Annotated in this window: 49 protein-coding genes (2 of these 49 cut by a window edge); 23 read left to right on the top strand and 26 right to left on the bottom strand. The window is 54.7% G+C overall.

The genetic code is table 11. The features are described 5' to 3' along the window. A protein-coding gene (rdgB, locus tag ACZ51B_RS03245; RefSeq protein ID WP_464295797.1) for an RdgB/HAM1 family non-canonical purine NTP pyrophosphatase crosses the window boundary here: on the top strand, positions 1-220 show its 3' portion. The gene continues 392 nt to the left of window position 1, outside the view; the window shows 220 of its 612 coding nt (coding positions 393-612); its start codon lies off the left edge, out of view; its stop codon occupies positions 218-220. Here rdgB and ACZ51B_RS03240 read toward each other — a convergent pair. After that, entirely contained in the window at positions 210-1,124 is a 915-nt protein-coding gene (locus tag ACZ51B_RS03240; protein ID WP_464295796.1) for a proline dehydrogenase family protein, read from the bottom strand. The genes rdgB and ACZ51B_RS03240 overlap by 11 nt on opposite strands. Before the next feature lie 232 nt (positions 1,125-1,356). Between ACZ51B_RS03240 and ACZ51B_RS03235 the strand changes: the two genes are divergently transcribed. Next, entirely contained in the window at positions 1,357-2,244 is an 888-nt protein-coding gene (locus ACZ51B_RS03235) for a glycosyltransferase family 2 protein (protein WP_464295795.1), read from the top strand. On the opposite strand, the gene dusB is transcribed toward ACZ51B_RS03235, so the two are convergent. Next, positions 2,241-3,311: a tRNA dihydrouridine synthase DusB gene (gene dusB / locus ACZ51B_RS03230; RefSeq protein WP_464295794.1), complete on the bottom strand. Its 1,071-nt coding sequence runs from the start codon at positions 3,309-3,311 to the stop codon at positions 2,241-2,243. The two genes, ACZ51B_RS03235 and dusB, sit on opposite strands and share 4 nt — an antisense overlap. A gap of 122 nt (positions 3,312-3,433) precedes the next feature. Between dusB and ACZ51B_RS03225 the strand changes: the two genes are divergently transcribed. Together ACZ51B_RS03225 and ACZ51B_RS03220 are read left to right on the top strand one after the other, a co-directional pair. Next, positions 3,434-4,327, top strand: coding sequence for a PEP-CTERM sorting domain-containing protein (locus ACZ51B_RS03225; RefSeq protein WP_464295793.1), 894 nt, complete (start codon positions 3,434-3,436; stop codon positions 4,325-4,327). A gap of 93 nt (positions 4,328-4,420) precedes the next feature. After that, positions 4,421-5,575 (top strand): Gfo/Idh/MocA family protein, encoded by a 1,155-nt coding sequence (locus tag ACZ51B_RS03220; protein ID WP_464295792.1) that lies wholly within the window; start codon positions 4,421-4,423, stop codon positions 5,573-5,575. Positions 5,576-5,620: 45 nt separating this feature from the next. Here ACZ51B_RS03220 and ACZ51B_RS03215 read toward each other — a convergent pair whose 3' ends face one another. Continuing rightward, positions 5,621-5,791: a hypothetical protein gene (locus ACZ51B_RS03215; RefSeq protein WP_464295791.1), complete on the bottom strand. Its 171-nt coding sequence runs from the start codon at positions 5,789-5,791 to the stop codon at positions 5,621-5,623. A gap of 216 nt (positions 5,792-6,007) precedes the next feature. Here ACZ51B_RS03215 and ACZ51B_RS03210 point away from each other — a divergent pair, with 216 nt between their 5' ends. Together ACZ51B_RS03210 and ACZ51B_RS03205 are read left to right on the top strand one after the other, a co-directional pair. Then, positions 6,008-9,535 carry a hypothetical protein gene (locus tag ACZ51B_RS03210; protein ID WP_464295790.1) on the top strand — a complete coding sequence of 1,176 codons (3,528 nt, stop codon included), beginning with the start codon at positions 6,008-6,010 and terminating at the stop codon, positions 9,533-9,535. Positions 9,536-9,581: 46 nt separating this feature from the next. Further along, positions 9,582-10,325: a hypothetical protein gene (locus ACZ51B_RS03205; RefSeq protein ID WP_464295789.1), complete on the top strand. Its 744-nt coding sequence runs from the start codon at positions 9,582-9,584 to the stop codon at positions 10,323-10,325. Here ACZ51B_RS03205 and ACZ51B_RS03200 read toward each other — a convergent pair. The 4 genes from ACZ51B_RS03200 to ACZ51B_RS03185 form a co-directional block, all read right to left on the bottom strand. After that, entirely contained in the window at positions 10,319-11,179 is an 861-nt protein-coding gene (locus ACZ51B_RS03200; protein ID WP_464295788.1) for a hypothetical protein, read from the bottom strand. The two genes, ACZ51B_RS03205 and ACZ51B_RS03200, sit on opposite strands and share 7 nt — an antisense overlap. Further along, the gene (locus ACZ51B_RS03195) at positions 11,176-12,171 is read right to left on the bottom strand and encodes an LCP family protein (protein ID WP_464295787.1); all 996 of its coding nucleotides are present in this window, start codon (positions 12,169-12,171) and stop codon (positions 11,176-11,178) included. Before ACZ51B_RS03195 ends, ACZ51B_RS03200 begins: the two co-directional genes overlap by 4 nt. A 72-nt stretch (positions 12,172-12,243) precedes the next feature. Then, the gene (locus tag ACZ51B_RS03190; RefSeq protein WP_464295786.1) at positions 12,244-13,539 is read right to left on the bottom strand and encodes a GAF domain-containing sensor histidine kinase; all 1,296 of its coding nucleotides are present in this window, start codon (positions 13,537-13,539) and stop codon (positions 12,244-12,246) included. Positions 13,540-13,604: 65 nt separating this feature from the next. Next, positions 13,605-14,918 (bottom strand): replication-associated recombination protein A, encoded by a 1,314-nt coding sequence (locus ACZ51B_RS03185; RefSeq protein ID WP_464295785.1) that lies wholly within the window; start codon positions 14,916-14,918, stop codon positions 13,605-13,607. Between the two features lie 193 nt (positions 14,919-15,111). On the opposite strand from ACZ51B_RS03185, the gene ACZ51B_RS03180 reads away from it, so the two are divergent. Continuing rightward, positions 15,112-16,686, top strand: coding sequence for a methyl-accepting chemotaxis protein (locus ACZ51B_RS03180; protein WP_464295784.1), 1,575 nt, complete (start codon positions 15,112-15,114; stop codon positions 16,684-16,686). A gap of 3 nt (positions 16,687-16,689) precedes the next feature. On the opposite strand, the gene pstB is transcribed toward ACZ51B_RS03180, so the two are convergent. Both pstB and aroC read right to left on the bottom strand, forming a co-directional pair. Then, the gene (gene pstB, locus ACZ51B_RS03175; RefSeq protein WP_464297163.1) at positions 16,690-17,469 is read right to left on the bottom strand and encodes a phosphate ABC transporter ATP-binding protein PstB; all 780 of its coding nucleotides are present in this window, start codon (positions 17,467-17,469) and stop codon (positions 16,690-16,692) included. Between the two features lie 183 nt (positions 17,470-17,652). Then, positions 17,653-18,732: a chorismate synthase gene (gene aroC / locus ACZ51B_RS03170; protein WP_464295783.1), complete on the bottom strand. Its 1,080-nt coding sequence runs from the start codon at positions 18,730-18,732 to the stop codon at positions 17,653-17,655. A gap of 139 nt (positions 18,733-18,871) precedes the next feature. Here aroC and ACZ51B_RS03165 point away from each other — a divergent pair, with 139 nt between their 5' ends. From ACZ51B_RS03165 to cmk, 6 genes are all read left to right on the top strand, one after another. Next, complete coding sequence (locus ACZ51B_RS03165; RefSeq protein WP_464295782.1) at positions 18,872-20,383, top strand: hypothetical protein; 1,512 nt, start codon at positions 18,872-18,874, stop codon at positions 20,381-20,383. 67 nt (positions 20,384-20,450) lie between these two features. Further along, positions 20,451-21,572 carry an arginase family protein gene (locus tag ACZ51B_RS03160; protein WP_464295781.1) on the top strand — a complete coding sequence of 374 codons (1,122 nt, stop codon included), beginning with the start codon at positions 20,451-20,453 and terminating at the stop codon, positions 21,570-21,572. 18 nt (positions 21,573-21,590) lie between these two features. Then, positions 21,591-24,365, top strand: a complete 2,775-nt coding sequence (locus ACZ51B_RS03155; protein WP_464295780.1) for a UPF0182 family protein — start codon at positions 21,591-21,593, stop codon at positions 24,363-24,365. Positions 24,366-24,442: 77 nt separating this feature from the next. Next, positions 24,443-25,303: a prephenate dehydrogenase gene (locus ACZ51B_RS03150; RefSeq protein WP_464295779.1), complete on the top strand. Its 861-nt coding sequence runs from the start codon at positions 24,443-24,445 to the stop codon at positions 25,301-25,303. After that, positions 25,300-26,589: a 3-phosphoshikimate 1-carboxyvinyltransferase gene (gene aroA, locus ACZ51B_RS03145; protein WP_464295778.1), complete on the top strand. Its 1,290-nt coding sequence runs from the start codon at positions 25,300-25,302 to the stop codon at positions 26,587-26,589. Before ACZ51B_RS03150 ends, aroA begins: the two co-directional genes overlap by 4 nt. A gap of 8 nt (positions 26,590-26,597) precedes the next feature. Then, positions 26,598-27,269, top strand: a complete 672-nt coding sequence (cmk, locus tag ACZ51B_RS03140) for a (d)CMP kinase (protein ID WP_464295777.1) — start codon at positions 26,598-26,600, stop codon at positions 27,267-27,269. Here cmk and ACZ51B_RS03135 read toward each other — a convergent pair. From ACZ51B_RS03135 to ACZ51B_RS03115, 5 genes are all read right to left on the bottom strand, one after another. Then, positions 27,266-28,561 (bottom strand): purple acid phosphatase family protein, encoded by a 1,296-nt coding sequence (locus tag ACZ51B_RS03135; RefSeq protein WP_464295776.1) that lies wholly within the window; start codon positions 28,559-28,561, stop codon positions 27,266-27,268. The two genes, cmk and ACZ51B_RS03135, sit on opposite strands and share 4 nt — an antisense overlap. 63 nt (positions 28,562-28,624) lie before the next feature. After that, positions 28,625-29,410, bottom strand: a complete 786-nt coding sequence (locus ACZ51B_RS03130) for a prepilin-type N-terminal cleavage/methylation domain-containing protein (protein ID WP_464295775.1) — start codon at positions 29,408-29,410, stop codon at positions 28,625-28,627. Between the two features lie 127 nt (positions 29,411-29,537). Next, positions 29,538-30,302 (bottom strand): type II secretion system protein, encoded by a 765-nt coding sequence (locus ACZ51B_RS03125; RefSeq protein WP_464295774.1) that lies wholly within the window; start codon positions 30,300-30,302, stop codon positions 29,538-29,540. After that, complete coding sequence (locus tag ACZ51B_RS03120) at positions 30,299-31,066, bottom strand: permease prefix domain 1-containing protein (protein ID WP_464295773.1); 768 nt, start codon at positions 31,064-31,066, stop codon at positions 30,299-30,301. Before ACZ51B_RS03120 ends, ACZ51B_RS03125 begins: the two co-directional genes overlap by 4 nt. After that, the gene (locus tag ACZ51B_RS03115; RefSeq protein WP_464295772.1) at positions 31,066-31,440 is read right to left on the bottom strand and encodes a PadR family transcriptional regulator; all 375 of its coding nucleotides are present in this window, start codon (positions 31,438-31,440) and stop codon (positions 31,066-31,068) included. Before ACZ51B_RS03115 ends, ACZ51B_RS03120 begins: the two co-directional genes overlap by 1 nt. Before the next feature lie 167 nt (positions 31,441-31,607). On the opposite strand from ACZ51B_RS03115, the gene ACZ51B_RS03110 reads away from it, so the two are divergent. Beyond that, positions 31,608-32,339: a YqjF family protein gene (locus tag ACZ51B_RS03110; protein WP_464295771.1), complete on the top strand. Its 732-nt coding sequence runs from the start codon at positions 31,608-31,610 to the stop codon at positions 32,337-32,339. Here ACZ51B_RS03110 and ACZ51B_RS03105 read toward each other — a convergent pair. Next, positions 32,329-32,535, bottom strand: a complete 207-nt coding sequence (locus ACZ51B_RS03105) for a hypothetical protein (protein ID WP_464295770.1) — start codon at positions 32,533-32,535, stop codon at positions 32,329-32,331. The two genes, ACZ51B_RS03110 and ACZ51B_RS03105, sit on opposite strands and share 11 nt — an antisense overlap. Before the next feature lie 233 nt (positions 32,536-32,768). Between ACZ51B_RS03105 and ACZ51B_RS03100 the strand changes: the two genes are divergently transcribed. Beyond that, positions 32,769-34,073, top strand: coding sequence for a hypothetical protein (locus tag ACZ51B_RS03100; RefSeq protein WP_464295769.1), 1,305 nt, complete (start codon positions 32,769-32,771; stop codon positions 34,071-34,073). A gap of 352 nt (positions 34,074-34,425) precedes the next feature. Here ACZ51B_RS03100 and ACZ51B_RS03095 read toward each other — a convergent pair whose 3' ends face one another. Together ACZ51B_RS03095 and folB are read right to left on the bottom strand one after the other, a co-directional pair. Further along, positions 34,426-37,020, bottom strand: a complete 2,595-nt coding sequence (locus ACZ51B_RS03095; protein WP_464295768.1) for a glycoside hydrolase family 3 C-terminal domain-containing protein — start codon at positions 37,018-37,020, stop codon at positions 34,426-34,428. Between the two features lie 118 nt (positions 37,021-37,138). Next, positions 37,139-37,495: a dihydroneopterin aldolase gene (gene folB / locus ACZ51B_RS03090; protein ID WP_464295767.1), complete on the bottom strand. Its 357-nt coding sequence runs from the start codon at positions 37,493-37,495 to the stop codon at positions 37,139-37,141. A gap of 148 nt (positions 37,496-37,643) precedes the next feature. Here folB and nusA point away from each other — a divergent pair, with 148 nt between their 5' ends. From nusA to infB, 3 genes are all read left to right on the top strand, one after another. Further along, positions 37,644-38,681 carry a transcription termination factor NusA gene (gene nusA, locus ACZ51B_RS03085; RefSeq protein WP_464295766.1) on the top strand — a complete coding sequence of 346 codons (1,038 nt, stop codon included), beginning with the start codon at positions 37,644-37,646 and terminating at the stop codon, positions 38,679-38,681. A 65-nt stretch (positions 38,682-38,746) separates the two neighbouring features. Then, positions 38,747-38,995, top strand: coding sequence for a YlxR family protein (locus tag ACZ51B_RS03080; RefSeq protein ID WP_464295765.1), 249 nt, complete (start codon positions 38,747-38,749; stop codon positions 38,993-38,995). Between the two features lie 11 nt (positions 38,996-39,006). Beyond that, a complete protein-coding gene (gene infB, locus ACZ51B_RS03075; protein WP_464295764.1) occupies positions 39,007-40,926 on the top strand; it encodes a translation initiation factor IF-2 in 1,920 nt (639 codons plus the stop codon). Positions 40,927-41,017: 91 nt separating this feature from the next. On the opposite strand, the gene ACZ51B_RS03070 is transcribed toward infB, so the two are convergent. The 3 genes from ACZ51B_RS03070 to ACZ51B_RS03060 all read right to left on the bottom strand — a co-directional run bounded on the left by ACZ51B_RS03070 (position 41,018) and on the right by ACZ51B_RS03060 (position 44,352). Beyond that, complete coding sequence (locus ACZ51B_RS03070) at positions 41,018-42,214, bottom strand: ABC transporter permease (RefSeq protein WP_464295763.1); 1,197 nt, start codon at positions 42,212-42,214, stop codon at positions 41,018-41,020. Beyond that, positions 42,214-43,149: an ABC transporter ATP-binding protein gene (locus ACZ51B_RS03065; RefSeq protein ID WP_464295762.1), complete on the bottom strand. Its 936-nt coding sequence runs from the start codon at positions 43,147-43,149 to the stop codon at positions 42,214-42,216. Before ACZ51B_RS03065 ends, ACZ51B_RS03070 begins: the two co-directional genes overlap by 1 nt. A 138-nt stretch (positions 43,150-43,287) precedes the next feature. After that, positions 43,288-44,352, bottom strand: a complete 1,065-nt coding sequence (locus ACZ51B_RS03060) for a TlpA disulfide reductase family protein (protein WP_464295761.1) — start codon at positions 44,350-44,352, stop codon at positions 43,288-43,290. A gap of 101 nt (positions 44,353-44,453) precedes the next feature. On the opposite strand from ACZ51B_RS03060, the gene ACZ51B_RS03055 reads away from it, so the two are divergent. Further along, positions 44,454-46,010, top strand: coding sequence for a hypothetical protein (locus ACZ51B_RS03055; RefSeq protein ID WP_464295760.1), 1,557 nt, complete (start codon positions 44,454-44,456; stop codon positions 46,008-46,010). A gap of 158 nt (positions 46,011-46,168) precedes the next feature. After that, entirely contained in the window at positions 46,169-47,731 is a 1,563-nt protein-coding gene (locus ACZ51B_RS03050; RefSeq protein WP_464295759.1) for an alpha-L-fucosidase, read from the top strand. A gap of 602 nt (positions 47,732-48,333) precedes the next feature. Here the strand turns inward: ACZ51B_RS03050 and ACZ51B_RS03045 are convergent. The 5 genes from ACZ51B_RS03045 to ACZ51B_RS03025 all read right to left on the bottom strand — a co-directional run bounded on the left by ACZ51B_RS03045 (position 48,334) and on the right by ACZ51B_RS03025 (position 54,077). After that, positions 48,334-48,993, bottom strand: coding sequence for a type II secretion system protein (locus tag ACZ51B_RS03045; protein WP_464295758.1), 660 nt, complete (start codon positions 48,991-48,993; stop codon positions 48,334-48,336). A gap of 121 nt (positions 48,994-49,114) precedes the next feature. Next, positions 49,115-50,941, bottom strand: a complete 1,827-nt coding sequence (locus ACZ51B_RS03040; protein WP_464295757.1) for an AfsR/SARP family transcriptional regulator — start codon at positions 50,939-50,941, stop codon at positions 49,115-49,117. A gap of 60 nt (positions 50,942-51,001) precedes the next feature. Then, a complete protein-coding gene (locus tag ACZ51B_RS03035) occupies positions 51,002-51,682 on the bottom strand; it encodes a PEP-CTERM sorting domain-containing protein (protein ID WP_464295756.1) in 681 nt (226 codons plus the stop codon). A 91-nt stretch (positions 51,683-51,773) separates the two neighbouring features. Next, a complete protein-coding gene (locus ACZ51B_RS03030; protein ID WP_464295755.1) occupies positions 51,774-53,675 on the bottom strand; it encodes an ankyrin repeat domain-containing protein in 1,902 nt (633 codons plus the stop codon). Positions 53,676-53,684: 9 nt separating this feature from the next. Next, the gene (locus ACZ51B_RS03025) at positions 53,685-54,077 is read right to left on the bottom strand and encodes a hypothetical protein (protein ID WP_464295754.1); all 393 of its coding nucleotides are present in this window, start codon (positions 54,075-54,077) and stop codon (positions 53,685-53,687) included. Positions 54,078-54,214: 137 nt separating this feature from the next. Between ACZ51B_RS03025 and ACZ51B_RS03020 the strand changes: the two genes are divergently transcribed. From ACZ51B_RS03020 to ACZ51B_RS03010, 3 genes are all read left to right on the top strand, one after another. Continuing rightward, entirely contained in the window at positions 54,215-55,213 is a 999-nt protein-coding gene (locus ACZ51B_RS03020; protein WP_464295753.1) for a hypothetical protein, read from the top strand. 84 nt (positions 55,214-55,297) lie between these two features. Next, on the top strand, positions 55,298-56,224 hold the full coding sequence (locus ACZ51B_RS03015; protein WP_464295752.1) for a choice-of-anchor A family protein: 927 nt from the start codon (positions 55,298-55,300) through the stop codon (positions 56,222-56,224). A 123-nt stretch (positions 56,225-56,347) separates the two neighbouring features. After that, positions 56,348-57,136 carry an intradiol ring-cleavage dioxygenase gene (locus tag ACZ51B_RS03010; protein ID WP_464295751.1) on the top strand — a complete coding sequence of 263 codons (789 nt, stop codon included), beginning with the start codon at positions 56,348-56,350 and terminating at the stop codon, positions 57,134-57,136. Here ACZ51B_RS03010 and ACZ51B_RS03005 read toward each other — a convergent pair. Further along, positions 57,133-57,671 carry the 3' portion of a LysR family transcriptional regulator gene (locus tag ACZ51B_RS03005; RefSeq protein WP_464295750.1) on the bottom strand. It continues 415 nt past the right edge of the window, so only the last 539 of its 954 coding nucleotides appear in the window; the start codon falls outside the window, past its right edge — the gene reads right to left on this strand; its stop codon occupies positions 57,133-57,135. The genes ACZ51B_RS03010 and ACZ51B_RS03005 overlap by 4 nt on opposite strands.

Raw genomic sequence — 57,671 nt, 5'->3', positions numbered from 1 at the left:
CCCAGACAGAGAGACCACAGTCTTCGAAAAAACCTGTGAGGGTGTCATCTCCCAAGAGCCAAGCGGAGGGGGCGGCTTCGGCTACGATCCCATCTTCTTCCTTCCGGAAAAAAACTGCACCATGGCCGATCTCACGGCTGAGGAAAAACACCAAATAAGCCACCGAGGCAAGGTTCTCAAAGTCCTCGGCGACTACTTAGATTCGATTCTTAACCCTTAAAGAACGACTTCGCAATAAACAAGGCGTTGGCTGGTCGCTCAGCTAATCGCCTTGTAAAGTAGGGATACCAGCTATCACCATACGGTACATAGACGCGTACATTGTATCCTTCAGCACGCAGGCTATCCTGAAGGTCCCTTCGGATGCCGTAGAGCATTTGATACTCAAATCGCGACTTATCAATATTCTTTTCGGCAGCGAACTTGTTCAACTCCTTGATAACCGCTTCATCGTGAGTAGCAATCGCAGGATAGAAACCAGCTTCCAGCAACCGCTTGCCCTGCTGGACAAACGCCTCGTCCACTTTCGACTTCTCGGGGAAGGCTACGGAAGACGGTTCAAGGTACGCACCTTTCACCAATCGAACCCGAGCTTGAAGGTCAATCATCAGCTCAACGTCTTCAGCCGTTCGGTAAAGGTAGCTCTGAAGGACGGTTCCCGTGTTCTTGTAGTCTTGGCGCACCCGCGACACGATTTCAACAGTTCGCTGCGTGTATTCGGACGCTTCCATGTCGATTCGCACAAAATTGTTCGACTTGGCAGCGGTTTCGACAACATGGCGGTAATTCTTCTCGGCAAAGTCCGTGCCCTGATCCAAACCACACTGCGTCAACTTGATCGAGATGTTGAGAGGCTCAGCATTGTATCCCGCCTGAAAGTCAAAAACGGGTGGTTCTGCACTAACAGCAGCAGCATACTTCTGCACCTGCGGCACTTGAGAGATCCTCTCAAGCATCTGAACATAGGTCGCAATCGCAGCCATCGCCTCAGCTTCAGAGGCAGTATTCTCGCCTAGGTAGTCGAGAGTAACGCTTAAGTTCTTGTCCAAGAGTGTCTGGCTACCTACCAGCGATTCTTCCAGGGTGTCGCCTGCGATAAAGCGGCTGACCAAAGGGCGGAACATTCTTGACTTCCGTACAAGCCTTTCAACGGGCTTCAATGTTGCTGTTTTAAGGATGAACGCTCGTCCTATCATCGTAGTAGCCTTACGTCTGCTAGTGTACTCGTTTGAACCTCCTGAACACCCTCCTTGGACCACTGTTGCAGATATATTGCTTCTTGCAGATATCGTGAACTCGGCAATTGTTCTGATTTTCATGAACGAAACTTAATAAACTGTTCACAATAGAAGTTCGATGCGTGTGACTGTTTGCTTGGCCGTGTACAACGGCGGTGCTACTTTGCGAGAAGCATTGCAGACAGTTTTTGACCAGACCTACCGAGATTTCGACGTCCTTGTGGTGGATGACGGAAGTACAGACGACAGTCTGAAAATCGCGAAAGAGTTTGACTGCCGAGTCATTAGCGTCAAGAATGCGGGCCTAGGTGCCGCACGTAGACTCATGGTAGAGGAAGCCACAGGCGAGCTGATCGCTTTCATCGACCACGACGATTTCTGGCTCCCCGAGAAGCTGGAGAAGCAAGTAGAGCACATCGATCGAACAGGCGCAGCCATGGTTCACACCGACGGTTGGTACGTCTACGAAGACGGTCACGTCGTCGAGCGAAACCTGCAAATCCCAGACGATGCCTGCCCATTCGATCACATCCTTCCAGGCAACATCGTCATCGCGAGCTCAGCCCTGTTCCGGCGCAAAGATATGCTCGAAGCAGGCAACTTTGTCGACAAGACGGTCCGATGCTCCGACTGGTACGGATGGTTTGTGTTGGCACCGGGCAGAACCTTTAGCCACCTCCCAGAGAAGCTCGTTCGCTACAGTGTGCTCAGCACCAGCCTTGCCAACGCCGGATTTCGATTTCACGAGGCCCAACATTTCCTGCTTACCCGCATGATTTTGCCGCGCCGAGAAGAACTCTTTGCCGGACTCACCGACGAGCAAAAGCTGAAGTACAAGCAGCTGATCATCCGCGATGTAGGAATAGCCCTCAGCGGTATGGCCAAATATAAATCACTGCAAGGTAAGCCCAAAGAAGCGCGAAAGCTGCACTGGCAGGCCATTCGCTCAGCACCAGACGTCCTTCGGGTCTGGACACGCGCTGCCAGATCGCTCTTTAATAACTAAGCCGTCGCACCGACCGACTGCTGCGCCTGGTAAGCGTAAAGCACTGCCTCAAACTCTTCAATCGTAGAGCATCGAGTGAGCTTGTCCCGAATCAATGAGGCCCCAAACTCCCCCTTGATGTACAAGGGAATCTGCCCTCTCAAAGCCCTGCAAGCCCGTAATTGGGCGTCGGCATGATTGGGTGACTCAAGCGCTTCTTCATAGGAATCACACTCAGCCTCACACATCACCATCAGCTTCAAGTGCTCAACCGCAGTCTGAATCCGTTCATCCAGAGTCGGGCGAGGACCTGCCTCTTGCCCCTTGAGTGCCAGGCAGATATCGCGCAATACCCACGGATTCGAAATAGCCGCTCGACCAACCATCACGCCATCGCAACCCGTCTCGCGGAGCATACGCAAAGCATCTTCAGGAGTCTTCACGTCGCCATTACCAATCAACGGGACTTTGACGACCTTCCGAATCTCCTCAATCAATTTCCAGTCCGCAGTCCCCTCAAAACCCTGCTTCGCAAAGCGGGCATGAAGCGTGATCATCTTCGCTCCAGCATCCTCAAACCTAGAAGCCAAATCGGGAGCCGCAAAGAGGGAATAGTCCCACCCAGCTCTGACCTTCACGGTGACGGGGACCTTAACTGCCTTAACAACCGACTCCACAATCTTGGCCGCCAACACAGGGTCTTTAAGAAGAGCCGCCCCAGAGCCTGTCTTGCAGACCTTAGGAACCCAACAACCCATGTTGATGTCCACAATGTCCGCCCCCATCTCCTCGGATATACGGGCTGTCTCGGCCATCGTCTCCGGCTCACCGCCAAAAATCTGAATGCCAAGCGGTCGTTCCAGTGGGTGAATCCGCATCTTGCGCAAGGTCTTCACGGCGCCATAGTGAATCGCCATAGCACTCACAAACTCGGTAAACATCAGACCGGGATTGGCAATGCGCTTGGCAATCAGACGCATCGGCAAGTTGGTTACGTCTTCCATGGGCGCCAGGAGCAGCGGATTCTGTACCTGCACCGGCCCAACGCTGAAGCCAGGCCATACTTTTTGGTCTGGGAGAGGAGTCACTTATCTATTGTGAACGTTTGTGTGATGGCGATGTTAGGAAATGGATTAGATCCTAACAAGAGAGCTAGCCATATTGCGGTGACATGCTCTAGAATGGGGAAGTCAACTCTAGTGTGAATACCATGAGATTTGTAACTGCTTTTTCTTTCTTGGCGCTCGCGGCTTCCGGGCAATGTGTCGTTGCGAACCTCACCACGGCAGCAATGCCTGTCGATACGACCTGGAAATGGGTCGGCCGCCTTGGTAATGATTTGTCGAACACCGCCAGCGCGGTCGCTATCGGCCCCCACACATTGCTCTCTGCCAAGCACGTAAACGGCACCCACTTTTACCTTGACGGCGTTACGTATAACGTAACCGCATCGAATGCTGCACCGAATGTGACCAACCCATACACACATGCTGCATCAAGCGTCGATTTGAGAATCCTCACCGTTGCCGAGACTTTGCCCGGCTTCTACCAAGTGGGTCCAGGACTCGCTCAGGGAGATACGGTTACGATGGCAGGGTTCGGTAACTACGGCGAGGTAAACGCTGCGGGAACTGGCTACAACGTACATGGCCCAGCCCAGGAAGCCAATCGTCAGCGACACGCGGGCAACAACACCGCAGACGAATATGGATTCATCCAAGGCATGGGCTGGACTTACATCTCCTACCTTAAGAAAGCCGGAGACGCAGTCCTCGGTGGCCAGGATTCGGGTGGCGGCTATTTCCACAACGGAAAACTGGTGGGTATCAACTCATTCATCTTCAATCTCAGTTCCGATCAAGGTTCATCGCACTCCTACATGGACTACGGCTTTGCCGCAACCAACACCTCTGGCTTCAGTTATCCGAACGGAGACTCCTTAGGAGCAGGCGAAGCATATTTTGGAAGTGCAGCGATTTCCCTCACCGATCCAGGGATTCAGGCTTGGATCAGCCGGTACACCCCTGTGCCAGAACCAGCTTCCATGCTCGCAGTCTTCTCCGGCTTGGCTCTCATGGCTTCTCGAAGAAGAAATCGTCGCTAAATACGATTTCATTCGATTGACTTAGACGAAGAGGCCCGGTAACATCGGGCCTCTTCTGCGTTAAGCTGAGGCTCTTACTAGGTAGTGAACGGAATGTCAAAAAAGAAGATCAACGTCGGTCTCATCGGTTATCAATTCATGGGCAAGGCCCATAGCAACGCGTACCGCCAAGTAGGGCATTTTTTCGACCTCCCTGTGGAAGTCTGTATGCACACGATTTGCGGTCGTAACGAACAAGCAGTGACCGCAGCTGCCAAATCGTTCGGATGGGCCAACGTCGAAACGGACTGGCGCAAAGTTGTCGCCAACCCAGAGATTGATGTCATCGACGTCTCCACCCCAGGAAATACCCACGCGGAAATCGCCATCGCAGCGGCCAAAGCAGGCAAAGCGGTGTTCTGCGAAAAGCCCATCGGAAACACGCTTGAAGAAGCCGACGCCATGCTCAAAGCCGTGCAAGAAGCAGGCGTGGCCCACGCAGTCTTCCACAACTATCGAAAGGTCCCTGCAGTCGCCCTAGCAAAGCAGATGATCCAAGAAGGCAAGCTCGGCACGATCTATCACATGCGGGCCACCTACCTGCAAGACTGGATCGCCGACCCCAATTTCCCCCTCGTTTGGCGACTCCAAAAAGAGATCGCCGGCTCCGGCACTCACGGAGATATCAACGCCCACATCATCGACCTGGGACGATACTTGGTAGGAGAGTTTGACGAAGTCTGCGGACTCCTACACACCTTCATCAAGCAACGCCCACTCGCAGGTGAAATCGATGATCGCCTCGGCGCAAAAGCAAGCGACAAAATGGGAGATGTCACGGTGGACGACGCAGCAATGTTCCTGGCGCGATTCAAAAACGGAGCTCTTGGAACCTTCGAGGCCTCGCGCTTCGCCATTGGACGCAAGAACTACAACCGCTTCGAAATCAACGGCTCAAAGGGCTCAGTGGTGTTCAACTTAGAGCGCATGAACGAGTTGGAGTACTACAACAACGAGGATGCAGCCGGGGAGCATGGTTTCCGCCTGATCCAGACAACCGACAGCGTTCATCCATACGCAGGGCATTTCTGGCCGGTCGCACACATCATCGGTTACGAGCACACGTTTATCAACCTGGTGGCCGATGCATTCACCAACATGGCAGCAGGGACTCGAATTGAGCCAGATTTCGTAGATGGGTTTGAGAACCAAAGGGTTCTGGATGCCGTGGAACGAAGCCACGAGAGCCGAACTTGGGTGAAGCTCTAAGGGTTCATTGATCAGTCAGTTAGATGCACGACGACACTGTCGCATCTAGCTGGCTTTCAGTTCAGTGTCGCCCTCTTCAATTGCCTGAGCAATCTTCTTCAGCAACACCGCGCTGGTCGCGTTGTCCTCTTCCAAACTCCGTAAACACCTTGAAAAAAGCTCCTGAACCTCTTCTCGGGTCAGCACAAGCTGTATCGTTTCATGTCGCCTATCCATAGCTAAAAAAAGAGTCGGTAATTTACGTAACTTTGCCTACGGCTGTGCGTCAGAAACCAGTAATAGAACGGTGATTGGTTAACAATTGCAGTTTTTTGGTCTTTAGCCCTAGAAAAGGCTCCAGGGAGAGCCGTTTTTGGACTAAGATTAGCTTGAGGATTTTACGTTCACTGTGCCATGGGAAGGCTAGGACAAAGACTTATAGGAGCTTGGGTAGTGGTTGCGGCGCCAATTTCGGCGAACGCACAAGCACCTGTACCTTCTACAGCCCCAGCCGTAACGGTGGTAGCTACTCCAAAGCAAGAGCTTGGTGGCATCCCAACCCTTGATGTAATCTCCCTCAGAGCAGACGGCCCAGGCGCTCCTCTCCGGTTCGGAAACGTCATTCCAGGCTCAGAACGAATCCAGCTGAACGGACGACTTCTCATCCCGACAGATGACTACGCCATGGACTACTCCACGGGTGTGGTCTATCTCAAGGTCGCTCAGCGCCGTGGGGACTCGCTCACCGTCTCCTACCGATACGACTCGAAAGCAACGTCCACGGCCTCAAACAATATGGCCGGGATTGCAGGGTTCCAATACTCACTATTGCCCGGTGCCTTCAACTTCCTTACGGGATTGGGCGTTGCCGAGCGTGCCGCAGATGGCTCCGTACTCACCAGCAACGTCGTCGGCTGGAACAACGCATTCAAGTTCGGGGAGTCCTCGAACCTCAAAGGTCTCTACATCTACGCCGACCGTAAGAAGTCCGAAAACAAAGCCGGACTCCAAATGGATCGAGATGCCAAGTACGGCGATGCCCTCACCGATACCGGCACCAGCCAGTTTCTAGTGCAGAACTTCCAGTCAGCCATTGCAGGCGGAAGTCTCCAACTGGACTATCAGGACGTTAGCAAGAACTTCTCTAACTTCGGCGCCGTTCGACAGGCTGGCTACGCCGAAGGAGATGTTACGCGCCTCACCGCAGAACGAGGACTGACCCGCAAAGCACTCGGCCTTAAAGACCTAAAGTTCGGAGGCATGTCCTTCTCGAACGGCTACAAGACGGTGGGCGACAACACGGGCGGAGTCACGTGGCGAACTCTAGCCATGCAGTCCGGTGGCCTCAAACTGTCGTCAAGCAGCCAAAAGGTCGACAACAATTTCCAACGCTTCAAAGACCTTTCTGAAGCAGACCGAGAACAACTCGCAAGAGAGCGGGGCATGAGTCGTGAGAACTTCGCCGGGGAGTTCGCCCAGAAGACTTCGAAACTAACATTTAGCACCAATGAAGTCTCAGATGACGTTGCTCACACCAAGATTGAGCGACGAGAAATCGGGCTGGATGCAGGCCTCTTCAAGTTCGCAACAGGTACTCAAGAGATCTCCAACAACTTCGGGCGAATCTCAAGCCTAACCGGTGCTGAACAGGCAAACTGGGGCAGAGAAGTAGGCGTCAAGAGGAAGTGGCTCAGCTTCGACTCCAAGTTCCTCGGCAAGACCACCGACTTTTCCTTCAAGTCCTCCGAACTAAACGCCCTCACCGGTAAGTTCAGTAGCCAAAACATAGGCTACGTAGGAAAGACCTGGAGTCTTCAGCACGTCGAAGTCGGATCAACGTCGAACTTTGGTTCGATGCGTGCCATGCAAGATGCCGAAGCCGATGCCCATGTCAAAGACATCGCGGCCATGTACGGCCCCAACGTTGCCATCAAGCCAGAGGAGCGAAACGCATTCCTCAGCAATGCAGGCTTAAGGCGAGACTTCACGGGTCTCACTCTCAATCCATTCAAGGACTTCGAGGCACGCTTCTCCACCCTGAAGCTTCAAGGCGTTTCGGGTTCTGGTCAAGTTGATACGCTGGACATCAAGAACAAGAAGTACGAGCTGAGTATTCGTCGCCAAGATCTAAGCAAGCAATTTACAGACGCATCAAGATTGATGGAGTTCGAGCGAAACCGAGTGGGAACGCTCGCTGGACTGTCGCGCTCAGACTTTTCTCTAACCGCAGATCTAGGCAAGTCCCAAAAGCTAGTTGCCAGCCAGATGTCGGCCAACACTGCCGAGGGAATGGCGACTCGTACGAACCTGGGTATCAATACCAAGAACCTCCAACTTGAAGTCAACTCACGCAAGGTTGGGTCGAACTTTGCAAACGTCGGACAGATGACCGACTCCGAAAGCCAACTCCTGAACAACATGATCGGGTTCAGCGAGAAGGACGTAAAAGCTGACTGGGCCGTCTCCTCCAATCTCCGCGTCAAACTATTCTCTCAAGATGCCATGAGTAAGGCTCTGGGACAAGCTCGACGCGACCAACACACCGAGATCGACTGGAGTCCAGACAAGAAGACTCAGTTCTCTTTCTACAAGTCAGATACCAAGAACACCGACCCACTCGGAACGCTCTTTGCGAACGCCACCGAAAGAATGTCGCTCACCCGCGACTTCGGTAAGTTCGGCAAGATGCAGTACATCGATGAGGTTGTCAGCTTCGACGGCAGAACCGTTACCGACCCTGACCACCACAAGCGATACCTCGCATTTGAGACAAAGCTCACCGACAAGACGAGCCTCAAGACAGAGCAGACACGCACAGACTTTGGAAACGGTCAGAAGGAAGAGATCAACTCCAACACCGTCAGCACCGAGATCAGCAAGCGAGCCGGTGTGTCCCTCACCGATACCAAGATCGACCGAACCGGAAACACGTCGGACGAAGCACACCGAAACGTAGGCTTCTGGGTAGACCTCGGCAACGGACTGAAGCTCAGCTACGGTTACGCCCGCCAGCTCGTGGGTGAGACCAACGGCACAATGACCAGCACGTTGGCGCTCGGACAAAACGCCCAGTCGCTCTCCGCCGCCGACAAGATCAACACAGCCCAAGCCGGAAACCTAGGCGGTTTCATGGTCGGTGGTGGTTACGGTGTCAACCGCTGGGATCAGCAGTCCGGCTCAGACATGCGAACTCAGTCGTTTAGCAACGTGTCTGTAACCACTGCAAAGCCCTTCAAACTTGGACTCCTCACCGATATCAAAGTGAACTTCGGTTTGGACACAGCAGCCGATTACAGCAAGTGGCTTCGAGAAAACCGAGCCATGGGCATCTCCGGCAAGCTCGGAGTAAACACATTCGCATTCGCCTACAAGAGCCAGATCGCTCCCAATGGTGATCGCGGTATCGATCGGGCATTCAATCTGCAAACCGACGCCAGCGAACAAAAGACTCTCCGCGCTGCCATCGCCTACAAGGTCCGAACACTCCCTTCAGACCAGCAGGTGATGATTCGCGACTTCAACATCACGGCAAAGCCAGTGAAGAATGTTGAAGTAACCAACCTACTTCAAACAAACCCTGAAGCAGTCAAGGGTGACGCTTTCCTCGGCTCAATCTATCAAGCATCACGCTCCAACGAGTGGAAGATCGACTTCAAGAACAACCCGGACATGACGTTCGGCGGAAGCTGGAAGGAACTGATCAACGAACAGGCAAACAGCAAGTCCACAACGGGCGGCGTGAACCTCAAGCTATTCCAAAAGTCGGGCAGCCCGCTCACCCTGTTCTACGGTATCGAGCAGAGCGAAGGCAACGTCAAGCGACGGCTGGTACACCGCTACCACCTCCAATTCGATCAGAAGCCTGGCCCCAACCAGATGTTCACTCTGTTCGTGGGCAACGTTAGCTATGAGCACAGCATCGCTGACAATCAATTGCGAAACAACCTAACGGTTCGTTTCGACTATCAATTGCGCTTCTAAAACCTGGTTATAACTTCACAGACTGCGTCCCAACAATTGTTGTAGGATGCGACCAGATATCCTCCAAGCCATTGCCCTCTGCACTCATACGAACGCTTTCTTGAAGTCCAACGAGGAGCGTCCAACCGAGATGCTGGGCCACCATCCCACGTTCAACCAGCTCTACGAGATACTTTTTGAACGCGAGTGCCTACGAAGAATAGAAGCTGTGGCAATCTCTACCGCCGCCTGGATGCGTCGTTTGCGCTCCGAAGATGTCGTCAGCATTAAGATGGTCATGGCGCACTGTCCACTCGACATGAAAACGGAGGCAGAGCATGCATGGGGAATCCTGACAGATGGGAACCACGGACTGGAGATATGGCGCCCAGAATGGAAGTTCCGTACCGGAGCCTATCACGAAGACAAGAAGTATCGTGCCACCATATTTGCGGAGCGCTACACGCGCTGGCTCCCTAATGGAATCCAAGACCTCGAGGGTTCCAAAGCCGCAATGCGCGTCACAACAGAGGAACTGGCAGCAGCTCTCGCAGCGGAACACAAGACGCCAGCCCTTCTGGCTATTCAAAAGACGCTGGACTCACTCGACAAGAAACCAGGAGCCGACCTAAAGCTCCACGAAATCTACCCCGAGACCTGGCCGTCAGATCAGGCTGAAATAGGAAGCATCGCAGCACGCCTGGCAAGCACCCTTTCAGAGATCCACGACGTTTCCGAAACCACCAAGTGTCTCACCGCCCAAGCATGGTCCGCAGCACTCGCCACCATCGAAGCAACGGTCAACTACTGATTCGCTTTCTTGTATCCCACAGGAATTCGCCACGCAAGGTTTGGTGAATGGTCCTTAGGATCAATCAACATCGCGTCTGTAGGTGACAAGATGCGCCTTTCACCCGAGGCAGAAAGCGCGTTGATCACCCCAAAGTGACGCCCCCCGTTTGCAGCCATAAAGTTGCCAGACTTAGAACCGGGAAATGCCAGACGAGTCACCGACTTCGTCTTCTTATCAGGCGCGTCATTACTGTTGTCCCAACCAATCGCGTATCCGTCGGGCAAGTTCTGTGCCCCTGCCATGGTGCTGGTGAAGGGAAGCGGATCGTATGTCTCGCGGGCACCTCGGTTGGAGGTCTCGGCAACAATGATCGCCTGGTCTGGAAACTCAATCAGCGAAGTAAGATACCCGCCGTAGGGAAGATACATCCCATAGGAAGTCGCAAGAGACGCCTTCAGCGTCTTAGGGTCCTCGCCCAGCATCACTTCATCACCCTTGGCCGATGGACACTGGAACGTCGCACGAGTGTTCATGTACCCAGCGATGTCCGCAGCCCACGTGTAAGCCTTACCGGTCTCACCCAAGCTAGGCACATTGCTGATCTCCGACTCAGTTCGCGCGAGCGGAGGATACCGAGAGTCGTGCTCCAGGGTGTACATGTTCAGCGCTTGAATAATCGCCTTCATGTTGGACGCACACCGTGAACGCTCACTATTCCCCTTCATGTAGAAGTACAACGGCGACATCAAGAAGAGAAAGCCCACGAGCCCAATGCCCACAATCTTCACGTCTCGTTTGGTCACATACTGACCACGTCCAGCAACATCGCCTTCTGGGGCGGTCGGATCAAATCCTTCGGTGTCTACGCTCATGGGTTTGAAGTCGCTGGGTGGTGTGTTCCGTCCAGCAGGTTGTACTGTTTCAAAACTATAGGGAGTTTCTCTTTGTCGAGTTTTAAGAAAGTGGAACCGGGGCGCTCAATCACAGGAATCATCCCCATTTGGATATTCGCCGAAGGAACCTTCGTGCCGAAGTCGATCAAAGAGGCAATCTCATCATCCGTCAAAGCGTTGTTCAGCACCTCGCGGCTCTGCTGGGCGATCTCCAAGATCTTAAACTTGCTCTTCCACACAGAATCCTTAAAGGCCGTGAGGAACTGCTTCTGGCGCTCCTGGCGGGCAAAGTCTCCCTCACCATCATGCCGAAACCGCACAAACCCCATCGCCTGGTAGCCATTCATATGCTGCGGACCCGGATTAAGGTGAATGTGAAGCTCACCAGCATTGTCGTCGTAGTCCATCTTCTTCTTCACATTCGCATCGATCCCGCCGGTCATATCAACCAGCTTCTGGAACGCATCGAAGTCAAGAACAATCACGCGCTCAATGTCCACACCCGGCAACAGATACTCAATCGCCCTCTCAGCCAACTCATCCTCGTGACCCGGCTTAGCGATCGCATGGTACGCGTTGATCTTATGCTTAGAAAAGCCCGGCAACTTGCATTCCGTATCGCGGGGAAGAGAGACACCGGTGATTCGGTTATTGGCAAAGTCCAGCTTCGCAATAAGAATCATGTCGCTTCGCGAATACTTCTTCTTCACATTGCTGCCATGAAGGAGGGTGCCCTTAAAGAACCGGTCCTCGTCACACCCTAACACAAGCAACGTCAAGCTCTGCTTGCCACCAAAAACCTCTTGAGGAGGTTTGGGAGTAAAGATCTTGTCGTGCAGCAACTTTCCAAGAAGCGCATCTTGCCGAATGTAACCAACTGCGGTCCCGCCGAGAAGGGCGAGGGTAAGCACGAGTCCGTATCCTATGGTTCCTGCCACACGCGCAGGCGTTGATGTTGTCTTCTTGGGCATAAGAGGGGGGTGGTTAAAGATTATGACAGACGAGATTAATAACCTCGCTTAAAGGGACATGGTTCCCGCTGCCTAAGAAGGTACGTGGGGAAGTGTCACACGGAACGTAGCGCCATGACCCAATCGGCTGCTGATCGAGAGCTTGCCGCCATGAGTGGCAGTAAGTTCCAATACAATTTTCATGCCCCAGCCAGACCCACTGGCTTTATCCCACTGCGAACGCGCATTTCCAGAAAGAATGCGCTCAATCGTTTCCTGGGTCATACCTGGCCCAGTATCGCGAACCTCAATGATGTGGTTCTCGCCATCAAAGCAGTAACAAACCACAACCTCACCAAAATAGGTCGGCTCCTCGTCTTCTTCGTCCGGTGCCTGGTTGTCCTCAGAGATGGTCTCCTTAACAGCCTTGATCGCGTTCCCAACTAGGTTCTGCACAATGCGGAAGATGTACAGCTCGTCGTGCATCGTCGCCGGTGCGTCCTGCTCAATGCTGTACTTAAGCTCAACATGGCTAGCACGAGCCTCAATCTCCAAGTACATCGCACTGCCAAGAATCGTCGCAGCCATCGGAGAAAGCTGCATATTGGGCCGCAACTCCCGGCCACCAGAGATGTCCGAGATCAACCGCGAATAGCCTACAATCCGGTCCACCGACTCCTTAAGGTCATCCGACATCGGATCCAAAATATCGATGTAGTGCTGAACCGTGCCATCCACAGGCTTGTCTTCCACAGCATGCTTCAGCCCATTTACAGCCAGTTCACAGTAGCTAATCGTCGCGTACAGGCTCGCGGCAAGATTCCCAATGTCATGGCTCACCTTGCCCATACCCAGCAAGGTCGAAGCACGCGTGCTCTCCTCCGTGAGTCGGTAGTTCGAGTAAGCCATCGTCGCAACGGAAGCAATCGTATCCAAAACCGCGCAGTCCGTCTCGTTAAAAATGCCCTCGTTCTTGTTGATGAGTTGCACAACCCCAATCGGGTCTTCATCGTGCATCATCAACGGCGCAGCCACAATGCTCCTCAACCCCACACCAGTGGCCTTCTCAAAAGAGCTCCATTCCGCCTGAGGCTTCTCAGCAAATTCACGACAAACAATCGCCCGCTTCTGAAAAGCCTCGCCAGCCAGCCCAAAATTGTCGGGAATATCTTTGCTAGGAAGCTTGTCTGCAATCTCACTTGGCAGCACGTGCTGAAACTTCAGTCGGGACCCAACGGAGTCGTGAAGATAGATAGTTCCGCCAGCCGCACCCACTGCCTGAACACAAATCAGAAGCACGTCCTTCATCAGAAGGTCGAAGTTCCCGCTACTTGCAAGCCTATGAGTAGCGTGCTGGACTGCTCTGATCAACCGTGCGTTCGTGTCCATTGAGTCTATGTTACTGGGTCTAAAGACCTATTATCTAGGAAATACCAAAGGTCTTTGAATTGACGCTACCGAGACGCGTCACGGTTCAATTGTCGAATCTGTTCGATCCGGGCAATGAGATTTGCCTCGAAGCCACGATTGGTCGGATGATAGTATGCCCGATCTGCTAGGGCATCCGGCAGGTTTTGTTGCCCAACCAACCCACCTTCGTAGTCATGAGCGTACTGATAACCCGAGCCATAATCCAACTCTTTCATCAGTTTGGTCGGCGCATTGCGCAGGTGCAACGGCACCGGATCGTTCCTAGTTGCCTGAACATCTCTCTGAGCAGCCTTAAACGCCACATAAACCGCATTACTCTTGGGAGAAGCCGCCAAGTAGGCAACCGCCTCGGCCAACGCAAGCCCGCCCTCCGGCATCCCAATAAAATGAACCGCCTGCTGAGCAGCAACACAAAGTGGCAAAGCACGCGGATCGGCAAGTCCAATATCCTCAGTGGCCATCCGCACAATCCGGCGTGCCAGATACATAGGGTCCTCACCACCCTCCAACATCCGCGCCAGCCAATAGAGAGAAGCATCCACATCCGATCCTCTCACAGATTTGTGAAGAGCCGAGATCAGATCGTAATGCTGCTCCCCCGATTTGTCGTACTGAACAGTTCGACGCTGAATCGCAGACTCAACGAGTTCCAACGTGATCAACTTCGTATCCGTGGATGCAGCAACCTGAGCAGACATCTCCAACATATTCAGAGCCGACCGCGCATCGCCATTGGACAAGTTCACAATCGCCGACAGTGCGGCAGGCTCCAAACTCAACCCCTGCGCCCCCAGTCCTCGAACGGCGTCGTTTAATGCCTCTTCTAGAACCTGCTGGATATTCTCATCGGTCAGCGCCTTCAACACATAGACCTGAGACCGAGAAAGCAGTGCCGCATTCACCTCAAACGATGGGTTTTCAGTCGTCGCACCAATCAGGGTAAGAGTCCCATCCTCTACAAAAGGAAGGATCGCGTCCTGCTGAGCTTTGCTGAACCGGTGGATCTCATCAATAAACAGAATCGTCCGGTTTGGCCGAACCTCCTCCGCCCCCGCAAACAACGAATCAGCCCCTAACGCACTCCCAACCCGTCGCTTCTTCGCTTCGTCCGCAATCTTCCGAAGGTCAGACACCCCAGCCGAAACCGCACTGACCCGATGAAATGCAGCCTGAGTAGTCGTCGCCACAAGCTCGGCCAGAGTCGTCTTCCCAACCCCCGGCGGGCCCCATAGAATCACCGAACCGAGTCGATCGTTCTCAGCAAGCACGCGAAACGCAGCCCCACTCCCAACAAGGTGCTCCTGACCCACAAACTGCTCAAAACGAGAGGGTCTCATGCGCGCCGCTAGCGGCTGATATTCATTCGAACTTCGCATCAAATTGTCTTTCCATCAGATTACCGAGCGGCTCCTGTTTTTCAATCTAAAACCTAAGTACATATATGGGTGTTCTTGATGCTTTATGCACAAGAAAGACGCGTGGCAATCGTGAGACAACCCTCCAATACTTTGTACAGAGGGAAAGAAACTAATGAGAATTGAACGATTTAGACTGGATAAAGTTGAACAAAACAGGCGTCTTGCGATGTTCCGAATCACGGAGGCAGATCGGGCCGCCCTAAAAGAACTGCAAAAGATTGTCGAACCTAAAATGCCCGAGATCGTAGATGCCTTCTACAACCACCTGGGCCAATATCCAGAAGCACTGGCGATCATCACCGATTCCGGTAGTTCGATCGACAAGCTCAAAACGACAAACCCACGATACTTTACGGAGGTGTTCAGAGCAGGATTCGATGATCAGTACTTCGAAAGCCGCCTTCTCATTGGCGAGATACATGCACGCATCAATCTGTCCCCCCTGTGGTTTTTTGCGTCCATGAGTGCTTACATTGAGACAATCTATCCCATCATTTCCCAAGGCTTCAGGTTCAACGCGGTAAAAGCCGCCAAAGCAATCGCTTCATTCCAAAAGGCTCTCAACCTCGATCAAGAAATCATTTTAGAAGCCTTCATCGAGTTCGCCTTGGCAGACAAAGTCCAAGGCCGGATCACGCAAATTGCGGACAAACTCCAGGTCGACGGAGATAGCCTGGTAAAAGACTCTAGCCACGCAAGCCAAGCAACTGCAGATACCCTTTTCGCTGTCACCCAGATAGCTCAAGCCAGTACCGAACAGGCTAACGTCGCCCAGCAGGCTGCAGTTGCAATGAATCGCGTCAAAGAAAGCAGCGAAGAGATGTTCAAGGGTTCACAGAAACAATTCGCTGCCCTTACCCAGGCTGGAGATAGTGCCACACAAGTCGAAACGATTGTGAATGAGGTTGTCCAGCAAGCGCAAACCTGGGAAAGCATCGAGAAACGCATTGCTGCCATGGATGGCCTTCGAGAAGCGATCAAAATGACAGCCGCCCATGTCGAAGAGATGCAAAACCGCTCCGGGGATATTGGAAAGATTGTGATGACCATTGATGCCATTGCAGCTCAGACCAATTTGCTGGCACTCAATGCTGCCATAGAAGCAGCACGTGCCGGAGAACATGGACGTGGCTTTGCGGTCGTTGCCGAAGAAGTACGAAAGCTTGCTGAGAACTCCTCGCAAGCAACGGGTGAAATCGCCAAACTCATAGGCTCCATCCAAGAGGAGAGCCGTTCAGCTTCCACAGCGATGGAGAGCACACTCATCAATGTTGATGAGGCATTTTCGGTCACAGGAGATGCCGCAGCATGCCTCAAGAGCATCGCCCAATCGGCCACTCGCGCCACCAAACTGAATAAAGAACTAGCCAGTGCCATGTCGAACGCTACCAGCGTTGCTGAAATGAACAGTCAGGGACTGGTGAAAGTAGGTGAGGAGATTGAGGAGGCTACAAGTGCTATTGAGAACATCGCAGCAATTACAGAAGAGAATGCAGCGACCACACAACAAGTGAGCGCCTCCGCTACAGAGATGACCGAAATGGTTGACCGACTCAATACCAGCATCCAAGGCGTAGGAGTACAGGTAGAGCACCTCTCGCACTTTGCACAAGAGGCGAAAGAGATCATGGAGATGGCAAGCAGTAACCGCAAGACCTCTCCGAAGTCCCACCTCAAAATCGCCTAAACATCAACCAAAGCGACCGGAGATATAGTCTTCGGTCTCTTTCTTTTGAGGATACAAGAAGATGTTCTGCGTGGTGTTGAACTCCACCAGCCGACCCATCATGAAGAACGCCGTCAAGTCGCTGGCTCGCTGAGCCTGCTGCATGTTGTGCGTCACGATGATGATCGTGTAATCCTTCTTAAGCTCGAAGATCAAATCCTCAATGCGCGAAGTGGCAATCGGGTCCAGAGCCGAACATGGCTCGTCCATCAAAATGATCTTGGGCTCCACGGCCATGGTTCGCGCAATGCAAAGCCTCTGCTGCTGACCACCCGAAAGCGAAAGTCCACTCTGCTTCAGCTTGTCCTTCACATCATCCCAAAGAGCTGCCTTCTTCAGCGACTCTTCCACAATCCGGTCAAGCTCGCTCTTCTTCTTGATGCCGTGAATCTTCGGACCGTACGTGATGTTGTCGTAGATCGACATCGGGAAAGGGTTCGGCTTCTGGAAAACCATCCCCACCTCTTTGCGCAACTCAACCGGGTCCACAGCAGGTCCGTTGATGTCTTGGCCGTCCAAAGACACCGTTCCTTCAATCCGGGTGCCATCAATCAGGTCATTCATCCGATTGAGGCAACGCAAGAAGGTCGACTTACCGCATCCAGAAGGGCCGATAAATGCCGTCACTCGATTCGCGGGAATGTCGATCGAGATTCCCTTCAGAGCCTGGAATGAACCATAGAAAAAGTTCAGATCCTTGGCAGAAATCTTCGGTTGAGAAATATCCGGGGCAGAAGGGGTCATCTTTGCACAGATCATGCCATCAGTAGGCTACGACACGATTGTTAAGATCCGTTAAAGGATCATTACTTTATAAATTCGTTACCTACGGATCACCAGGAGTTAGAGCTCCTGCGACAGAGAATAATACCGCCGATAGGCATAGAATTGGGGAGCGGCCCAAAAGAAACCGGCCCCAATACCGTCCTATCCACACTGTCCGCGCTGCCGCAAAGCGTGGTCCACAAGCACCAGCGCCACCATAGCCTCAACCATCGGAACGGCCCTGGGAAGCACACACGGATCATGACGCCCCTTGCCAGAGAGCGTCGTATTCTCGTGCTCGGTAGTCACCGTATGCTGCTCGCTCATAATCGTCGCCACCGGCTTAAATGCGGCTCTCAAAGTAACAGGCATCCCGTTCGAGATCCCACCCTGAATCCCGCCGCTCCGGTTGGTTGGTGTGGTCACCTTCTTAGCATCATCAGCATAAAACTCATCGTTATGCTCCCGACCCGTAATCAAAGTCCCCGCAAACCCACTCCCCACCTCAAAACCTTTACATGCGGGCAAAGAAAGCACAGCCTTGCCTAAATCCGCTTCGAGCTTGTCAAAAACCGGCTCGCCCCACCCAGCAGGCACGCCCCGAGCAACACACCCAACGACGCCCCCAACAGAGTTCCCATCCTTCCGAGTCGCCTCAATCAGCTCCAACATCTTCTCGGCAGCCGCTGCATCCGGACATCGCACAATGTTGCTCTCAACCTGCTCCAGAGTCACCGTCTCAGGATCAATCTCAGACCCGATGCTCTGGACCGTCTCCACGTAAGCAACAATCTCAACCCCGAATCCAGCCAAAACCTTCTTAGCCACCGCCCCAGCAGCAACTCGTCCGATCGTCTCACGAGCCGAAGACCGACCGCCACCCGACCAAGCACGAATCCCATACTTCTGGTCGTAAGCAAAATCCGCGTGCGAAGGACGGTACTTGTCCTTCATCTCGTCATAGTCTCGCGACCGCTGATCCTCGTTCCGAACAACCAGCGCAATCGGAGTCCCCAAAGTCTTCCCATCCAGCACGCCCGACAGGATCTCAATCTTGTCGCCCTCCTTGCGCTGAGTCGTAATCTTCGACTGTCCAGGGCGGCGTCGATCAAGCTCCGCCTGGATCTCCTCCACAGAAATCTCAACACTGGGAGGGCACCCATCAATCACCACTCCCACACCCACTCCATGGGACTCCCCAAAGGTCGAAATACGGAAGAGTGTCCCAAAGGTGCTTGCCATAACACGAAGTCTACCGAACTCACCTGAAGCCCGTCCAAATGACACGCGTAAACGGTGAGATCACCAGCTGCAAAAACATGGCGTCAAGCCCGTCAAAATACTTGCCAAAAATCGAGGTCTCTCTGATAAGATGGGCATCATGCTTTTGCTGCTGGCCATTCAACTTGCTCAGGTTTTGACCCCTGTTCAACGTGCAACTCCACCCCAATTAGGCTGGTTCAGCCATGCCGGAAATGGCCAGCACGTCGCTCAAACAGGTGCCCCCACACAGAGCCTCCAACGCATCGTTTGGAGCACCCCCGTCGATCTTAACCCCCGTTACTCGGGAGACGATCTCCTCACACACTACGGCACCCCCTGCGTGAGCTCAGCCAACACGGTCGTCGTCCCAGTAAAACAAGACGTCGACTCCGGTTTCGCCATCAACGCTGTCCGAGGCAAAGACGGAACCACAGTCTGGACAGCCAGCAGCGACTACGTAATGCCACCCCACGGCTGGACCCCGTCCTTCGGACCTTGCATCTCCAAGGGCCAAGCGATATGGCCCATGGCAGGCGGACGAATCGCTTACCGCAATGTCGATGCAGCAGACGCTCCAGTCAAGGTCAAAGCATTCTACGGCGACTACCTCTACGCCATGTCTCCCCAGTCCTACAACGACTGGATCCGCATCTGCACCCCCCTCACCCCCGGCCCAGACGGTAACATCTACTTCGGCTTCCAGGTCCTACACGCCAACCGCATCGGCCTCCGATCAGGCATCGCCCGAGTCGGTCCCAAAGGCTCCACGTGGATCGCAGCAACGGATGCCTCCGGTGACACCGCCACAGGAATGGTCAAGCAGAACTGCGCGCCAGCCGTCACAGCATCAGGCGACGCCGTCTACATCACCGTCTGCACCGGTGGTTTCGGAAGAGGCTATCTCCTCAAGCTAGACGGTCAAACCCTCAAGCCAATCGCCAAAGCCCCCCTCCTAGACCCCAAGTCAAGTCTCAACGCCCTAATCGACGACGCCGGCACCTCCTGCCCCATGATCGCCCCCGACGGAGACGTTTACTACGGTGTCTACGCCAACTCCTCCAACTCAAACAACGCCCGAGGCTGGATGCTCCACTTTTCAGGCGACCTCTCACAAAAGAAGATCCCAGGCGCATTCGGCTGGGATGACACAGCCTCAGTAGTCCCCTCCTCCATCGTCCCTCTCTACAAGGGAACCTCGCCGTATCTCATCGTCACCAAGTACAACAACTACCGTGGCTTTGGCACAGGAAATGGCGTCAACAAAATCGCCCTCCTCGACCCGTTCGACTCAAGCGTAGAACCCGTCTCAGGAATTCGAACCATGACCGAAGTGGCGACGATAAAAGGTCTCACCACAGACAACGGGGTAGATCCACTCACCTCACCAGCCGTTCGCGAGTGGTGCGTCAACAGTGCCGTCGTCGATATCAAAGGCCAAAGCGTCATCCTCAACTCGGAAGACGGAGTCGTCTATCGATGGGACCTCAAGACCTTCAACATCTACGAAAAGATGAGACTCACAGAAGGAATCGGAGAAGCCTACACCCCCACCTTCATCGGAACAGACGGCATGGTCTACGCAATCAGCAACGCCAGACTGTACGCAGTCGGTAACAATCCCAAGCCGTAACCAACAGATTCCTAGGGCTTGTGACAATGAACGTTACAAGCCCCCAATACCAAGATAGAATCCAAGTGTGGTCCCGCACTTTTACCATCACCCAGGCACACTCAACTACAACTTTGGTGACAAGCATCCCCTCAAGCCCGAGCGTCTGCGCCGCGCGCTAAAGCTGTTACAACGCCTGACAGATGTTGAAATACTAACGCCCGACCTAGCCTCCCACGAAGACCTCGCCCGCTGCCACGCAGAAGACTACATCGATGCGGTCCAAACCATCGACCAAGCATGCCAGTCGGAAACAGATGGCTCAGACGACATCCTAGAACTCAGATCCCAATACGGCTTCTTCGGCGACAACCCACCGTTCGCAGGCATGTACCAAGCCTCCCTCGCCTACTGCGGAGCCTCCATCCAAGCCGCCAAAGCAGTCCGAGACGGCGCACCACTAGCCTTCGGAATCGGAGGCGGACTGCATCACGCCCTAAGGTCCAAAGCCAGCGGCTTCTGCCTCTTCGACGACCCAGCCATCGCCGTCCACATCCTCAAAGAGAAGTTCCAACGGGTCACCTATGTCGATATCGATGTCCACCACGGCGATGGCGTCCAATGGATCTGGTACGACGATCCCACCGTCCTCACCGTAAGCATCCACGAAGAAGGCCGAACCCTCTGGCCCGGAATAGGCGGCGTGGAGGAAACCGGCGCGCACTACAGCAGCCTCAACATTCCCCTCAAAGCAAAAACCACCGCCGACGTCTGGATCCACGCCTTCGAGAGCGTCGTCCCCGAAGCCCTCGCAAATTTCAAAACGGACGCCATCGTGCTACAACTCGGCACTGACACCCACTATCTGGACCCCCTCGGACACTTGCTCAACACCCAACAGTCCTGGCTGCGTGCGGTCAGAGCAATCCAAGACATGGGCGTCCCAATCGTGGCCCTAGGTGGCGGCGGATACAACCTCACAACGGTTCCGCGTATGTGGGTAAGCGCGATCCTCACGCTTTCAGGAATCGAGTTCGACGACCGAATCCCAGGCGACCTGGCCGAAGAACTCGAAGCCGAAACCTTCTCCGACCACAACTACCCCCACGAACCAGGCGGAGGAGCCGACCACGCCAGAGGAGTCATCGACCACCTCCGCGCCCACCATTTGCCACATCTCGGCCTAAACCCCAACTTAGAAGAGGGGTAGTCTGAAACAAGAACCCATATGGATCAAGATCCTTTTCCACCAACGCAGCCGGTGATTTCAGAGAAGGAGCTTCGTCGCGTTATACGAGCCGGCTCCATCGTGTTGGGACTGATTCTGGTCCTAACACTCCTCTCAAACATTGTTGCCCCCTACACCGACTTCCAATGGTTCAGCCACGATGCCCGGCACCCAGAAGTATTTGAGACCGCATACACAGCTCGCGGTTTCATCTTTGCGGTCGCCTTCCTGGTCTCGTGGATCATGCTCGCGTTCAACCTTCGACGCGCCTTCGGCAGTAGTCTCGTCTTTCTAAGAGCCCCAGAGAGCAAGCCACAACAACTCGTGAGCAACCTCATGACGTTCTTGCAAGCCAAAGGCTCCACAGTCGTCCTCATCGCCACACCTCTCCTTGCCCTTGGCTTCGCCGCCGAGTTCAGCGGCGAGTGGAACACATGGCTCCTGGCCCGACACGCCCAAACGTTCGGAGTAAACGATCCAACATTTGGCATCGACCTCGGGTTCTTCGTCTTCACCCTGCCCTGGTTCCGAGCTCTGGCCAACTTCGGTGTGAGCCTCTTCTTCCTCACCACATTGGCAACCGTCGGCATCTACGCAGGCATGCAACTCCTCGCCTCGCTCGCAAAAGTCGAACTAAGCCGACCCAACGTACGAATTCACATCAGTCTGCTCACTGCAGGCCTCCTGCTCGTCTACGGCATCCAAACCTGGCTGAAGCTCTACGAAGTCGGACTCTCCGACAACACCCAGTTCACAGGTGCCGGCTACGCAGCCATGCAAGAACTCGGCGCTCAGAGAATCTTTGCAATCCTCCTCTTCCTCTCAGCCATCGTTGTAGCCGTGAACGGCAGGGTAGGGAAGCCATTCCAGATGATCAACCGATGCGGCGCCGCACTCGTCAGCTGGTACATCTTAGGCGTCTTCGCCTATCCCACATTTATCCAGCGCTTCCGCGTCGATCCAGACCGACTCAGCAAAGAAGCCCCCTTCGCCCAGCAAGCCATCAAAATGACGCGCTTCGCTTACGGGCTAGAAGCCGTAGATGTCAGAGACCTCACCCCAACCGCTGAACCTTCCAAAGAAGAGGTAGCCGCAAGCGATGCAACGCTCGGCAACATGCGCCTATGGGACCCAGATGTTCTGGTAACTGCCCTAGAAGGCCTTCAGGGAATCCGTCCGTACTACCAGTTCAACGACGTTGGGATTGATCGCTACCCAATCGACGGCAAGACCACCGTCCTCATGATTGGCGTGCGAGACCTCAAACTCTCCGGCCTCGCCGACAACGCACAAAACTGGACCAATCAGCGACTCCGATACACCCACGGCTACGGCATCGTCGTCTCCAGAATCGACCAATCGACGCCCGACGGCCAACCCGTCTTCCTAGCCAGCGACATCCCCCAGAAGTCGACACCAAGCCTCAAGATAGACGAGCCACGAATCTACTTCTCCAACGCCCGCGACGAGTACGCCATCGTCGATACCGGCCAACCAGAAGTCGACTACCCAACCGCGGACAACAGCGCCACCCACAAATGGAAAGGCGATCGCGGCATCCCGCTCACGTTCTTCAATCGCCTCGCGTTCAGTGCACTCCTGGGCGACGGCAATCTCCTGGTCAGCCCCAACATCTCTTCCACCAGCCGAATGCTAGTGCGAAGAAACATCCAACTTCGAGCATCAAAGATCTACCCGTTCTTGCAGTTCGATAAAGACCCATACCTGGTCGTCCTCAACGGACACCTCCTCTGGGTCCTCGACGGTTACAGCACCAGCGAGATGATTCCGTACAGCACCCATGTAGTAAGCGGGAATCGCAGACTGAACTACATCCGCAACACCGTCAAACTCACCATCGATGCGTACACCGGAGAGACCGACGCCTACGCCATCGAACCCAACGATCCGATTCTGAAGGCATACCGAGCGATCTATCCCAAACTGGTAAAGGACGCCAGCCAGATCCCAGCCGGACTCCGAGAGCACTTCCGATACCCCGAGGACATCCTCAAGGTCCAAAGCTCCCTCCTAGCCTCGTTCCACGTGCTCGACCCAACCACATTCCTCAGCAACGGCGACGCCTGGGAAATGGCATCCCAGCGGGGACGAAACGGCAATAAGGAACCCATCCGCCCGTTCTACATGCAGATGAAGCTGCCCGACGAGAAAGACGCGGGCTTCATCCAAATGATCCCCTTCACCCCGGTGGGCAAACCCAACATGATCGGCTGGATGGCGGCCCACTGCGACCCCGCAAGCTACGGCAAGCTCACGCTCTACCGCCTCGACCAAGGCAAGCCCATCGCTGGCCCAGAGCAGATCGAAGGCAAGTTCTCAGCAACACCCGAGATCAGCAACATCAACCGGCAGTTCAACAACGATCAGTCCAAAATCCTCGTCGGCAACCTGCTGGTGGTCCCCATCGGCAAAAGCTTCCTCTACTCGGAAACCCTCTTCCTGCAAGGCAGCACCTCCGGTATCCAATCCGTCCCGCGCCTCACCAAAGTCGTACTGGGATTGAATGATCGTGTTGTAGTCGCAGACACCTACACCCAAGCACTCGACATGCTGTTCGGTACAGGCGCACCCAAGACCGAAAACACACGCCAGCCCGAAGCGACTACCGGACCGAAAACCGTCCAGATCGACGAAGTCCGCGCAGCCCTGAAAATGCTCGACGACGCCGAATCAGCCCTCAAGGCAGGCGACTTCGGCAAGTACGGAGAACTCCAAAAGCAAGCAAAGGAGCGTTTGCACAAGCTAGTTAAGTAGCCGGAAGGATATCATCTAAGACCCATGCCGCCAAACATCACTCTTCTGAAGCCCTCAACAGCGCGGCAGGAGAGTCGATGAAAATCGGAATCATCGGCCTGGGTCTCATCGGTGGCAGCGTCGGACTCGCCCTTCGCGAGCCTTCCCGAACCATCCTCGGCTACGACCCGAACCCAGAATCACAAAAAGTCGCGCTCAGTCGCGGCTGTGTCGATCGATTCGCAACACTTGAAGAGATCGCCCAGTGTGAGGTCATCTTCGTAGCCGTCCCCCCGCTCCACGTCTTCGATACGCTCGACAAGCTCACCCCGCTGGTCAGCCAAGACACGGTCATCACCGACTGCACCAGCGTCAAAAGCGAAATCGCAGACTGGGCCAGCCAGAGGAACCTCACCAACTTCATCCCCGGCCACCCCATGGCAGGCCATGAAAAAGGCGGAGCCGCCTACGCCAGCGCCTGGATGTTCAAATCGGCCCGCTGGATCCTCACCCCCATCCCAGGCAACACTCCCGCCAACATCCGCAAGGTCGAAGAGCTCGTGATCGCAATGGGCGCCCACCCAGTCCCCATCGACGCCTCCATGCACGATCGTCACATTGGAGTCCTGAGCCACATGCCCCACGTGCTCGCAGCCGCCGCAGTGCTCATGGGCTCGGAACTGGAGCGAACCGATGTAGGCGCAGGCAGTTGGCGAGACCAAACCCGTGTCGGAGGAGTCGATCCCGACCTCTGGACCCAGATCCTCATGGGCAATCGGGCCGAGCTATCCAAGATCCTCACCGACCTAACCACACGCCTCGACCAATTCAAGCAACTATTTGACGCGAACGACCGCGAAGGCTTGCGAGCACTGCTGCAAGAAACCAAAGAAGCAAAAGCCAAGCAGACCCCAGACCCCAAGCCAGAACTCCAACCCGTTCGCAGGAAGAAAGGATGATCCTAAAAATAAACTCAATCAGCACACTGCAAGGAACCATACGACCACCCAGCGACAAGTCGCTCACCCACCGTTCCTACATGTTTGGTGCGATTGCAAACGGCCCCAGCCTCATCAAAATGCCCCTGCGAGGAGAGGACTGCGAGTCCACCCTCCGCTGCCTCAACCAGATGGGCCTCCAGCACGAGTGGCTTAGCCCAACCGAGGCAAAACTGCTACCCATCGCCAACTGGACCCAGCCAACCTCAAACCTAGACTGCGGCAACAGCGGCACCACCATGCGCCTCCTCAGCGGCCTCGTCGCAAGCCGCAATCTCGATGTCACCATGATCGGCGACGCCAGCCTCTCCCGCCGCCCGATGAAGCGAATCGCCGAGCCACTCCGACTCATGGGAGCCACCGTCGAAGGCGACACTCCACCCCTCCACATCGTCGGAAGTGAGCACCTCAAAGCCCTCGACTACACCAGCCCAGTAGCCAGCGCCCAGGTCAAAAGCTGCACCCTTCTTGCGGGCCTAAGAGCCGACGGCCCCACCAGCGTTACCGAACCCTCCCTCAGCCGAGACCACACAGAGCGAATGCTCACCGCAATGGGAGCCAGCCTCACCACCGAGCACGTCGAAGGCAAAGTCCGAGTCCAAATCCAACCCACCACCCAGCTCAGCGGCTTCGAAATCACCGTCCCAGCAGACATCAGCAGCGCCGCCTTCTTCATGGTCGCCGCCGCCATCCTCCCCGAAGCGCACCTGGTGGTTGAAGACCTCAACGTCAACCCAACCCGAACCGGCATCCTCGATGTCTTCAAGCAGTGCGGCATCCCATTCGAAGTCGGCAACGAACGCCTCGAACTCGGCGAACTCGTAGCAGACCTCGAAATCCGAGCACCCAAGCAGCTGAGGCCGTTCGTGATCGAAGGTCCCCTTGTCCCAAGACTCATCGACGAAATCCCAGTCCTCGCCGTCCTAGCAACCCAATGCGAAGGCACCACCGTGATCCGAGATGCCCGTGAAATGCGAGTCAAAGAAACCGACCGCATCGAAATGGTCGCCACCGCCCTCCGAGCCATGGGCGCCAACGTAGAAACAGCCGATGACGGCATGACCATCACCGGCCCAACCAACCTGAAAGCCACCAAGGTCGAAGCCCATCACGACCACCGAATCGCTATGACCTTCGCCATCGCAGGCCTCATCGCAGAAGGCGAAACCGTCATCGAAGGTGCCGAGAGCATCGCCACCAGCTTCCCCAACTTCGAATCCGAACTGCACCGCCTGTCGGTGATCTAAGACGCCAAATGAGTAACTCAAGCAAGCTAGTCATCGCCATCGACGGACCCGCCGGAGCAGGGAAGAGCACGGTCTCCAAGATCCTTGCCCACGATCTCGGTCTCAGCTACCTAGACACGGGCGCCATGTACCGCTGCCTAGCCCTCAAAGCTAGCCGACTTGGAATCGAAGGCCACGACGGCGACCGAGCCGCCGAACTGCTAGAGTCCACCGACATCGCCTTCGGCCCCGGCGATCCACAGCAGGTCCTCCTTGACGGCGAGGACGTTACAGGCCTCATCCGAACCCTAGAGGTCGGCGAGCTAGCCAGCGCCCTCAGCGCCCACACACCCGTCCGAAAAGCCCTAGTCCACCGCCAACAGGCGCTAGTTGGAGCGGGCGGAGTGATCCTAGAAGGCCGCGACGCCACCACCGTCATCGCCCCCCAAGCTGACCTCAAGATCTACCTAACAGCCAGCCTAGAAGAGCGATCTCAGCGCCGACAAAAAGAGTTCCAACAAAAAGGGATGGATTCCGCCTTCGAAGAAATCCGATCCCAAATCGAACTCCGCGACCACCGAGACATCACCCGAGACGACAGCCCCCTCTCAGTAGCCCCCGACGCCCACATCGTCGAGTCTGCCAATCTCACAGTGCCCGAGGTCGTAGCCAAAATCAAATCCCTCCTCCCCGACCTCTAGTCGCGGGAGTGCGTCGCAGGGCGGCGGCGTTCTGGGGTTTTGGGTTTTAGGTCGATGAGGCGGTTGGGTTGGCCTGGGCGTTTTCTTAGTTCGAAGGCGTCGTATTTTTCGCCTGTGGCTGTTCTCGATTCGTAGATAATGCGATCTCGTTCGACTCGGATGACTTGGTACAGCTCGGTGTCTTCACCTTTGCGGGACATCCAGGGTTGGGGGACTAGGTCGTACATCTTGGTACCGCTAACCGAGACCACGTACATCGTGCCCGACTTCTGGTTCTCGTTGATGCTGGAGGTTACGTTGTCGAAACCTGCTCGTGCGTAGGTGTGGTCGTGGCCCTGGAGAACTAGGTCAACGCGATACTTGTCGAAGATCGGCTTCCACAGTTCTCTCAGCTCTTTGTTATCGCGACCCTTGGCCGAGCTCAGGATTGGGTGGTGGAAGGTGATGATGGTCCAGCGGTTTGGGTTGTGAGCTAACTGGTTCTCTAGCCAAGCGACCTGTTCCTTCTGGTGGACGTGGGAGTTTAGAGCAATGATGCGTGCGCCTTGGATGTCGATGGAGTAGACCGTCTCCTCTAGACCCGCTGGACCGTTTTCTGGGAGGGTGAACTCGGGACGCCAGTGGTAACTGAGAGTGGGGACGCCTTTGGCGTCGACCTGATACTCGTGATTGCCCACCGCTGGGATGCTTGGGATCATGCCGTTGATGAAGCCTGGCGCGCCCTTCAGCTGAGCCCAGTCGGAATCCTCATTAGATCGGTTCACCAGGTCGCCCGCATACATATAGAACTTGGCGTCTGGGACATCTTTAAACGCCTGCCGGACAACTCGTGACCATAGCGCGTGAATACCATTCTGAACGTCGCCGAAGTACACGAAGTTGAAGGGTTCGGGCTTGTTGTTTGCCGTTTTGAAGGTGAACCATTCGCTCCAGTTGATGCCGTCGCCGACTCGGTAGCTGTAGGAGGAGTTGGGCTTTAGACCCTGGAATTTGACGCTGTGGTAGAAAGCGGTGAAGCCGAGATCGGTCTTCAGCGACTCGGTTGTGGCGTCAAATGTCTGGGCAATCGTGTCCAGATAGGGGCTGGGGTCGCTTGGGACGACTTGAGCGACTGCCTTGGTAATCACTCCATCAGTTCGCCATGTCACGGCCTGCGTAGTCGTCGGGTCCCCCGCCCAGTTGAGGGTAACTCGGTCTGGCATGGGCGTCGGGCGGTACTGCTGAGCAAATGGGTAGGGAGTGGCTCCTTGAGGGCCGGAAATAGCGAAGAGGCAGAGAAGATGAGTGAGCATGATGTGCGGTTTGGGGGAGCGGTGCCTTCTAAGCCAGAAGGCACCGATAGGGCCGAAGAGGAACTAGGGGCCGAGGGTGACGCTGCCTACGCAGTACGCTTCGCTTCCACCTTGATAGAAGTTGGTGTCTCCACGGTGTGGGGCGTCTGGGTAGATACCGAGTTCATTCAGGATGAAGGAGGCTTTCAGGTACTTCACGTGGCTGTCGGCATAGGCCATGCTGGAGCCGCCGTCGCTGAGTTTGAAGCCGGTTCCTGAACCGTGCCGAGTCTTGTTAAGTTCGCAAGGCACGTCCTGTGGGCTAGTGCTGAGGGAGTTCGCAAAGGCAACACGTGAGCGGCGGCGTGGGACCGCATAGAAGTCACCAATGGAGCCGTCGCCAATGAGGGCTATTTCTGCTGGCGCAACGATGATGTTCTCAGTGGCCGGAGGAACGAGGTCTCGAACATCTGGGTGCAAGTGGCCGTTGAAGCTGTATCCGAAGCCGGTGAGGGTTTTGGCACCCTTGCCTTTGTAACCAGTAGCTGGGATGTACTCAGCGCACTTGGAGAGCTTGGAGGTCTTGCCGTTGCCTGTCTTGACGTATGGCTCAATCATGTTGACCCACTGGTCGACTTCGTCTCGGTCCGTGCCATTGAGACGCATGGGGTAGGCGCCGTCCTGATCCATCGTATACATGGTCATGGCTGTTGCGAGCTGTCGGACGTTGCTGATGCACTCGGTCTTTTTGGCCGCTGCCTTGGCCTGAGCGAACACAGGGAAGAGGATGGCAGCGAGAATCGCGATGATTGCGATGACGACGAGGAGTTCGATAAGAGTAAATGCGAGACGCGCGGTACGATATTGCATGGTGACCTACTAGTACTGGGGATCCAAATCAAGGGGGCGGCTGCAACCGTCCCCATTTGTTTATCCGTCGCTTAATATCTTGTCACGCAAGATATTAAGCGACGGATAAGCTTGTGTTAAGAATTGCTTAACCCCCTAGGAAATCGCTTCCGATGCAATATTCCTCACGCGTTTCTTCATAGAAGTTGCGATCACTGGGGGCTGGGGAGGCGGGTTCGATGCCGAGTCGACGCATGATCTGCTCCGCATAGAGGTACTTCACATGGCCGTCCGTGTAGCTGAGGGTGGACCCTCCCGCTCCGGTTTGGACAGCGGACGTGCGTCCGTGGCGAGTTCGGACTTGGTCGCAGGGAAGGTCGTAAGGGCTAAGGATGGAGGAGTTGGCATAGGCTAGCCGCGAGCGACGGCGTGGCCTTGCGTAGAAATCCCCGAGGGTGCTGTCTCCGATGAGTGCGATTTCTGAGGGACTGGTGACGATTGAGTCGCTCACGGGCTTGCCGGAATTGTGCAGATGACCGTTCATCCCGTATCCCCAGCCCGTGATCTTCTTTCTGCCGTAGCCATCAGCCAATCCCGGCGCAGGAACAAACGCGGAGCACTTGGAGAGCGGAGAAGTCTTCCCGTTCTTTCCCGCACCCACATAGGGATTAATCATGTCGATCCACTGATCGATGTCCTCATTGTCGGTGCCGTTGATTCTCAAGGGGTAGAAGTCGTCATTGTCGTTGCGATACATGATCATCGCATCGGTAAGCTGGCGGACGTTCGAGAAGCACTCGGTTCGTTTTGCGGCTTCCTTGGACTGGCTGAGGACCGGCATCAGGACCGCGGCAAGGGTCATCAGGATTCCAAGCACGCAGAGGAGTTCAACTAAGGTGAATCCCCGTTTCACTTGGCAGCTCCTTCTGGGGTTTTCAGGGTTTGGGAGGCGCGTCGTAGGTGCGACGAAAGGTGGGCCATCCCGATGCCTGCAGGCAGCCAGTACACCAGTTCGACCAAAGCGAAGATGATGCCTTCGGTTACCGGGAGGAGGCACACGCCGATGGCGAAGGTGCAAAGCGTCAGCGGTAGAAGCGCTTGGTACACTGCTCGTCCTGCACCCGAGGGGACCTGTCTTCCCACCCACCAGCCAACAAGCAGCGGTGCAATGAGCGGGTAGCCCACAAGCAGCAGAAACCAAGCCGAGGGTTCTGGGTAGGGCAGTGGTGCTGGCCAGAAGAACCGAATTTGACTTGGACTGAGGGGGAGTTGGTAGTAGGCCCCGTTGGGCTCGAAGATGCGGAGTTGGAGAATGGCCAGGTAGACCGATTGGGCGAGCACGAACGCGCCGAATGCGGTGCAGTTGGCTCTGCCGAACCGCTTTTCGATGGGGCCTTTCGCGTTGCGGTCGAACCAGGTTGCGATGAACTCTTCCGCAACGACTCCAGGAGCGCCGTGCTCGGCGATGGCTTTAGCGGCCGCTTCTTGTGGGTCGATGCCTTCTTGAACGAAGTCTTCGATGAGTGCTTCGAGGTGGCTGTTGACTTCTGAGACGAATCGTCGGCGGCGTTCGAGGGGGATGAGGCCCACGAGGGGAGCCTGAAGCCGGTCAATATACTCGTCTACGAGGTTCTGTTCGAGGTGCGATCCCTCCAGGTTGTTCGGGACCGCCTCCACTAGTTCTGCTCCTCGATCGTTCGTCCGTCAGGGTGGAGTCCAACCGTCCTCAGGATCGCCCGGGAGAACTGAAGGAAACCGTTCACCTGCTTCTCTAGCTCTGCAAGCCCGGAATCGGTAATACGGTACATGCGGCGTGGACGCTGGCCCTTGATGGCCTCACCCCACTCGGATTCAACCAGTTCGTCGGCTTCCAGGGCATAGAGTAGTGGGTAAATGCTTCCTTGCTTGAGGGCAAGCACACCTTCCGCCCGGCGCTCGATCTCTTTGGCGATGGAGTACCCGTAGGCTGGTCCGTCTTTGAGAACTGCCAGTACGAGCAGTTCGGTGTTTCCGCGTACCAGATTGGCATTCTGGTCAGTCTTTTCCCTCACTCGTTATTTTGTGTCACAAGATGTTAAGCGACGATTAAAGGATGTTGGGATTGCTGGATTTATTGGCTCCTCCCTTTTGAGCGGAACGAGCGGTTTATCGTTTTGGAGGAAGAATGTGTGCAGTATCGCCCGAGTGTGGTGAATTAGTTCATAACGGTTAAGAACCTATGCTTGATCCACAAATTGCGTTGGAGCTTCGGAGCCGGCCTCAGGGGCGGCATGTGATGTTGCAGGAGTGGCGACATCTGTTGTTCATGCACTTCGCTTGTGATCCGGCCATGGTTCAGGCGTTGCTGCCACAAGGGTTGACGGTGGATACGTTTCCGGATGCCAGTGGGGAAGAGAAAGCTTGGGTGGGGCTGGTTCCGTTTCTGATGCAGAACATTAGGCTGCGGGGTGCGCCTGCGGTCCCGGGGACGCATACCTTTCCCGAGACAAACGTTCGGACGTATGTTCATCGCGATGGCCGAGACCCTGGAGTGTGGTTCTTTAGCTTAGACGCTGCAAACGCGTTGGCCTGCAAAATCGCGCGGCAGTTCTTCAGCCTGCCTTACTACTTTGCACAGATGACACTCAGTGAGGAAGCTGGCGTGATGAGTTACCGCGGAAGAAGAGGAGAGGCCGCGTATGACATCGTCGGTTCTGTGGGAGAGCCTTTACCCGCCCCTCAGCCAGGCAGCTTAGAGTTCTTCTTAGCAGAGCGATACCTACTCCACTCGCTGCACAGGGGACAATTGTTTACCGGGCGCGTGTGGCATGCGCCATATAAGCTTCAGAGTTTCTCGTTACAGTCGGCCACCGAGAGCTTGGTTGAGGCGGTGGGAATTGAGGCCCACCCGTTTACTCACTTCTTATATAGCCCCGGCGTCGATGTCGAGATCTTTCCGCTTAGCCGTTGATGTCTGACTCAAACTGGACACTTCTCGCCGGTTCGGCGCTGAGAATGTCCCAGTTGTCGCAGTCGAGACGTTTGCAATAAATCATCCGTTGAACGTTGCCGTCTTGCCCTTCGACATCCGCGACGTTGGCAAATCGGCACTCGAGGCAAAGCTCGGGTTCGAGAAGTCGGACAATCTTTAACTCCCTTCGTGGCATCCTTGTACTCCTTTCTGTTCGTACAGTTCCTCCGGCCATCCCGCGTCGGAAGTGTGCAACTGCAGTACAAGTTATTTCGGTGGATCGTTTTGAGTCGATCCGCGAGATAATGCTGGGGTTTTTTGAACCTGGCAAGAATGCCGACCGGTATGTTTGCTGCTGTATTTGAGGTTCTTTTAGGCCCAGATTCGGGTTTGACAGCACCAATACTGATTCCTGACCGTCGTAACCACATGGCAAGCATTCGGAAGATCACACGCGGGGTGTTAGTGGGTGTGGTCGTGCTTTGTGGCTTTGGCGGACCGATTGCCTTTAAGCTAATTTCAAGTGGGACGGCTCAATCCCTTGCGCGCCAGAAAGCAGAGGCCAGGCGCCTGAAAATGCCCCTTGAGTTAAGCGATGTTGAGTTTCCTCACGTGGCGAAAGAGCAGAACGCAGCCAGCATCTATCGCGAGATTGAACTTCTGCTGCGTACCAAGTTCCAGAAGGAAGTGTCGGGACTGCGTCGCATGGGGCCAATCGATCCCGAGTTTGCGAGAGCTACGGTGACATCCTTAAAGCCTGTTCTGGATTTAGCGGATACGATTCCCGGTCGAGCAGGTTGCGACTTCGAGCGCGACTGGAGCAAGGGCTTGGCCGAGCAGTTTGTTGAGTTAGGGGCCATGCGGACGTTGGTGCGATTGTTGTGTATGCGTGCGGATCAGCAAGATATAGAGGGACACCTACCTGCTGCCTTGGAAAGTCTGAAGCTAGCTTCACGGGTGAGCCGCGATGCAGGTTCCGATCCCCTGTTTGTGGGGATGACAATGCGGAACCGAACCCATATGACGGTCAATCGTGAGTTCCAGGCCTTGATCGACCGACACCATAAGGACCCTAAAGCGCTCGATACCTTGGAGCGGGCCATTCGGGAGCACATCGCACCCGTGAACATTCTGGAGTACCTTCGAGGCGAGATCGTGTTTCAGCGGATCGCACTTTTGAATTCGACCAGCTCATGGGATTTTACGCGCGGGAATGGGGCACCAAACGAGTTTGAAAAAGGGCTTTTCCAGATCAAGATGGTGAAGGAAGTGCTGGACGACCGATATCTGGCGGCTTGGCGTGTGGGTTGGTCCAAGCTTCCAAACGATCCGGAAGATTGGAATGGCTACTTCGTAGCACTGCGCGATTTGTCTGTATTTGTGATGAAGGATCAGTCACTTGGTAACCGAATGAACCAGCTGATTTTCCACAGTTACGCATTTTCAGTGGACACCATCGGCGTGTTGCAAGCCCGCGACCGCATGCTGTTGTGTTCCATTGAGTTGTATCGTAGCTACCTTCGAACGGGGCAACCCCCAACAACTGTTCCCGCAGGATTGGACGAGACTGGGTTAGATCCTTTCGACCAGAAGCCGTTTCGCTTGGTAAAACACGGAGCCGAGTATCGCCTTTACAGCATTGGCCGTGACCGGAAGGACGACGGAGGGCGAACGATGATGGAAGTCACCCGGGAGAAGTGGAGCTTTGATGAAGTCTTCGAATTGAACTATTAAGCGGTCTGTCTTTCAAAAACGAGAATATAGGCAGTTGATCCCGTGCCTGCCTCACCCCCGACTCCAAAGGCGAGTTCGAACCATTCGCCGTCATGAGAATGAAAAAGATCGGCAAGTGGCTAACACTAAACGGAGAAGCCATCTGCGAGTTTTCACCCGCAAGAAAGATGGCACCAAGTACGCCATCATCCTTGCGAAAGACGAAAATAGGAACTTACGCCCGCTAATCCTCAAGCGAGCCGAAGGATGGATCAGTAACCGTCTCCATCCCTACCCTCACCAAGTCACCTTGCGAACCTGCGCAGGTGATCAACTTGATAGAGTTCGCCGCCACGCCTGAGGCCCACACTGACTAGAGCCGAACCGTGCCCGTCTCCAGGATGTGCCGGGAAGAGTTGCCGGCTTGAATCTCGTAGCTACCAGAATCGACGACCCAGCCTTTACCCACTTCATAACGCGCAAAATCGCTTCGCTTTAAATGAAGTCTTACCAGGCGGCTCTCGCCTGGTTTTAGAGAGACCTTTGCGAACGCCTTTAACTCTCTTGTGGGCCGTTCCACAGTTGAAGATTTGGGTGATACATAGAGTTGCACCGTCTCAGAACCGGCTCTAGAGCCGGTGTTTGTAACCTTCACCTCAACTGTGAAGGACCCCGACTTATCTGCACTTATCTGGAGAGGGGAAAAGCCAAACGTTGTATAGGACAGTCCATAGCCAAACGGATAGCGAGGCTCGATATTTGCGTGGTCGAAGTGGCGGTAGCCCACCCAGATAGAGTCTCGATAGTCAACCGTTCCATTGTTTCCGGTTCCCGGATAGACCTCCTTGCCCATGCTGTGAGACAGCCAGTCGTCGAGCTTCTTACCAAAGGTACAAGGTAGCTTGCCGGATGGATTCGCATCGCCGAACAGCACATCGGCGATGGCTCGGCCTCCCTCTTGTCCTGGGTACCACGCTTCCACAATGCCAGCTACCTGCTGGTGCCACTGTTCAACACTTACTGGCGCTCCGTTGATCAGAACCACAATCGTTCTTGGGTTTGCTGCCGCAACTGCCCGAATAAGATCTGCTTGAGGGCCAATCAGTTCGAGATCCGGCTTGTCGGCGTTAGGAACGTCCCCCCAACCGAACGCTTCGCGGTCGTAGCTGTGATTGGTTCCTGCAAACACAATTGCGACGTCCGATTCCTTGGCGGCCTTGACTGCCGCTTCCAAGTTGTTCTCGCCCGCCAATTGCCACCCTAACCGTAGGTCGCCCTTTCCGCTCGAATTCTTATAGTCGAGACGAACAGCATAGGATTTCCCGGCAACAAGCTCAATCTCACAGGTCTTGGAGGTGGTGTCATGGTCACCGCTATTGTCGATCACCAGTTTGTTGTCGATAAACAGTTGCGAGCCGTCATCGCTGGAAAGTTGCAAAGTGTATTTGCCGCTTGCCGTAGGCTTGAGGGTTCCAGAGTAGCGCGCACTGAAAAGTGGGCTGACTCCTTGTGCCGGAGAGCCTGGCCAAGTGTGCTCAACAGCTTTCTCCTTGGCTGTAAGTACGGGTGCTCCGGAGAAGTCTTGGTTGTTGAAATACTCCACTTTCAAGTCCAGTACTTCGCTTGGGATAAGGTCCAGCTTCCCACTTTCAAACTCGTAGCCCGGCGCAAAGCGAACCGTTGCTTTGCCCTTCAGTCTTTCCCGCAGCCCTTCCAGCGGCGTGATCTCGTAAGGGGGCAACACGGCTCCGCTTCCACCGGCTTCCTGAAGACCGTTTGCTAAGAGTGAGTGCTTCTTATTAGCGTTTGGACCAATAACGGCAACGCTTTTAAGGACGGAAAGGTTAATCGGCAAAGCGTTGCCTTCGTTCTTAAGAAGCACCATCGACTCAGCGGCCACGGTACGGGCCACTTTCTTGTGTTGGGCGGTGTTGATAGCTCCTTTTCTCGGTGCGTCAAAGGCTCCCACTCGGAAAAGCAATCGAAGGTTTCGCTTCACCGCTTCGTCAAGGGCTTGCATGGAGATCTTGCCTGCCCGGAACTCATCGGCTAACTTTTTGTCATACGAAACGTTTCGCTCGGAGGGCATTTCAATGTCGCAGCCACCCTCAATTGCCTTCTTGTTATCGTGCCACGCTCCCCAGTCGGAAACGATGGAACCGTCAAAACCCCACTCTTTCTTAAGCAACTGGTTTTGCAAGTAGTCGCTTGCGGTTGCGTACTCTCCCCGGAATCTGTTGTAGGCAGCCATCGCAGACCAAGGCTTAGCTTCTTCTACAGCGATACGAAACGGCATGGAGTAGATCTCTTGCAGTGCGCGCTCGTCGATCAAAACGTTGATGGTCGTTCTCCAAAACTCTTGCTCGTTCCCGTTGTAGTGTTTGATGCAAGTTGCGGCGCCTTGGCTTTGGACTCCTCGGATATATGCGGCGGCTGTCTTGCCGGAGAGGACTGGGTCTTCGCCCATGTACTCGAAGTTTCGTCCTCCAAGCGGGGTGCGCATAATGTTCACACCAGGGCCGAGCTGAACCCGGTTCCCTGAGGCAATCGTTTCCTGCCCAAGCGCCATTCCCATCTTCTCAATGAGGGATGCGTTCCAAGTCGCCGCCATGGCGATTCCCGAAGGAAACGCGGTGGCAGCGGGACCGCGAACGCCCTGGGGGCCGTCGGACATTCCGATTGGAGGGAGTCCAATGCGGGGAATGCCACCATATTCGAAATCGCTACAACCATGAATCAGCGCAACTTTCTCTTCAAGTGTGAGAAGCCCGAATAGGTCTGCAATTCTCTCGTCTATCGGAAGCTTGGAGTTGAGATACTTTGCGTTGCGCAAGGCGGGGTCGGTAGGAATAGGCTTTCCAGACTTGTCCACAGATCGAGCGCCGCTGCCGGCCACTTGGTTCTGCCCGTAACTCGCTGTAATGGCGAAAGCCATTAAGAATGAGATCGAAAATGCTCTGCGATTCATGATTGCGAACGCAGATTACTCGGTTCTTAAGGGAGCAATTGCGCTTGCTTCTACCCTGATGTCAAATCAGGGCTGCTCACAAAATGCGTCTCGGATGCGTGGGTGCCCACCGATCCCCTCACCGCTCCATGGTGAACTCAACTCCCACGGACTCCGCAATGAAATCGGCCGGAGGACACAACTTCTCAATGGACAAGGTCACGCTCTCAATCAGCGGAAACAGACCGAGCATCTCGCCCGCCATCACCCGCACGAGCCGTTCCACCGTGAAATACTTATCCGCACGTGAGACCTCCAAGGCGACGTTCGCAAGGGAGGCATAGTTAACCGTGTCTTCTACATGATCGGTTTCGCTTGCGTTCTCACGGACTAAAGCCTCAATGTTAAGACGAAATCGATGTCCTACCACTTGCTCCTCCGGGGACACCCCGTGGAAACCGTAGAACTCAAGACCGCGCACGAACACTCTCATCATCTGATGAGTACACCTCAAAGATGATCAAGGGGCGCGAAATCTGCCACATACGGCGTGCTATACTTGCAAGTAACACATCTGAAGCGCCGAGTTTTGAGGGTGGCTTAACGCCGCCTTTTTTTATTGCGGCCTCAGGAGGCAAATGGCGATGGATATTCTACAGCAACTCAATCAGATCGCCGTCGAGCGGGACTTACCGCTTGAGGAACTTCAGAAGGAACTGGAAGAGTCTCTAGCCGTTGCATACAAACGTTTTGTGGGTGCAACGGGTGAAGTCACCGTAAAGCTAGACCCCAAGAAGGGCTGGAACGCCAGCGTTGATAAGGAAGTGGTCGCCGTAGTCGGTGAGCCGAGCTTCCAAATCAGCCTAGAAGAGGCTCGAAGAAAGAAACCCGACGCTGAAATTGGAGACTTCATCCCAATGGATGTTGATCCTAACCGCTTTGGGCGCATTGCGGCTCAGACCTTCAAGCAGGTTCTTTCACAGAAGCTGCGCGAGGCCGAGACGCGCAGAATTCATGACGTCTTTAACGAGAAGATGGGAGATGTGGTCACGGGCTTAGTCAGCCGTCGCGATGGCCAAAGCATCTACATCCAGGTAAACAAAGTCGAGGCCGAACTTCCTAAGCGGGAACAGGTCCCAACTGAGCCTTACCGACCCAATGATCGTCTCAAGGTGTACGTGTATAAGGTGGATGATTCGCAGCGAAAGCTCCGCGTGATCGTCAGCCGAACGCACCCCAACCTGTTGAGAAAACTATTCGAACTGGAGGTCCCCGAGATTTCCAATGGAGTAGTCATTATTAAGAGCGTGGCGCGAGAGCCAGGCCAGCGAAGCAAGATCGCTGTCTACACCACAGACGAGCGCGTCGATCCAATCGGGTCGTGCATCGGTCCCCGTGGGTCTCGTGTGCAATCCATCGTGGACGAGCTATACGACGAGAAAATCGATGTCGTACCGTACAGCGAAGACCCGAAGAAATTCATCATTGATGCTCTGTCGCCTGCCAAGGTGAACTCAATTCGGATTAACGAAGCCGAAAAGAGCGCGTATGTAGTCGTCCCCGATAACCAGCTTTCTCTGGCAATCGGCAAGGGAGGACAGAACGTACGCTTGGCAGCTCGTTTAACAGAGTGGAAGATCGATATCCGCAGCGAAAGCCAAGCGGTAGCCGATCGAAAGTGACAAGTAACTACTGAGCGGTTCGCAAGGATCGCTCAGTCAACCAAATTGACCGAGCGATCGAAATTATGCCTCTGCGAACCTGCATCGGATGCCGCTGCAAAGTAGAACAGAAAAGCCTCATTCGCATCGCCCGTAGGAAAGATAGACAGTTAGGGCTGTGGGATGGTTGTGGCAGAAGTGCCTACGTTCATCACTCGATGCTATGCATCGAATCCGCGCTCGGAAAAGGGAAGCTGGAACGCGCACTGAAATCTCCAGTTACCTTTGAAGAGAGAAACGCTCTGAAAGAAGAACTAGTATGCCAACTGAGGTAAAGATAAACGAAATGCACGTGACCATCGCTGACTTAGCCAAGGAACTGGACGTAAAACCGGGCCACGTATTTGCTGTCCTGGACGAGCTTGGATTAGAGCACGACAACGTTGCTTTCGATACCGATCAGGACACGCTCAGTCTGATCAAGGAAGCACTTGCTGAATATAAAGGAAACCGTACCGTTCCTTTCAAGCGAGGCGGAACCCCACGCGATGTTGCCGTAGCGATCGACATCGCACAGAACGAGATCCAGAAGGCGCTCGTTACCAAACTGAAGGTCATGGCGACTCTCACCACTTCACTCAAAGACGAAGTGACCGAGAAGCTGTTCGACCACTTCGGATTCAAAGTCGACTGGGTCGAAGCGTCCAAGCCAAAGGCTCCAGTTGAGAACAAGACCGCTGCCGCCTCCAAGAATGGCGTGAAGCCGAGACCTCCTGTGGTCACCATCATGGGCCACGTTGACCACGGCAAGACCTCTCTGCTGGACTACATCCGAAAGGCCAACGTTGCAGATAAAGAGCACGGCGGAATCACCCAGCACATCGGTGCTTACCAGGTTGAGCTCCCAGAAGGAAAAATCACCTTCCTAGACACCCCTGGCCACGCCGCTTTCACGAACATGCGTGCTCGTGGAGCCAAGGTTACGGACATCGCGATCCTGGTCGTCGCCGCAGACGACGGCATCATGCCGACCACCAAAGAAGCGATTGCGCACATCAAAGCTGCCAATCTGCCAATGATCGTGGCCGTTAACAAGATCGACAAGCCCGATGCCAATCCAGACCGCGTGCTTCAGCAGCTTCCAGAGTACGAAGTCATCCCAGAAGCCTACGGCGGACAGACCATCACCTGTAACGTTTCGGCCTTAACCGGCGAAGGCGTTCCAGCGCTCCTGGAAATGATCCTTCTTCAAGCTGAAGTGATGGAACTCAAGGCAGACCCCAAGGGCAAGCTGAAGGGCACCGTCATCGAAGCCAAGCTAGAGAAGGGCAGAGGTCCGGTTGCCACCGTTCTCGTCCAGTCTGGAACCCTCAAGATTAGCGACGCGCTTGTGGTCGGCGATACATTCGGTCGTATCAAGGCCATGACCAACTACCTTGGCGAGAAGATCACCGAGGCCGGTCCGTCAACTCCCGTTGAGATCCTCGGCATGAGCGATGTACCTCAGGCTGGAGACCGCATCGAGTGGTTCGAGAACGAGCGGGCTGCACGAGAAGTTGCCGACCAGCGAGTTCAGGACGACCGACAGAAGAACCTCGTGGTGAAGAGCCGAGGTATCACCCTCAGCCAGTTCCGCCAGAAGATGCAGGAAGAGGGCCTCAAAGAGCTCAACCTCATCATCAAGGCCGACGTGCAGGGCTCAGTGGAAGCCGTCAAAGGCATGTTGGAGAAGGTTCGCAACGAGGAAGTTGAAGCGAAGGTTATCTTCAGCGGCGTCGGTGGCGTCACCAAGGCTGATATCGACCTAGCAGCAATTTCCGACTCGATCATCGTCGGATTCAACGTCAAGCCTGACGCAGAAGCCCGAAGAGAAGCAGAGAAGCGTAAGGTCGAAATCCGAACCTATACGATCATCTATGAATTGATTGAGGACATCGAAGCTGCTGCCAAGGGCATGCTCGAACCGAAGTTCGAGGAGCAACACCTCGGAACGGTCGACATCCGAGTCCGCTTCCAGTTCTCCAAGAAGGGCATCATCGCCGGTTCCTACGTTACGGAAGGCAAGGTCACACGAAACGCGCTGTGCCGTGTACGCCGTGGCAAGGACATCGTATACGATGGCAAGATCGGAACCCTCCGCCACCTCAAAGACGACGTTCGCGAAGTCACCATGGGTATGGAGTGCGGTCTAACCTTCGACAACTGGACCGAATTCAAGGAAGGCGACGTGGTCGAAGCCTTCGAGATGATCCAAGTCAACCTATAAGGTCGACGAACATAAAAAGGCCCCCACCCGGTGGGGGCCTTTTTGCTTTCGACTAAGTCTGAGGCTCAGTTGAAAGGCAGCCGGAGGGGGATTAAGCTTCGTTCCTTTGGAACTGCATCGCAGCCGCCAGCGCAAAGAGGGCAGAGAAGCCAACCAGTGCTAGCGCGGGAATCACGGCATTGTTAAACGGCCCTCCACGCCAGGACACCGCGTCGAACCCATCGACAGCCCACCGGGCCGGAATGGCGAGGGACACCTTTTGGAGCCACCCTGGCATCATAAAGGTAGGGAACCATGCCCCTCCCAACATCGACATCCCAAGCACAGCCAGGATGGAAACACCTCGACTCTGGGCCTCCGTTTTCCCAAGCGAAGCCACCAGCAGTCCAAACGTGGCCGTAAAGAGACCCGTGCAGAGCACAATCAGCGCCATGCCCGGCCAGCTTCCGTACACCCGCACACCCAAAGCCAGGATGCCGAAGGCATAAACGCCGCTGACGACCGCGCACCCAATCATCCAAGAACCCAAACCCCGCCCGACAAGGATCGTGGAAAGCCGAATAGGCGCGGCCCGCAGTCGATTCCAAGTGCCGGTCCTCTTCTCACGAAGGAGCGACATAGCCGCTTCGATGGCAAAGAACATCACGCCCTGCACAGCCATCCCCGCAAAGATATGCCCCAACGACGCCTCTCGGTCGGCATTCTTGTTGGTGACGGCAGTGAGAGACTGGCTCTGGATCTGAAAAGCCGCACCCTTTGCCTGGGCAGCCGCAAACCCTTCGCGCACGGTGCGGAGGGCCTCCTTAACAGCCGGGTCTGTGGCCGACTCGATCGCCTTGTCGAAGCCAGCCGCCGAAGCCCCCTGCGCACCCATCGTCTGCATGAGCGTGCCCTCAACAACCTGCTTCTCCAAACTCTTGCTAGGATCGTAATACAGTTCCAGCTTAGGAGAACCAGAGCCAAAGCCAGCAGGCAGCACGATACCGACACCGATCTTGCCGTCCTTCACCGTCTGCATAAGCTCATCCCGAGACTTCTCCACAGGTTCAATAGCGTCGGAACCCTTCAGTTGGGCGAGGATCTTCGCGCTTGCCGAAGACTTATCGAGGTCCGTATAAGCAAGCCGGATCTTAGTCTTCGGCGCACTGCTATCACCAGATCCAGACATGACAACACCAAAGAAGCTCGCAATGACAATCGGAACCAAGAACGTGAAAAGCATCGCCCGCCTATCCGCGACAAACACTTTAAGGTCCTTACGGGCGATGGCCCAGATAGTGGTCAGCATCAGTCTCTCAAGCTCCTTCCGGTGCAGTGCAAGAACAACTCTTCCAAAGTGGCTTGCTGAGAGCTAAGATTGGTGAACTCAATCCCTGCATTGTGCAAGGTGTTCACCACATCGGTAATACCCTTGGAAAGCTGCATGGGCTGGAGTTCCACCTGGTTGCTCTGAAGATAAGGTTCGGAGCTGAACTCTAAACGACTCAACACACCAACCGCCATCCCAGCGCTCTGTTCGTCCAGAAACTTCAGAACCAGCTTATTCTTGGCAGGCAGAAGCTGGAACAGCTCCTCCTGAGTTCCACAGGCCACCACTTTCCCATGATCCATAATCGCGATGGTGTCGCACAGCTTCTGAACCTCCTCCATGTAGTGGGTGGTGTAGATCAAGGTCATGCCCTGCTTCCGCAAGTCGATCAAGCAATCAAAAATGGCGTTACGGCTTTGGGGGTCCACGCCCACAGTCGGTTCATCCAAAATCAGAAGCTCAGGCCGATGAACAAGGGCCACCGCGATATTCAGCCGTCGCTTCATGCCGCCGCTAAAGTTCTTCACAGGCTCCTTAGCACGGTCGGCTAAACCAACAATCTCCAAGCACTCAACAATTCGCGCTTCCAGATCGCCGCTCTTCAACCCATAAAGAACGCCAAAAAGCCTCAGGTTCTCGCGGCAGTCAAGCTCTTCATAAAGCGCGATCTCCTGAGGGACGTACCCGATCTTGGAGCGAATTGCATCAGTCGGACCCTTGATCGGCGTCCCATTGATGAGCACAGAGCCAGAATCGGGCTTGACGATTCCGACAATCAGAGAGATCGTGGTGGACTTACCGGCTCCATTGGGGCCAAGAAGGCCAAAGCAGGAACCGCGGCGAACATCAAAACTCACTCCATCCAGCGCCTTCAAATTGCCAAAGCGCTTCTCGAGATTGGCTACTTGAAGCATGAAATGCCCTCATATTGCATAGGGCGATTGTACAGAGGAGCTACATCAGTACGAGACAATGCATCGCAAACGTAGTGCGATATGCCCATCTTAAAAGGGTAGTCCCAGGTCGCAAGACCCGGGACTATTCCATATGGGTTACAGTTTCAAGTCAGCAATCTGCTTCTTAAACTGCTCCACCAACCGATCTGCCTTCTGATCAGTGGCCATCTTAATGCCTTTCTCAAGGCACTCTTTGGCTTTCACCTTATCGCCAGCATTGATGTAGGCAGTCGCCTTGATTCCCTCAAACATAGGGATCTGCTGCTTGACGTTCTCAGAGATCGTATCGAAAAGGGGAGCCACCAACTCGTAATCTTCTTTATTCAAGCCGGTGTGGTTCGCAATAGTCTGGGCCATCGTGAACAGCAAGTTTGGACTCACGTTTGTCTTCGCGGAAGCCTTAGCCATCGCCATGGCTTTGGGACGGTCCGACTCGAAGAGCGCTCGGAACTTGTAGCTCGCGAGCTCATCCTTCATTTCAGGATTCTTCGCGGTCTCCGTATCAACGATCTTGAGGACCACGTCGTACTTCTTCGCAAGGAAAGCCTCGCCAATCGCCTTCATGGTCTCCTGTCGTGCGGTCTCTTTAGCGATGTTCGCTCGGAACTTGGCAGTCTCAGCCTTCAGGTCCCAAGTACCCTTAACCACGGCCTCAAGAGGCTTTTCCATCTCCATCGGGTGGCCGATCCAAGCGATGAGCCCCTCTTTGTTGACAATGAAAGCAGTAGGGATGCCAGGCTGCTTGGCGGCGGTCATCCACTTGCTAGCCATGGTTCCTTCGGCGGTCGGGGCATCGTCGTAGGCTACGTGGTAGTCCATCTTTGCGCCCATGTCATCCACAAACTTCTTAACCTTGGTGGCATAAGCTGGGTCTCGCTCGAACACGCTGACTCCGGTGAAGGTGACTTTGCCTGCGTACTTCTTGGCCATCTCAGTGAGGTGAGGGATGCTCTCGCGGCAAGGACCGCACCAAGTCGCCCAAAACTCGACAACATAGATATCGCCCTTCTTAAAAGTGGTTACAGGGGTGCCTTTAACCCAGCCTCCAACCTTTACGACAGGCGTCTTGTCGCCAACAAAGAGTCCATCTGCTGCCAGCGCCATTCCAGTGGTGAGCATGGCAAAGGCCGAGGCCATCATCAATCTTTTGAGTGCTTTCATGTTCTTAAAGACGTTCTTAATAAGAGTACATCTTGTTGCGTTAGCTTTCTCAACACAAATTGACGGAAATCGTCACGAGTCGTATGCTTGTGATGCCGTCCATGAACATTCTGCTTGCATTGTCTATCGTTTCTCCTTTTGCCTCTACTCCTAACTTGGGTGTCAACCTAGAAGGGATCGGAGGGCGAAGTCTCGAATTCATCGACGCGATGAAGACTTCGCGAGCCTGGGAAGGCTTTGACGGAAAACCAGCAAAGACCGATCCCAGCGGTTGGCCGTTGCAAGATGCACGCTCGGTGATCTTCGACATGCGACCCGCGATGGCCTGGGCACCCCCCATGGACGATCCCGACCAGTACCAGATCGATGTCAGCGGCACCTACTCGCTCAGCTTCAAAGGCAAAGCAGAGGTCTCAGCAGGCGGCGAGTCAGCAGGAGTAAAGATTGAGAACTCAAAATTCAACCCTCAATCCGGCGTGACCACAGCAGATGTCGTTCTCCCAAAAGGACAAGCCCTGCTGGTCCTGAACTTCAAAAACACCCAAGGTGGTGTAAAAGAGGTTCACCTGCTTCGCCCAGGATACGCGCGAGGGACAAAGGGAGTCTTCACCAAGCCATTCCTCAAGGCAGTCGGGAATTTCACAACCCTCCGGTTCATGGACTGGCTAGACTCCAACTCCACAAACCCGTTCTTTGGAGATGCCAACAACAAAACGGAATGGACGGATCGCCACGTTCCATCGGACGCGAGCTTTGAGCGAAGCGGCAAGAAGTTCGGTACCCCCTGGGAATACGTCATTCAACTGGCGAACGAGACGCAAAAGGACGCCTGGATCAACATCCCGACCGGTGCATCGGACGATTACATCAAGAAACTGGCCCAGCTGATGAAGTCTCAGCTAAGTCCCAAGTGCAACATCTACCTGGAGTACAGCAACGAGGTCTGGAACTGGGGCTTCTTGCAGGCGACTTATAACCGCATGGCTGCCGAGGCAGAGGTCAAGGTAGGAGGCAGCAACCTCAACAACGACAAGGAAACCAACTGGGATGTGTGGCGTCGTCGGCGACATGCTCGGCGGACCAAGGAGATAGGAGACATCTTTGCAGGCGTCTTTGGCACCGGCTCCATGAACACGCGGATCAGGCCGGTGATGGCCTGGTGGGTCATCGCCCCCGATCAATACTCCGACATGCTCACTTGGCTCAAGAATACGTATGGAGCACCCAAAGGCTATCTCTATGCCATCGCAGGCGCGCCCTACTTCAACATTGAGGGCGCTTCCAAGACAGCAAGCGTAGATGAGCTTCTCAAAGCGTTTCGGAATTCCAGCGACAAATCGGTCCCAGCTCGCAAGGCCATGATCACCCTGGCACACAGCTATGGCCTCAAGGCGTTTTGCTACGAAGGGGGTTCCGACACAGGCGGCGGAGATCCGACAAACGTTGGCAACCGCATCCGGGCAGAGCGCGACCCGAGGATGACCCAACTCATCCAACACGACCTAGGCGACAACTGGTACGGGCTGGGCGGCGATCTGTTTATGTACTTCACGCTGTCGAGCGGCTACAGTCGATATGGATGCTGGGGCCTCACTGACGACATTACCAAGCTGAACACACCGAAGTTTTTAGGAGTGAGGCCCTATCTTCGGCCATAAGATTCACAGCGAGTTAGACAGCCGCGCGCACATCTGTGTCAGCGACCGAAGGCTTGGATCAATACCGTGCAACACTACCTATTGACCATTCAATAGACATAAAAGACTGAAAAACTCCTTGTTTCATCCAGCTGATTTTCGTTAGAGTGAAAACAAGAATGTCAAATGACGTGAATGATCAGGCTTCTCCAAAGCTGAACTGTACAGTGCCCCTACCCGGTCAAGAGAGCAATCCCACACCAGAACTAAGTCGGCGTTCGCTGCTTCAATTTGCTGCTTACTCCATGATCCCTACATCAGTTCTCGGTGTAAAGCTGCTACCGGGGTCAAGCCAGCGAGTTCTCGGTGAAGAGATGGGCATCCGACAACTTGATGACAAGGAAATGCGCTGGTTGGTCGACGCGAAGTACGGGATGTTTATCCACTGGGGTCTATATGCAGGCCCGGGACGAGGCGAGTGGATGATGCACGAGGGTGTTTTGCCAGACAAGTACCGTCATTTGGCTACAGATAAAGAAAGTCCCGAATACTTCGCTGCGGACCTCTATAACCCTTCCGAATGGGCACAGGTTGCCAAGCAGTCAGGCATGAAATGGATGTGTCTCACAACTCGACACCACGATGGCTACAGTCTGTTTGCAAGTCCGCACCCCAATGCGTTTTCAAGTGCCCAAACACATAACCGGGACTTCGTCAAAGAGTACGTAAAAGCCTGCCGAGAAGCTGGATTAAAAGTCGGGATCTATTTCTCACCGATCAACTGGCGATATCCAGGCTACTACGACGTCACAGGAACCGACTGCAAAACAAACCCCTTCGGCTATCACACAGATCCGAGCCACAAAGAAAACGCCCGACTGATGAAGGAGGAGAACTACGCAAACGTTCGCTGGCTCCTCACGCAGTACGGGAGAATCGATCACATCTTCTGGGATGGAGCTTGGCTTGCCGAGAAGGGAAGTGATGCCGATGCAGCCTTCTTCCATGAGCCTGGGCTACACCTCGATCCAAAGAATCCATGGCAGATCGATCCTAAATATATCGAGCGAGACAAGACCGGTGTGGGGCTTGGAATCATGGGACTCACAAGAAAGCACCAGCCACATGCACTGGTGAACCCTCGCTATGGTTGGCTTGGAGACTATAAAGATGAGGAAGGTGGAAGCGAGGTATCTGGACCCATTCGCAAGGATCTCTACCAAAAATGTATGACAACGGCGGGTCAGTGGGGCTACGACAAGAATGCCATCGACGGAGGGCACGTTATAGGAGCAAATCAAATCATCGAGATGCTGATTAACTGTACCGTTCGTAATATGGTGCTCCTTCTAAACGTAGGCCCAGATCGGCACGGGGTGATTCCCCCTTTGGTTGTCAAGTCCCTACTGGAAGCGGGCCGATGGATAAAGAGTTGCGGTAAGTCGATCTACGGAACTCGCAGTGGCCCCTGGCAACCAGTCGACCGTAAGGTGGGCTACTGCTTCCGCGACAGAACCGTCTACGTTCACCTGATGAAGGAGTCTCGTGACTCAGACTTTGTCATGCCTGACCTTGAAGGTAGGGTGCTCATTCATGCCGAAGACGTGATCACCGGACGGCCCCTCGCTATCGAGCGACTACCGGACGGAAGAGTCAAAATCACAGGCATCCCAGCCACAGAGTGCCCCAATCGTGTCTTTGCGGCTCACTTCAAAGAAAACATCTCCATGTCGAAAGCTTAATCGGGAATCGACTACACGGTCGAAAACCAAAACCGCATGCTGAACCTCGACCACCGTCGAGGTTCAAAGGGTTATAACCCTTAACTCTTTCACCAGGCGGGCTTCAGTCGGTGCTCAGTATTCGCCTGAGGTCGTCCACCTAGTCAGCTCGAAGGTCAATCGCCTGCTATAGGTCACAATCGAAATCTTAGTGGGCGCTGTGTGAAGCTTATATCGATACTCTTAAAATATTGTCTGGAACCAGGTCATACCTATATCTGGGCTCTTGCCTCCTGTCCCAAGATCTTGACATCTTTTTCCAAGTAAGCATGAATAACCGTTCCGATTAAGGTTGGAACTCCTATTTCGCTGCGCGCGAATACCTCCCGTAAGCCATGGCAGGATAAGATGAAATCCGGGCTTATTTTGATCAACATAAAGTAGTTAAATGCATCAAATAGAATCGATAGACTAACAATGAACACAATGTCTAGATTCGCGTTACACCTGGAGTGAATGAAAAATAACCAGGCATGCAATGATGTCAAGAAAATGTGTGGGTAGGCAAATGTAATATACGTATAAACAGGTTGAGTAAACGTGATAAATATGATTCAATTAGATCATTTTATCTTGTTGCCATAGTTTATGCCTAACCCAGCTTTGTCAAAGAGTTGATTGTAGTTGAACACGATTCCACCTCCAGTGCGAAACCTGAAAGTTTTCGCATGACCGTCTGAGAAGGATGCGGTGAACGAACCACCCTGCACGGGTGTTTCCTTGGTGCCACATTTCAAGTCATAGCCTGTTCCCGTGGTCTTGCCGTTGTACACGAGCTGAGCAGGGACATGGTCAAACCCCAACATAGACATCGACGCCAACATCGGAATGGTGTTTTGAGGAACATGTAGCTTGGTGTACCAATCCTCTGCATTTTTCCCACGCATCGCGTACCGAATATAAACCCAGTCTCCAAAATAGGGGCACTCATCAGATGCCTTCATGGAGTGCAGCTCTTTACTAAAAGGCAGGTCTACATCGAACAAGCTCGCACCCGCATACGCCTTAGCGTTCTCCACATTCTCTGGTGGGAGATCGACGCTTAAGTCATTCATGTAAAGGTTCACAGCGATCTGCGCTTGCCTAATTGTGCTTAAGATCCTTCCTTGCTTCGCCGTTTCTCGCGATGCTTGGAGTACTGGGAGCAGAATGACCATGACGGCAGTAATCAGGGCTATGACTACTAACAGTTCAACAAGTGTGATGGCTCTCTTTCTAAGCATATTGGGTTAGACCGTAGGGTCTAATAGTGTGGCCCAATAAACAACCGAAAAGTAGGCGCGATTCGTTCAGCACAATACAAAATCTTGGTTGGCCGCTCCATCTAGTGCCCAATTCTGTCCGTCAACTGAGTGTAAGAACCCGCGAATTCCGGGCGAGCTCCTCGCAGACCCACTGACTGAGCGTCCCAGCGGATTGACCCTTCAGCGGATTCTCCATCTTAGAGGACAAGGACCGATCTGGGTTATAGCCAGTTAGGTCTTCCACCAGTTGGGCTTCCGCCGGGGATCGGTAGTGCTGGAGAATGGCCCGGTGATCCGTGTTTGCCTGAAGAACACAACGGGCACCTTCTATGGCGCCGCATTGAGCAAGAGCAATGGCAGCGAAGTCCACCGCGATCTGGTTGAAGCGCCACATACCTTCACGGTAAGTCAGAGAGACCGCCCTCGAAAGCTCCTCAATGCCAGCCAGCTTTTCGCCGCCCATCAGCAGAGCTAAGCCAAGGGGCGCAGGATACACAGCACTGTAGATCGGATTTCGCCCCGCCATTTCCGCGCATTGACGCCCGTGGACAATGGCGGTTGTCCAGTCGTGAACCATGTTGTACACAAAGGCCAGGTTGCCGTGGAGCATCGTCTTGAACGCTTCCGAATCTTGATCCGTCCGATCCTCAAGTTCTGCAAGTGCCGTCTCATACGCATTCTGAGCCTCCTTAAACTTCAACTGGTGCCACCACACACCCGCCAGGCGAGACTTGAACCTTCGCGCATCGTCTTGCCTTCCACACCTCTCACAGAAATCCACGGATCGCTGGATGGACTCCTCAGCCAGCTCATACCGACGCTGCTCAAAGTACATGAAGCCTTTCATGCTCAAAGCGTGTCCATGGCTCACGTCATCCTCCGAGGTGTTGTCCAAAACAAACTGCGACCACTGGTGTCCTATCTGAAACTCGCTGGACCAGCTTGCCAAGTACACAGCTTGCAAGGCCACCTTCATTCGCTCCGGTGAGGCACCCTCTGTCTGGCTTAAAGCAAGGTTCAACAGACTCAGAGTCGTGCGGGGATGAGCCATTGCGGAAGGTGCAGAAGACTCGCTGGCCAGCATGGCAAGCGCCTCCGTCCCGTTTGCCCTCAAGTTCGATTCAAACATGCGGGCCAAAAGCAGCAGTTCGCGCCGCGTACGGATGAGCTCTGGCTTAGGGACAGCTTCTAAGAACCCACTTCGGATGGCTTTCACCATCTTCTGCAGTTCAAGAGGCATTTCAATGCCCAACTCTCCCCGGTAAGTGTCCACCGCCAGAGTGGCAAGCTGCAGCGCCTTTTCTTTGCCATTGGTGTGATACTGCAGCCGAAGCGCCTGTTGCATGGCCTCCGCATGGTGGGGCACCCGTTCGAGAACCTCCAGAAGCACCGCGAGTGCCCGCTCTGCCTGCCCATTTGCCTCAAGGTACTTGGCCAATTCGCAACCGACTTCACTGCTGACCAACTCGGCCCGGACTCGATAGGCTTCCACCCACTCAAACTCCCATCCCTCCAGCAGCACCTTCTTCCGCAGCTGCCACTCCGCTTCAATCGCAGCAATCCCATCAGGTTGATTAGAAGCGAGGAGGAACGTTCGATGAAGTCGGTCGGCCTCTTCAATATCGGTAGAGACAAGATCAAGGTTGAGGCGTACAAATTCGTCGTCAATCTGCAAAGGATTGGGATCTGGAAGAACTTTTCGGACTCGATGAAGTGCGGTGCGCAGATTGGTCAGCGCAGCACCAGGTTCGTGATCGGGCCAGAACGTTTCCGCAAGCTCACGACGCGTCGTGGGGCGTCCTTTGTTGAGCGCAAGATAGGCCAATACGGCGCTGGCAGTACGTGCAGGGAAGGTAACGGATCCTACTTCCGTAGACGCCATCTTGAACGGCCCTAATAGGTGGATGGTAAACGTGCGTTTCTCCAAGGATGTACCCTGCAATTGACAAACTACAGGGTACAGGAAAGTAGGTTCGAGAGCGAGCGCTTATTTCCGACTGCGTCGGCGAAGCAGGGCAACAATTCCAAGTCCCACCACACCCATGGAAGCAGGTTCTGGAACCGGAGTGAAGGTGACCGAGCTCGTCCCAGAGCCGATGAGTTGTCCATCGGAGAACGCCATCACACTGAAACTACCGCCGACGTTGAACCAAGCAGAACTCGTAAACCCGCCCGGCCCAAGGATTGTCTTTGACTCGCCTTGACCAAACGTGTTCACTCCGTCGAGACCGGGCTGGATGATGGGCCAATCCTGACCAGACGTAGCCAATTCAATGTCTGAAATAAGCTGTTCTTCCTGCGTCGTGCGGAAGATAGTTCCCCAGGCGATGTGGTTGACAAGGGAAGCCGCGTTGTCGTCCATCATCAACACCACATGCTTCTGACCAGGTGCATCGTTGGGGAGATCCTTGACAATCCCAACGAGCAACGCCGATTCCGTCGGTTGGGCCGTCGGGAATGGGTTATAAATAGACGTCGTTCCCTCGCCGCTGGCATTAAACGCCCAAGTGAGAGCGCTGAAGCTCATGTTCGATTCCAACAGCATGATGTTGGTGACTGGACTTCCATAGTTCAGCGTCACATCGTACTGAGTGTGATATCCCTGAGCATTTGCTCCCATGGCGGCTGCAACGATCGTTCCAACGAATAAATATTTGAGTGAATGCATGTCTCGTAACTCCCTTGTCTGTGGCTTTCCCACACGAAAGAGAGTTTCGTAGGGCACCGTGACAAGGGCGTGACAAGCGTCGGATTGGCTTCTATCGATACTCTGGCGGCCAGATGTCGCCCAAGTAGATTCTTTCCTCCGGAGGAGCAATATTCATGACACCCCTTAGTAGATCGATCACCTCACTGCATCGGTGCGTGCATGCCCAGTCGAGGGCGGTTTTGCCGAACCAGTCTTGGGTGAGAGGGCTGGCCCCAGCCCTCAAGAGCGCCTCGACGAGCTGAACGTGTCCAGCAGCAGCAGCAAATATCAGGCATGTTGCTCCGTTCATGTTGCGCTCTTCTATTCGATGACCATCGCGAACCGTGCCGGCGATGTCGCCTCTCAACGCCGCGTCAAACCGGTCGTTTGCACCGGATGGATTGAGCGTCTCAAGTCGGTCGTCGGTCGGAGGTGGCCCGTGTTGCTTCTCGTACTTCTTCAGAAGCCGCTCCATCGAGGTGAGCGCAGCGGCTTTGGCGTATGCAGAGGGCCGAAGCCCCTCGCGGTCGAAGGTCCATGGGTACGCCCCCGCTTCGAGGAGCGCTCGGACCCGTTCGATTCGTTGGCCCTTAACCGCATGGGCTAGAGCGGTTGAGCCATTATCGTCGCGCAGTTCGAGTGCCGGATGGTACTGAAGCAGAGCTTCTAAAAAGCCGTCCCGATAACTCTGGGCAGCGTGCATGAGAGGGGTTGTCCCATAGCGATCGGCCAGATCCACATTCGAACCAAGATGGACCAGTAAATGGATCTCGCTGATCTGCCCATGCACAAGAGCTTTCTGGATCGGGAGGATCCCACTTTCGTCCGGGGTGTTGAGCTTCTCAACATCCACACCCATCGAATCCGCCACCGAGACGCTGCCCATAGCACCGCGCTTCAGAAGCTCATAGGCCATGGTATGCATTCGACAACCGAGACAGTAGTCGAGAGGAGTATCGCCTCTGGCACTGGTCAAGTTAATATCGGCTCCGTATCGAAGCAACTGATCGACACATTCAAGGTCGCTTCGCTGGACAGCGTTCTGTAACGGGCTGAGCCCCTTAGAGTCTCTTATATTGGGGTCGGCTCCGGCCTCCAACAGGATCTTGAGGACCGTAGATTTGGGACTTCTGACGGTGTGATGGAGAGGCGTCCCGCCCCAGTGGTCAGTCTTATCGACATCGGCGCCAGACGAGATAAGCAGTTTGAGAGTCGAGCCGTGTCCGCCTCGGCAAGCCCAGTGAGTGGCTGTTTGCCCCTGCGCATCTTCGACCTCGAGTAGTGCTCCGTTCGCCAAAAGAAGTCGGATCAGTGCATTGTCTCCACTCCTAGCCGCCAGCAAAAGAGGGGTATTCCCGGCGGCATCAGCTGCGTTCGGCTGAGCACCACGTTTTAGGAGCATTCGGACTGTCTTGAGGCGAGCGGAAGACCGAGGATTCATCGCCACCATAATCAGCGGAGTGCGACCCAAGCTCCCCGCATGATGGATGGAACAACCGAACTCCGCAAGATAGAACCCGAGATCGTAGTACGCGCCAGCAAAGGCGAGAGTAAGAGCGGTGTCGCCGTTCTTATCTTGCATATCAGGAGACACGCCGGCCAGGAGCAACACCTCGACAACTGGTTGGCAGCCTATCGATGCCGCATAGTGCAGCGCTGTACGTCCCAACTGGTCCTCATGAAACGCATTGGCACCTGCTTTCAGCAAAGCAGTTACGCATGGAAGCGATCCGTTCTTGGCAGCCCACAAGAGGGAAGTGAGTCCCTTTTTATCGGTCAGCTCAAGATCCGCCGGGTGCTGCAACAGAGCTTCCAGCAGGACCCCGTTGCCATGCTTCGCAGCCCAAAACAGTGGCGAGAAGCCGAACTCGTCTCGCGCCAAAGTATCCGCCCCTCGTTCGAGTTGAACGAGGGCTTCTGCGGTGAGGTTACGCTCGGCTGCCTGAAGCAGTCGAGAGGTCTCTAAGGTCATGAAGTGGACCTACAGACCTTTGAGAAGTGTTTCTCGGATCTCGTTGTCCGAGTACATGCCATCTGTGCGCAATGCATAGGCGCAGTGCATCTCAAGAACGCCATTCTCAAATCCGATCTTCATGTCAGACTTGTCCTTCACATTCTGAAGGCGTATCAGTTTGAGACCTTCCTGGATGGCTTCTTTACCGAGTTCATCAATGCAGATGGTCCTCAGCGCCATGTTGGTGCGGTGACAGGACAGATTGTCCATAAAGTTGAGCGCTTCGAGGTCATCGTCAAAGCTGGTCCAGTCGATTTCGTAGCTCAACTCCGCTCCAGTGATCTCTTTGAGCTCCGCAGTTCTCTCGGGGAGGGTCGTGTCAACCAGCTCTTTAATCTTTCGCTTCTCTAGTAATCCCATAATGTTCTTCTCCTAAAAACCCATCTCGGTGCAATATCCACAGAGATAAGGAAGATGCATTTTACACCTTAAGCACAAGGTCCCACATCCAGACCTGGGACCTTGAGTTCTGATAAGAGCTGTGTAACCCTGTTGCTATGTCCATGTTTGCTGCTCTGTGTCTTGCTCTAACAGTCCCTCTCTCAACCCCCAAGGTGGGTCTATGCCTCAGCGTAAAAGATGGTGCGGTAGAGGAAGACTTCATCGGCGCAATGCGCCAACAGATACGCATGGGCCTCGACGGCGGCGTGATCAGCCTCAAGTGGGACGAGTATGAGTCACAAGGCGGAAAGCCCCTAGTAGATGGTCTCAATGCCGCCAAGCTGATGGGCCAGGACGTGATGGTCAATTTCTCCAGCATCGACACCCTAAGACGCCGCCAACCTGCCGACGTCCTCCAAAAAGCCTGGACCGACGCCGAGATGTGGAAACGCTCCGACGAGTTCCTCAGCAAAGCCTGCGAGCAGTTCGGCAAGAACGTCCGATGGGTGAGCCTGGGCAACGAAGTCGACGCCTACTTCCGACAGCATCCCGACGAAGTGGAGAGCTACATCACCTACCTAGCTCACAGCCGCGAGGTAATCCACAAAGCGCGCCCAGACATCTTGGTAGGCGTCACCGTAACCTGTCTCGACAGCATCAAGAGTCCAGATGTGGCCAAGAAGCTCCAAGACGGAATGGACGTCACGATCTTCACCTACTATCCCATGGAAGGGTTCCACGTCCTAGACATCGACAAGGTCCCCTCCCACTTCGATTTCATGATGGCCACCGCCGGCTCGCGCCCCCTCATCCTGCAAGAGATCGGCTACCCCGCGTCGCCGCTCAACGGTGGCAGCGATCAGAAACAGTCCGAATTCGTGCACGCCGTCTTTGGCCAGCTCGACCGGTTCTCCGCCCGAATCCCACTCGCCTCCTACTTCATGCAAACCGATTTCTCCCCAGCAATGCTCAAAGTCTTCGAGACCTACTACGGCTCAGCCGACCCTCAGTTCACGGCTTTTCTAGGCACGCTGGGCCTGAGCGACACCAATGGCAAGCCCAGACCAGCACTTGCCACCTTTAAATACGAGGTTCTAAAACGAAAGCCCCTGTAACAAGTACCGGTTAACCGTGTTATTGGCACGATTCTTGATGTCTCAAGAGACATGAAGCATCAATCCAACAGGTTCAATAAGGTTATGGGACTTAGTTCACGCAGCCTGATAGCGGTTCTCGCTCTTGGCGCACTCACTGTGCCAGCGTCCGCATCCGGCAACCTTTTTGCACCTACAGCCGACTATAACGCAGTCATCTTCGGCAACCTCAACGCCTACGGCGGAGACAGCGAGGGTCGCCTGGCTGTTGGTGGCAACTTCCGAGACTACAACTCCTACAGCGTCGCAGACCGCGTCGCAAAAGACACCACCAAGTACGCATTCGTAGTAGGCGGCAACCTCCAGACCAGCAGCAACTGGCAAGTCTTCAGCGGCAACGCAGCTGTCGGCGGCACCGTAAGCGGAGCAGGTCTCTCGTTCCAGTACGGTCACCTCGACCACCCTGCAACACCCATCAACTTTGCACCGCTGAAGACCTACTACAAAGCTCAGTCCAGCAACCTCGCATCGTTGACCAACAACGGAACGTTCCTCGCACAGTACAGCACAGCTACCCTCACCGGCAGCAACGCCAACCTGAACGTGTTCAACTTGAGCTTGTCGCAGGCAACGGATTGGGCAAACGCGTCCGACCACCAGATCACAGCTCCTTCAGGCTCAACCGTGGTCATCAACATCCCAGGAACAGCTGCAAGCATGCACTACGGCATGGCACTGCACGGAATCGACCAGACCCACGTGCTGTTCAACTTCTACCAGGCCAACACCCTCGACATCGCAAGCATGGGCGTTCTGGGTAGCGTGCTCGCTCCCGATGCCGCTCTGAACCTAGACGGTGGAAACATCAACGGCTACACCATCGCCAATGGCGCCACTCAGAAGAACGGCGGCGAGTTCCACTGGTACGCATTCCAGGGAACCACTCCCGTCGCAAACCCAGTCCCAGAGCCAGCCAGCCTCTGCGCAATCGGAGCAGGCCTCGTAGCTCTCGCAAGACGACGCAAGAAGTAATCAAGTCCACGGTCGCTAAGTTAGCCTGGAGTCCTCGTACTCCAGGCTTTTTTTGTGAATACAAGATCTTCATTTGATCCACAGATTTGAGGTGTAGAGTGAGTTCATCAGGCAGGGAGAACCATGAAGGACATTCACGAAACAGATCTCGACAACGACGACGAAATGGTAGGGCGGATTCTCACTCGGCGCGAAGTGATGGCGCTCGCCGGGAGCGCGGGCCTAACCATGGCTCTAGGCGGCCCGGCATTCGGCCAAGGCACCCAACACAAAGCAGATCTCATCGCCACACCACAAGTCACAGAAGGGCCGTTCTTTGTCGATGAAAAACTCAATCGGTCCGACCTCACCACCGACTGCAACCGAGACGAAGTAACCCGTGGCCTACCGTTGCTTCTCAACGTAAAGGTGCTAGACATCCGCGATGGCAAAGGCAAACCGCTCAGCGGAGCCCACGTAGACATCTGGCACTGCGACACGGTCGGCGTTTACTCAGACGAAGACAACCAGCCAGGCCAAGACATCAGCACAGGCGGTCAAAAATTCCTACGCGGCTACCAAGTGACCGACAAGAACGGCGCAGTAAAGTTCAAAACCATCTATCCCGGCTGCTATTTCGGGAGAGCCGTTCATATCCACTTCAAGGTCCGCACTTTCTCAAAGGACGGAGAGACCACCCACGAGTTCACCTCGCAGTTCTTCTTCGATGAAGCCCACTCCGACAAGGTGTACGAGAACGAGGCATACAAAGACCACAACAAACGGTACATGAAGAACTCGCAAGACGGCATCTACTCCGCGCGACAAGCAGATGGCACGCCCGTTGGGTCGCACCTGAAACTAAACATCAAGCCGTCAGCCGATGGCAAATCTTACGCTGGGTCCTTCGTGATCGGGTTGGCACTCGATTAGATCACAGGGTCCCAGTTACTTTCCACCCCGTGAGGGAGAGCAAAGCCCGCGAAGGAGGCTTCCGTCAAAAGGGAGTCCTCCAGAGCGGACATAAAGGCCCGGTACACACGCCCCGTCCCTCGTCCATTTCGGATAAGGCGGCTCAGCGGACGGCGGAGAGTCATGTCCGAAAGTTTTACTTCAACAAGCCTGCCCTCACGTAGCTCGTCGCCAATGGTAAGCCGAGAGGCCACACCAAGCCCGAGTCCCAAGTGGACGGCTCGTTTAACTGCTTCGGTAGAGCCCAGCTCTGCCACTTGTACAATGGAGAAGCCTTTGCTAGATACGCTGTTTTCAAATACTCCACGGGTTCCCGAACCCTGTTCGCGCATAACGAACCCGTAGGAGAGAACATCGCTCGCCGAGACCTGGCTCTTGGCGAGCAACGGATGTCCAGGCGGCGCAATCACCACCAGCTCATCCTCATAAAACGGTCTCGCGTCCAGCTCCATATAATGAGCCGGACCTTCCACCAACCCCAGTTCACACTCGTCCT

The sequence above is a fragment of the Fimbriimonas sp. LA-C6 genome, assembly GCF_055398105.1.
Note: the sequence above shows the minus strand (reverse complement) of the source record. Positions and strands in the feature narration are given on the sequence as shown.

Coding starts and splice junctions, on each gene's coding strand:
- ACZ51B_RS03240 (WP_464295796.1), bottom strand. CDS start 1,124: ATGTTCCGCCCTTTGGTCAGCCGCTTTATCGCAGGCGACACCCTGGAA.
- ACZ51B_RS03235 (WP_464295795.1), top strand. CDS start 1,357: ATGCGTGTGACTGTTTGCTTGGCCGTGTACAACGGCGGTGCTACTTTG.
- ACZ51B_RS03225 (WP_464295793.1), top strand. CDS start 3,434: ATGAGATTTGTAACTGCTTTTTCTTTCTTGGCGCTCGCGGCTTCCGGG.
- ACZ51B_RS03220 (WP_464295792.1), top strand. CDS start 4,421: ATGTCAAAAAAGAAGATCAACGTCGGTCTCATCGGTTATCAATTCATG.
- ACZ51B_RS03215 (WP_464295791.1), bottom strand. CDS start 5,791: ATGGATAGGCGACATGAAACGATACAGCTTGTGCTGACCCGAGAAGAG.
- ACZ51B_RS03205 (WP_464295789.1), top strand. CDS start 9,582: ATGCGACCAGATATCCTCCAAGCCATTGCCCTCTGCACTCATACGAAC.
- ACZ51B_RS03200 (WP_464295788.1), bottom strand. CDS start 11,179: ATGAGCGTAGACACCGAAGGATTTGATCCGACCGCCCCAGAAGGCGAT.
- ACZ51B_RS03195 (WP_464295787.1), bottom strand. CDS start 12,171: ATGCCCAAGAAGACAACATCAACGCCTGCGCGTGTGGCAGGAACCATA.
- ACZ51B_RS03190 (WP_464295786.1), bottom strand. CDS start 13,539: ATGGACACGAACGCACGGTTGATCAGAGCAGTCCAGCACGCTACTCAT.
- ACZ51B_RS03185 (WP_464295785.1), bottom strand. CDS start 14,918: ATGAGACCCTCTCGTTTTGAGCAGTTTGTGGGTCAGGAGCACCTTGTT.
- ACZ51B_RS03180 (WP_464295784.1), top strand. CDS start 15,112: ATGAGAATTGAACGATTTAGACTGGATAAAGTTGAACAAAACAGGCGT.
- pstB (WP_464297163.1), bottom strand. CDS start 17,469: ATGACCCCTTCTGCCCCGGATATTTCTCAACCGAAGATTTCTGCCAAG.
- aroC (WP_464295783.1), bottom strand. CDS start 18,732: ATGGCAAGCACCTTTGGGACACTCTTCCGTATTTCGACCTTTGGGGAG.
- ACZ51B_RS03165 (WP_464295782.1), top strand. CDS start 18,872: ATGCTTTTGCTGCTGGCCATTCAACTTGCTCAGGTTTTGACCCCTGTT.
- ACZ51B_RS03155 (WP_464295780.1), top strand. CDS start 21,591: ATGGATCAAGATCCTTTTCCACCAACGCAGCCGGTGATTTCAGAGAAG.
- ACZ51B_RS03150 (WP_464295779.1), top strand. CDS start 24,443: ATGAAAATCGGAATCATCGGCCTGGGTCTCATCGGTGGCAGCGTCGGA.
- aroA (WP_464295778.1), top strand. CDS start 25,300: ATGATCCTAAAAATAAACTCAATCAGCACACTGCAAGGAACCATACGA.
- cmk (WP_464295777.1), top strand. CDS start 26,598: ATGAGTAACTCAAGCAAGCTAGTCATCGCCATCGACGGACCCGCCGGA.
- ACZ51B_RS03135 (WP_464295776.1), bottom strand. CDS start 28,561: ATGCTCACTCATCTTCTCTGCCTCTTCGCTATTTCCGGCCCTCAAGGA.
- ACZ51B_RS03130 (WP_464295775.1), bottom strand. CDS start 29,410: ATGCAATATCGTACCGCGCGTCTCGCATTTACTCTTATCGAACTCCTC.
- ACZ51B_RS03110 (WP_464295771.1), top strand. CDS start 31,608: ATGCTTGATCCACAAATTGCGTTGGAGCTTCGGAGCCGGCCTCAGGGG.
- ACZ51B_RS03105 (WP_464295770.1), bottom strand. CDS start 32,535: ATGCCACGAAGGGAGTTAAAGATTGTCCGACTTCTCGAACCCGAGCTT.
- ACZ51B_RS03100 (WP_464295769.1), top strand. CDS start 32,769: ATGGCAAGCATTCGGAAGATCACACGCGGGGTGTTAGTGGGTGTGGTC.
- ACZ51B_RS03095 (WP_464295768.1), bottom strand. CDS start 37,020: ATGAATCGCAGAGCATTTTCGATCTCATTCTTAATGGCTTTCGCCATT.
- folB (WP_464295767.1), bottom strand. CDS start 37,495: ATGATGAGAGTGTTCGTGCGCGGTCTTGAGTTCTACGGTTTCCACGGG.
- nusA (WP_464295766.1), top strand. CDS start 37,644: ATGGATATTCTACAGCAACTCAATCAGATCGCCGTCGAGCGGGACTTA.
- ACZ51B_RS03080 (WP_464295765.1), top strand. CDS start 38,747: ATGCCTCTGCGAACCTGCATCGGATGCCGCTGCAAAGTAGAACAGAAA.
- infB (WP_464295764.1), top strand. CDS start 39,007: ATGCACGTGACCATCGCTGACTTAGCCAAGGAACTGGACGTAAAACCG.
- ACZ51B_RS03070 (WP_464295763.1), bottom strand. CDS start 42,214: ATGCTGACCACTATCTGGGCCATCGCCCGTAAGGACCTTAAAGTGTTT.
- ACZ51B_RS03065 (WP_464295762.1), bottom strand. CDS start 43,149: ATGCTTCAAGTAGCCAATCTCGAGAAGCGCTTTGGCAATTTGAAGGCG.
- ACZ51B_RS03060 (WP_464295761.1), bottom strand. CDS start 44,352: ATGAAAGCACTCAAAAGATTGATGATGGCCTCGGCCTTTGCCATGCTC.
- ACZ51B_RS03055 (WP_464295760.1), top strand. CDS start 44,454: ATGAACATTCTGCTTGCATTGTCTATCGTTTCTCCTTTTGCCTCTACT.
- ACZ51B_RS03050 (WP_464295759.1), top strand. CDS start 46,169: ATGTCAAATGACGTGAATGATCAGGCTTCTCCAAAGCTGAACTGTACA.
- ACZ51B_RS03045 (WP_464295758.1), bottom strand. CDS start 48,993: ATGCTTAGAAAGAGAGCCATCACACTTGTTGAACTGTTAGTAGTCATA.
- ACZ51B_RS03035 (WP_464295756.1), bottom strand. CDS start 51,682: ATGCATTCACTCAAATATTTATTCGTTGGAACGATCGTTGCAGCCGCC.
- ACZ51B_RS03030 (WP_464295755.1), bottom strand. CDS start 53,675: ATGACCTTAGAGACCTCTCGACTGCTTCAGGCAGCCGAGCGTAACCTC.
- ACZ51B_RS03025 (WP_464295754.1), bottom strand. CDS start 54,077: ATGGGATTACTAGAGAAGCGAAAGATTAAAGAGCTGGTTGACACGACC.
- ACZ51B_RS03020 (WP_464295753.1), top strand. CDS start 54,215: ATGTCCATGTTTGCTGCTCTGTGTCTTGCTCTAACAGTCCCTCTCTCA.
- ACZ51B_RS03015 (WP_464295752.1), top strand. CDS start 55,298: ATGGGACTTAGTTCACGCAGCCTGATAGCGGTTCTCGCTCTTGGCGCA.
- ACZ51B_RS03010 (WP_464295751.1), top strand. CDS start 56,348: ATGAAGGACATTCACGAAACAGATCTCGACAACGACGACGAAATGGTA.